At 63.0% G+C, this 56638-nt stretch carries 54 protein-coding genes (1 of these 54 cut by a window edge); 20 read left to right on the plus strand and 34 right to left on the minus strand.

Annotation, left to right across the window (positions count from 1 at the left end; genetic code table 11):
• Positions 1–302 precede the first annotated feature (302 nt).
• Both OZ411_RS25640 and OZ411_RS25645 read right to left on the minus strand, forming a co-directional pair.
• On the minus strand, positions 303–1367 hold the full coding sequence (locus OZ411_RS25640) for an AbrB family transcriptional regulator (RefSeq protein ID WP_282530247.1): 1065 nt from the start codon (positions 1365–1367) through the stop codon (positions 303–305).
• A 110-nt stretch (positions 1368–1477) separates the two neighbouring features.
• On the minus strand, positions 1478–1753 hold the full coding sequence (locus tag OZ411_RS25645; protein WP_282530186.1) for a PsiF family protein: 276 nt from the start codon (positions 1751–1753) through the stop codon (positions 1478–1480).
• A 189-nt stretch (positions 1754–1942) separates the two neighbouring features.
• On the opposite strand from OZ411_RS25645, the gene OZ411_RS25650 reads away from it, so the two are divergent.
• A complete protein-coding gene (locus tag OZ411_RS25650; RefSeq protein ID WP_282530187.1) occupies positions 1943–2437 on the plus strand; it encodes a hypothetical protein in 495 nt (164 codons plus the stop codon).
• A gap of 149 nt (positions 2438–2586) precedes the next feature.
• On the plus strand, positions 2587–3249 hold the full coding sequence (locus OZ411_RS25655; RefSeq protein ID WP_282530188.1) for a DsbA family protein: 663 nt from the start codon (positions 2587–2589) through the stop codon (positions 3247–3249).
• A gap of 33 nt (positions 3250–3282) precedes the next feature.
• Here the strand turns inward: OZ411_RS25655 and OZ411_RS25660 are convergent, their stop codons facing one another.
• Positions 3283–3489: a hypothetical protein gene (locus tag OZ411_RS25660; protein ID WP_282530189.1), complete on the minus strand. Its 207-nt coding sequence runs from the start codon at positions 3487–3489 to the stop codon at positions 3283–3285.
• An 81-nt stretch (positions 3490–3570) separates the two neighbouring features.
• Entirely contained in the window at positions 3571–4458 is an 888-nt protein-coding gene (locus OZ411_RS25665) for a LysR family transcriptional regulator (protein WP_282530190.1), read from the minus strand.
• A 120-nt stretch (positions 4459–4578) separates the two neighbouring features.
• Between OZ411_RS25665 and OZ411_RS25670 the strand changes: the two genes are divergently transcribed.
• Positions 4579–5319, plus strand: a complete 741-nt coding sequence (locus OZ411_RS25670) for an SDR family oxidoreductase (RefSeq protein WP_282530191.1) — start codon at positions 4579–4581, stop codon at positions 5317–5319.
• A gap of 72 nt (positions 5320–5391) precedes the next feature.
• Here OZ411_RS25670 and OZ411_RS25675 read toward each other — a convergent pair whose 3' ends face one another.
• The 4 genes from OZ411_RS25675 to OZ411_RS25690 form a co-directional block, all read right to left on the minus strand.
• Positions 5392–6465: a phospholipase gene (locus tag OZ411_RS25675; RefSeq protein WP_282530192.1), complete on the minus strand. Its 1074-nt coding sequence runs from the start codon at positions 6463–6465 to the stop codon at positions 5392–5394.
• Positions 6466–6482: 17 nt separating this feature from the next.
• A complete protein-coding gene (locus tag OZ411_RS25680) occupies positions 6483–7454 on the minus strand; it encodes a S1C family serine protease (RefSeq protein WP_282530193.1) in 972 nt (323 codons plus the stop codon).
• Positions 7455–7597: 143 nt separating this feature from the next.
• On the minus strand, positions 7598–8410 hold the full coding sequence (locus OZ411_RS25685; protein ID WP_282530194.1) for a DUF2252 family protein: 813 nt from the start codon (positions 8408–8410) through the stop codon (positions 7598–7600).
• Entirely contained in the window at positions 8295–8654 is a 360-nt protein-coding gene (locus tag OZ411_RS25690) for a DUF2252 family protein (protein WP_282530195.1), read from the minus strand. The genes OZ411_RS25685 and OZ411_RS25690 overlap by 116 nt, the downstream gene beginning before the upstream one ends.
• Positions 8655–8816: 162 nt before the next feature.
• On the opposite strand from OZ411_RS25690, the gene OZ411_RS25695 reads away from it, so the two are divergent.
• Together OZ411_RS25695 and OZ411_RS25700 are read left to right on the plus strand one after the other, a co-directional pair.
• Complete coding sequence (locus OZ411_RS25695) at positions 8817–9320, plus strand: NUDIX domain-containing protein (RefSeq protein ID WP_282530196.1); 504 nt, start codon at positions 8817–8819, stop codon at positions 9318–9320.
• A complete protein-coding gene (locus OZ411_RS25700; protein ID WP_282530197.1) occupies positions 9304–9726 on the plus strand; it encodes a DUF1810 domain-containing protein in 423 nt (140 codons plus the stop codon). Before OZ411_RS25695 ends, OZ411_RS25700 begins: the two co-directional genes overlap by 17 nt.
• Before the next feature lie 125 nt (positions 9727–9851).
• Here the strand turns inward: OZ411_RS25700 and OZ411_RS25705 are convergent, their stop codons facing one another.
• The 4 genes from OZ411_RS25705 to OZ411_RS25720 form a co-directional block, all read right to left on the minus strand.
• Positions 9852–11369: an AMP-binding protein gene (locus OZ411_RS25705; protein WP_282530198.1), complete on the minus strand. Its 1518-nt coding sequence runs from the start codon at positions 11367–11369 to the stop codon at positions 9852–9854.
• 251 nt (positions 11370–11620) lie between these two features.
• Positions 11621–12178, minus strand: a complete 558-nt coding sequence (locus tag OZ411_RS25710) for a hypothetical protein (protein WP_282530199.1) — start codon at positions 12176–12178, stop codon at positions 11621–11623.
• Positions 12179–12289: 111 nt separating this feature from the next.
• A complete protein-coding gene (locus tag OZ411_RS25715; protein ID WP_282530200.1) occupies positions 12290–14161 on the minus strand; it encodes an AMP-dependent synthetase/ligase in 1872 nt (623 codons plus the stop codon).
• Positions 14162–14293: 132 nt separating this feature from the next.
• Entirely contained in the window at positions 14294–14518 is a 225-nt protein-coding gene (locus OZ411_RS25720) for a dodecin (RefSeq protein ID WP_130583192.1), read from the minus strand.
• 279 nt (positions 14519–14797) lie between these two features.
• On the opposite strand from OZ411_RS25720, the gene OZ411_RS25725 reads away from it, so the two are divergent.
• Together OZ411_RS25725 and OZ411_RS25730 are read left to right on the plus strand one after the other, a co-directional pair.
• The gene (locus OZ411_RS25725; RefSeq protein ID WP_282530201.1) at positions 14798–16645 is read left to right on the plus strand and encodes a PQQ-binding-like beta-propeller repeat protein; all 1848 of its coding nucleotides are present in this window, start codon (positions 14798–14800) and stop codon (positions 16643–16645) included.
• 152 nt (positions 16646–16797) lie between these two features.
• The gene (locus OZ411_RS25730) at positions 16798–18036 is read left to right on the plus strand and encodes a cytochrome P450 (protein ID WP_282530202.1); all 1239 of its coding nucleotides are present in this window, start codon (positions 16798–16800) and stop codon (positions 18034–18036) included.
• A gap of 576 nt (positions 18037–18612) precedes the next feature.
• Here OZ411_RS25730 and OZ411_RS25735 read toward each other — a convergent pair.
• The 3 genes from OZ411_RS25735 to OZ411_RS25745 all read right to left on the minus strand — a co-directional run bounded on the left by OZ411_RS25735 (position 18613) and on the right by OZ411_RS25745 (position 23160).
• Positions 18613–20298 (minus strand): Na/Pi symporter, encoded by a 1686-nt coding sequence (locus OZ411_RS25735; RefSeq protein ID WP_282530203.1) that lies wholly within the window; start codon positions 20296–20298, stop codon positions 18613–18615.
• Between the two features lie 339 nt (positions 20299–20637).
• A complete protein-coding gene (locus OZ411_RS25740) occupies positions 20638–22458 on the minus strand; it encodes a hypothetical protein (protein ID WP_282530204.1) in 1821 nt (606 codons plus the stop codon).
• Between the two features lie 3 nt (positions 22459–22461).
• Complete coding sequence (locus OZ411_RS25745) at positions 22462–23160, minus strand: hypothetical protein (RefSeq protein ID WP_282530205.1); 699 nt, start codon at positions 23158–23160, stop codon at positions 22462–22464.
• Between the two features lie 225 nt (positions 23161–23385).
• Between OZ411_RS25745 and OZ411_RS25750 the strand changes: the two genes are divergently transcribed.
• Entirely contained in the window at positions 23386–23841 is a 456-nt protein-coding gene (locus OZ411_RS25750) for a hypothetical protein (protein WP_282530206.1), read from the plus strand.
• Positions 23842–23906: 65 nt separating this feature from the next.
• On the opposite strand, the gene OZ411_RS25755 is transcribed toward OZ411_RS25750, so the two are convergent.
• Genes OZ411_RS25755 through OZ411_RS25775 form a run of 5 tightly spaced genes read right to left on the minus strand, consistent with a single transcriptional unit; the run spans position 23907 to position 28673 of the window.
• Positions 23907–24716: a GntR family transcriptional regulator gene (locus OZ411_RS25755; RefSeq protein WP_282530207.1), complete on the minus strand. Its 810-nt coding sequence runs from the start codon at positions 24714–24716 to the stop codon at positions 23907–23909.
• Entirely contained in the window at positions 24700–25203 is a 504-nt protein-coding gene (locus OZ411_RS25760; protein WP_130581604.1) for a MaoC family dehydratase, read from the minus strand. Before OZ411_RS25760 ends, OZ411_RS25755 begins: the two co-directional genes overlap by 17 nt.
• A 4-nt stretch (positions 25204–25207) precedes the next feature.
• Positions 25208–26332, minus strand: a complete 1125-nt coding sequence (locus OZ411_RS25765) for a CaiB/BaiF CoA-transferase family protein (RefSeq protein ID WP_282530208.1) — start codon at positions 26330–26332, stop codon at positions 25208–25210.
• A complete protein-coding gene (locus OZ411_RS25770; RefSeq protein WP_282530209.1) occupies positions 26329–27498 on the minus strand; it encodes a CoA transferase in 1170 nt (389 codons plus the stop codon). Before OZ411_RS25770 ends, OZ411_RS25765 begins: the two co-directional genes overlap by 4 nt.
• Positions 27495–28673: an acyl-CoA dehydrogenase family protein gene (locus tag OZ411_RS25775; protein ID WP_282530210.1), complete on the minus strand. Its 1179-nt coding sequence runs from the start codon at positions 28671–28673 to the stop codon at positions 27495–27497. The genes OZ411_RS25770 and OZ411_RS25775 overlap by 4 nt, the downstream gene beginning before the upstream one ends.
• Positions 28674–28886: 213 nt before the next feature.
• Here OZ411_RS25775 and OZ411_RS25780 point away from each other — a divergent pair, with 213 nt between their 5' ends.
• From OZ411_RS25780 to OZ411_RS25820, 9 genes are read left to right on the plus strand one after another with little or no spacing between them, the layout of a single operon-like run.
• Positions 28887–29750 (plus strand): branched-chain amino acid ABC transporter permease, encoded by an 864-nt coding sequence (locus tag OZ411_RS25780; protein ID WP_282530211.1) that lies wholly within the window; start codon positions 28887–28889, stop codon positions 29748–29750.
• A complete protein-coding gene (locus tag OZ411_RS25785) occupies positions 29747–30724 on the plus strand; it encodes a branched-chain amino acid ABC transporter permease (RefSeq protein ID WP_282530212.1) in 978 nt (325 codons plus the stop codon). The genes OZ411_RS25780 and OZ411_RS25785 overlap by 4 nt, the downstream gene beginning before the upstream one ends.
• Positions 30721–31425 carry an ABC transporter ATP-binding protein gene (locus tag OZ411_RS25790; RefSeq protein WP_282530213.1) on the plus strand — a complete coding sequence of 235 codons (705 nt, stop codon included), beginning with the start codon at positions 30721–30723 and terminating at the stop codon, positions 31423–31425. The genes OZ411_RS25785 and OZ411_RS25790 overlap by 4 nt, the downstream gene beginning before the upstream one ends.
• 35 nt (positions 31426–31460) lie before the next feature.
• A complete protein-coding gene (locus OZ411_RS25795; protein WP_282530214.1) occupies positions 31461–32636 on the plus strand; it encodes an amino acid ABC transporter substrate-binding protein in 1176 nt (391 codons plus the stop codon).
• A 7-nt stretch (positions 32637–32643) separates the two neighbouring features.
• On the plus strand, positions 32644–33408 hold the full coding sequence (locus OZ411_RS25800; RefSeq protein ID WP_282530215.1) for an ABC transporter ATP-binding protein: 765 nt from the start codon (positions 32644–32646) through the stop codon (positions 33406–33408).
• Positions 33401–34108, plus strand: coding sequence for a nitroreductase (locus OZ411_RS25805; protein WP_282530216.1), 708 nt, complete (start codon positions 33401–33403; stop codon positions 34106–34108). The genes OZ411_RS25800 and OZ411_RS25805 overlap by 8 nt, the downstream gene beginning before the upstream one ends.
• A gap of 7 nt (positions 34109–34115) precedes the next feature.
• Positions 34116–35075, plus strand: a complete 960-nt coding sequence (locus tag OZ411_RS25810) for a hydroxymethylglutaryl-CoA lyase (protein WP_282530217.1) — start codon at positions 34116–34118, stop codon at positions 35073–35075.
• Positions 35072–36031 carry a CoA ester lyase gene (locus tag OZ411_RS25815; RefSeq protein ID WP_282530218.1) on the plus strand — a complete coding sequence of 320 codons (960 nt, stop codon included), beginning with the start codon at positions 35072–35074 and terminating at the stop codon, positions 36029–36031. The genes OZ411_RS25810 and OZ411_RS25815 overlap by 4 nt, the downstream gene beginning before the upstream one ends.
• Positions 36028–37218 (plus strand): CoA transferase, encoded by a 1191-nt coding sequence (locus tag OZ411_RS25820; RefSeq protein WP_282530219.1) that lies wholly within the window; start codon positions 36028–36030, stop codon positions 37216–37218. Before OZ411_RS25815 ends, OZ411_RS25820 begins: the two co-directional genes overlap by 4 nt.
• A gap of 93 nt (positions 37219–37311) precedes the next feature.
• Here the strand turns inward: OZ411_RS25820 and OZ411_RS25825 are convergent, their stop codons facing one another.
• The 3 genes from OZ411_RS25825 to OZ411_RS25835 form a co-directional block, all read right to left on the minus strand.
• Positions 37312–37599, minus strand: a complete 288-nt coding sequence (locus tag OZ411_RS25825) for a hypothetical protein (RefSeq protein ID WP_282530220.1) — start codon at positions 37597–37599, stop codon at positions 37312–37314.
• A gap of 127 nt (positions 37600–37726) precedes the next feature.
• Positions 37727–38824, minus strand: coding sequence for a class I SAM-dependent methyltransferase (locus OZ411_RS43380; protein WP_349017036.1), 1098 nt, complete (start codon positions 38822–38824; stop codon positions 37727–37729).
• A gap of 180 nt (positions 38825–39004) precedes the next feature.
• On the minus strand, positions 39005–39247 hold the full coding sequence (locus tag OZ411_RS25835; protein WP_130581505.1) for a DUF3551 domain-containing protein: 243 nt from the start codon (positions 39245–39247) through the stop codon (positions 39005–39007).
• Positions 39248–39572: 325 nt separating this feature from the next.
• Here OZ411_RS25835 and OZ411_RS25840 point away from each other — a divergent pair, with 325 nt between their 5' ends.
• Positions 39573–39884 (plus strand): hypothetical protein, encoded by a 312-nt coding sequence (locus tag OZ411_RS25840; RefSeq protein WP_282530221.1) that lies wholly within the window; start codon positions 39573–39575, stop codon positions 39882–39884.
• Positions 39885–39902: 18 nt separating this feature from the next.
• On the opposite strand, the gene OZ411_RS25845 is transcribed toward OZ411_RS25840, so the two are convergent.
• From OZ411_RS25845 to OZ411_RS25855, 3 genes are all read right to left on the minus strand, one after another.
• On the minus strand, positions 39903–41882 hold the full coding sequence (locus OZ411_RS25845) for a hypothetical protein (protein WP_282530222.1): 1980 nt from the start codon (positions 41880–41882) through the stop codon (positions 39903–39905).
• A 412-nt stretch (positions 41883–42294) separates the two neighbouring features.
• Positions 42295–42909 carry a class I SAM-dependent methyltransferase gene (locus OZ411_RS25850; RefSeq protein ID WP_282530223.1) on the minus strand — a complete coding sequence of 205 codons (615 nt, stop codon included), beginning with the start codon at positions 42907–42909 and terminating at the stop codon, positions 42295–42297.
• A gap of 65 nt (positions 42910–42974) precedes the next feature.
• Positions 42975–43532, minus strand: a complete 558-nt coding sequence (locus tag OZ411_RS25855) for an HNH endonuclease (protein WP_027582737.1) — start codon at positions 43530–43532, stop codon at positions 42975–42977.
• A 191-nt stretch (positions 43533–43723) separates the two neighbouring features.
• Between OZ411_RS25855 and OZ411_RS25860 the strand changes: the two genes are divergently transcribed.
• The gene (locus tag OZ411_RS25860) at positions 43724–45484 is read left to right on the plus strand and encodes a chloride channel protein (RefSeq protein ID WP_282530224.1); all 1761 of its coding nucleotides are present in this window, start codon (positions 43724–43726) and stop codon (positions 45482–45484) included.
• A 13-nt stretch (positions 45485–45497) separates the two neighbouring features.
• Here the strand turns inward: OZ411_RS25860 and OZ411_RS25865 are convergent, their stop codons facing one another.
• The 8 genes from OZ411_RS25865 to OZ411_RS25900 all read right to left on the minus strand — a co-directional run bounded on the left by OZ411_RS25865 (position 45498) and on the right by OZ411_RS25900 (position 56108).
• Positions 45498–46472, minus strand: a complete 975-nt coding sequence (locus tag OZ411_RS25865) for a peptidyl-alpha-hydroxyglycine alpha-amidating lyase family protein (RefSeq protein WP_282530225.1) — start codon at positions 46470–46472, stop codon at positions 45498–45500.
• A 28-nt stretch (positions 46473–46500) separates the two neighbouring features.
• Positions 46501–48288 (minus strand): NAD(P)/FAD-dependent oxidoreductase, encoded by a 1788-nt coding sequence (locus OZ411_RS25870; protein WP_282530226.1) that lies wholly within the window; start codon positions 48286–48288, stop codon positions 46501–46503.
• Between the two features lie 92 nt (positions 48289–48380).
• A complete protein-coding gene (locus OZ411_RS25875; RefSeq protein WP_282530227.1) occupies positions 48381–49466 on the minus strand; it encodes a DUF2855 family protein in 1086 nt (361 codons plus the stop codon).
• Positions 49467–49710: 244 nt separating this feature from the next.
• The gene (locus tag OZ411_RS25880; protein ID WP_282530228.1) at positions 49711–51072 is read right to left on the minus strand and encodes an FAD-binding oxidoreductase; all 1362 of its coding nucleotides are present in this window, start codon (positions 51070–51072) and stop codon (positions 49711–49713) included.
• 110 nt (positions 51073–51182) lie between these two features.
• Positions 51183–52043, minus strand: a complete 861-nt coding sequence (locus OZ411_RS25885; protein ID WP_282530229.1) for an AraC family transcriptional regulator — start codon at positions 52041–52043, stop codon at positions 51183–51185.
• A 133-nt stretch (positions 52044–52176) separates the two neighbouring features.
• A complete protein-coding gene (locus OZ411_RS25890; protein WP_282530249.1) occupies positions 52177–53703 on the minus strand; it encodes an acyl-CoA synthetase in 1527 nt (508 codons plus the stop codon).
• 29 nt (positions 53704–53732) lie between these two features.
• On the minus strand, positions 53733–54914 hold the full coding sequence (locus OZ411_RS25895) for an ABC transporter substrate-binding protein (RefSeq protein WP_282530230.1): 1182 nt from the start codon (positions 54912–54914) through the stop codon (positions 53733–53735).
• 219 nt (positions 54915–55133) lie between these two features.
• A complete protein-coding gene (locus OZ411_RS25900) occupies positions 55134–56108 on the minus strand; it encodes a nitronate monooxygenase family protein (RefSeq protein ID WP_282530231.1) in 975 nt (324 codons plus the stop codon).
• Positions 56109–56241: 133 nt separating this feature from the next.
• Here OZ411_RS25900 and OZ411_RS25905 point away from each other — a divergent pair, with 133 nt between their 5' ends.
• A protein-coding gene (locus OZ411_RS25905) for a LysR family transcriptional regulator (RefSeq protein ID WP_282530232.1) crosses the window boundary here: on the plus strand, positions 56242–56638 show its 5' portion. It continues 491 nt past the right edge of the window; only the first 397 of its 888 coding nucleotides appear in the window; the start codon lies at positions 56242–56244; the stop codon falls past the right edge of the window.

Raw genomic sequence — 56638 nt, forward strand, 5'->3', positions numbered from 1 at the left:
TACCCCCGTGCTTTTTGTTGCACGGGACCCATGGGTGCAACCGGCACCCGGCTTTCCCTGCGCCCTCTATTTTTCGAGAGGGCGGAAAGTGACGCAAAGCTCGGGCGTAACGCGCCGCGAGAACGCAGATTCACATCCTCACGCTGTTTGAAATTCAAATGAGAGCCCATCCCCGTCATTGCGAGCGCAGCGAAGCAATCCATCGCGCCGCTTGCGGAGGCATGGATTGCTTCGCGGAGCCTGTCATCGGCGGCGCTACGCGCCGCCCCGATGGCTCGCAATGACGAGTGAGACGCGTCCGCTTAATCGTCCACGTCTTCCTGCGGGCGGCCGAACAGGTGCACGATGCCGGGTGTCGCCAGCGTCACGAACACGAAGCGCGAGAGGTGGTGGGCGCCGACGAAGATCGGGTCGATGTGCAACGTCAGCGCCAGCGCCAGCATGGCGTCCATCGCACCGGGGGCAAAGGCGACGACGACGTCGGAGAGATGGACCTGCGTAGTCAGCGTGATCGCGGCAACGAAGATCGCGGAGATCACGATCGCGACCGCGAACGAGCCGAGCCCGGCATTGATATGGCTGCGCAAGGTCGAGAGCTTCATCCGTGCAAAGCGCGACCCGATCAGGGCGCCGATGCCGACCAGCGCGACGCCGCGCACCCAGGGCGGCAGGCCGCCCTCGATCGCGCCGACCCCGTGCAGCAGGCTGGAGGCGAGCATGGCGCCGAACATCCAGCTTGCCGGAAATTTCGCCCAGCGCAGCACGAGCGCCGCGCCGATGGAGGCCGCGATCAGCGCCGCGAGCTCGAGCGGCGAGGCGCTGGCGGAGGCGATGGTCGGCGGCGCTGCCGGCGCTATGCCGAGCACCGCCAGCATCAGTGGCAAAGCGGCGGTCAGGATGATCACGCGCATGGTCTGCACCACGGCGATCGCGGCGACATCGGCGCCCTTCTCGATCGCGAGCATCGTGATCTGAGACAGCGCGCCGGGGCTGCCGGCGAGGAAAGCCGAAGTCTGGTCCCAGCCATGCACGCGCTGCAAATAGAAGCTGCTGCCGAAGATCGAGCAGACGGTGGCGAGCGCCAGCAGCGCGATGGTGAGCGGATACGCGCTCACATGCTGGATCAGTTGCCGCGACACCAGGGAGCCCAGCGAGATGCCGAGCAGGATCAGCACGGTCTGGGTCACTACCGGCGGCACGGTGAGCGGCCGGCCGGCGAGCGCGGCGATGCCGACCGCGATCATCGCGCCGGAAATCAGCCCGCCTGGCAGGTTCGCCCACAAAAACAGCAGGCCGCCCGCGGCGCCGATGACGAGCGTCTCGGTCGTATTGAGGATGTTCGCGCGGCTGGGAAAGGCAAGCGCCATCGATGCGGGGAGCAGGTTCACGATGGCGTTATGCCAAATCCGCAGGCCCGCGACAAATGCATCTCGCGATTGCAGCAATGCGCCGGATTTTTGGAGGCCGGGTGCCGCCCTTACTTCGCGCCCGCGCTCTTGTCGGCGGCTTCCTTCAGGCATTCGCGGCGGAATTTCTTGCGCTCCTTGCCGTGCAGGCTTTTCGCATCGGCCTGCTTGGAGCATTCCAGCGAGGCGGCGCTGCGTGCCTTCTTCTCGTCCGGTGACGGCGGCGCCTTGGTCTCGGTCTTGGCGGTGTCCTTCGGCGCGGGTGTGGTGGTTTGCGCAAAGGCGGCGCCCGTCAGCAGGAAGGCGGCGAGGGCGGTTGTGGTGGCGAGGGAGGAAAACTTCGGCATGAGGCACACCTCGAATGATTGGATGTGAAACCGTCGTCGCCCGATGCTGAACCGCCGATGAATATCGCCCGTGTCGGTCGCCACAATATTTTGACGGGGCGGTTCGCCAATGCGTTGTCGCAAGTTCCGGTTGCGTTAGGATGCGGCCCTCGTCAACGCGCTGAGGTTTGACGGAAAGGGAGAACAACCATGACAATTCGAGCCAAACTGCTTTGTGCGATGGCGGCCTCGGGTCTCGCCGCATTCGTGATGTCGGCGCCGGCTGAGGCCCTGACCGCGCAGGAATGCAGCGCCAAGTACCAAGCGGCCAAGGCAGCCGGAACACTCGGTGGCCAGAAGTGGAACGACTTCCGCAAGGCCGAGTGCGGCGCGAACGCAACGCCAGCCGCCGCCGCGCCCGCTGCACCGACAGCCGCTGCGCCCGCGCCGGCCCCGGCCGCCAAGGAGGCCAAGAAGGAAGCCGCTCCAGCCGCAGCGCCTGCGTTGCCGCCGGGACCGGCGGTATTCCCGAACGCGGTCGATCCGAAATACGCCAAGGAGACGCAGGGCAAGGCGCGCATGCACACCTGCGTCGACCAGTACAATGCCAACAAGACCACCAATGCCAATGGCGGTCTGAAGTGGATCCAGAAGGGCGGCGGCTATTACAGCGAATGCACCAAGCGGTTGAAGGGCGCCGCTTGATCTTGAAGCGGCTGGCGCGGTCGGAGTATGACGCCGGCCGCGTCAGCCTTTATCGTGCCGTGTTTCGGACGAGTTTGGTGAGCTCAGCAAAGCTGCGTGACTTGTCCGCCTGCCGAGCGTAGACAGCGAAGGCAGCCGCGAGATTTGACATGAGCCCACCGACCGATCGTGCCGGAATCAATCCGGAACCCACGCGCCGCGCCGCGCTCGGCCTGATGGCTGCCGGCATCACGCTGCTGGGCGGCACTGCCGTCGCGCAGGAAGAAGAGAAGGTGCTGACCGAAGCCGCCGTGCTGCGCGATCCGGAGATCCCTGTCGCCGGCAACGCCAAGGGCGACATCAGCATCGTCGAGTGGTTCGACTACCAGTGTCCCTATTGCCGCAAGATCGCGCCTGAACTGCAGCAAATTGCGCAGGACGATGGCAAGGTGCGCCTGGTGTGGAAGGATTGGCCGATCCTGGGCGATGTGTCGAAGGTCGCATCGCGCATGGCGCTGGCCGCGAAGTATCAGGACAAGTTTCAGGCAGCGCATGAGGCGATGATGGGCCTCACCACGAAGCTGACCGAGCCGCGGATACAGGAGGTGCTCGCAGGTGCGAGCATCGACATCGATCGCTTGAAGCGCGATCTTGCTGATAATGCCACGTCGATCGATGCCATTCTTGCGCGCAACAATGCCCAGGCCGAGGCCTTCGGTTTTCAGGGCACGCCGTCCTTCATCGTCGGCAAATTCCGCGTGCCCGGCATCCTGACCAAGGAGCAGTTTGTGCAGGCCATCGCCGATGCCCGCAAGGCGAACATGAGCCGCTAGATCGGGCAGCTCCTCAGATCTGGCAGGTCTTCGCTAGCGCGATGAAATCTTCTGCCAATCCTCATGAGCGCGTGCTTTCAGCGCCTTCAGGTCATCGGCGGCAACGTCCCAGTTGACGATGGTACGGCCGCTCTGCGCGACCTGGCCGCCCGCCACGCTCGACGTCCGCATCGAATCATAGAGATAAACGCCCGCAATCAGCAGCAGCGCACCCAAGATCATTCCGAAAAACGTTCGCATGACGAAACCTCCGGTGACCGCAGATAACGGGGATGGCCGGCGGATGGTTCCGGGCCCGGCCAGTTCGTACCGGAACCGCGCTTAAGCCCGCCCGAAGGCGTGCATCACGTAATCGATGAACACGCGCACGCGCGGCGAGAGCTGGCGGTTGCGCGGGTAGAGCAGGGATACCGGGACCGAGGGCGGCGGACATTCGGTGAGCACCTCAACGAGCGCCCCACGCGCCAGATCGGCTTCGGCGTGGAAGCGCGGCACCTGGACCAGGCCGAGGCCGAGCCGCGCGGTAGCAAGGTAGCTCTCCGGTCCCGTCACCGACATGATCGCCGGCAGCGTCACTTCGCGCACCGTGCCTCCGACCACGAACTCCATCGGCCGCAGCCGCCCCGTCGTCAGCGAGCGTATCCCGATCATGCGGTGGCCTTCGAGCGCATCGGGACCAGACGGCGTGCCGAAGCGCTCGAAATAGCCAGGCGCCGCGCAGGTGAAGCGCTCCAGCATCACCACCTGCCTTGCGATCATGTCGCTGTCGGGCAGATGGCCGAAGCGCAAGACGCAATCGACGCCTTCCTCGATCAGGTCGATCCAGCGGTCGCTCTCGCTCATGTTGATCTCGATGCCGGGATATTCCGCGAAGAAGCCCGGCAGGTTGGGCAGCAGGAAGTGACGCGCCAGCGTGCCCTGCACTTCCAGCCGCAACAGCCCCTTCGGCTTGCCGCCGCCGAATGCGCCTTCGGCATCCTCGAGGTCGGCGATCAGCGACAGGCAGCGGCGGTAATGGGCTTCGCCATCGAGGGTCGGGCGGACATGCCGCGTGGTGCGTTCGATCAGCCGCACACCGAGCCGCGCCTCCAGCGATTTGACGGCGTCCGTCACCGTCGAGCGCGGCATGCCGAGATCCTCAGCTGCAAGCGAAAAACTGCGCCGCTCCACCACCCGGGTGAACACCCGCATCGCATCGAACCGATCCATCACGATTATCCGGATTTTACGAATAGTGATGCTGATATATGCATGATTATCCGGGGTGTGGAAGTGCCTACGTTACTCCTGTCGCCCAGCGGCCAAGCCGCAAACGGAGAGGAGAACAAGATGTCGAACGAAACCAACAAAGTGGCACTGGTAACGGGCGCCTCGCGCGGGATCGGCGCCGCGGTGGCCGAACGCCTTGCGAAGGACGGCTTCACCGTCGTGATCAATTACGCCGGCGACACCAAAGCCGCCGAGGCGGTGGCGAGCCGGATCGAAGCCGCCGGCGGCCGGGCTCTCACGGCCAAGGCTGACGTCAGCGATCCCAACGCGGTGCGCGGCGTATTCGATGCGGCGGAAGCCGCGTTCGGCGGCGTCGACGTGCTCGTCAACAACGCCGGCATCATGAAGCTTGCCAGGATCGCCGACACCGATGACGCGCTGTTCGACCAGCACGTGGCCATCAACCTCAAGGGCAGCTTCAATGCGATGCGCGAGGCCGCGCGCCGGCTGCGCGACGGTGGACGCATCATCAATTTCTCGACCAGCGTCGTCGGCACCAAGTTCGAGACCTACGGCGCCTACACCGCGACCAAGGCGGCGATCGAGGTCTTGACCGCGATCCTGTCCAAGGAATTGCGCGGACGCGCGATCACGGTCAACGCGGTCGCACCCGGTCCGACGGCGACCGATCTGTTCCTGCACGGCAAGTCGCCGGAACTGATCGACCGCCTTGCCAAGGCGAATCCGCTGGAGCGGCTCGGCACGCCCGAGGACATCGCCTCGGTCGTGTCCTTCCTCGCCGGTCCCGACGGCTCCTGGATCAACGGCCAGACGCTGCGCGCCAATGGCGGCCTGGTCTGAACCTCGACATCGATGAGGACTGTTCCGCCAGCGTAACGAGTGGTCCCGGGTTACGCTGGCGCTTCACCCGGGCTACGGCACTTCATTCAGCCATTCCAAAATCACCGCGTTCATCTCGCGCGGGTAGGTATGGCTGAGGTCGTCGAGCTCGCGATAGGTGACGGCGGCACCGGCCGCGCTCAGCGCTTGCTGCGTCTGGCGCGCGACCTGCACCGGGAACATCCAGTCGAGCTTCCCATGCACGATATGGATCGGCAGGCCACGCAGCCTGTCCGCATCTGCCATCTGCGCCATCAACGGATGGAAGGTCGCGGCCACAGGCGCAAGATGGGTGAAGGGCGAGGCGCTGTTCAAACCTGAAACGTAGCAGAACGTGCCGCCGTCGCTTATTCCCGTCATCAGCATTCGCTTCTCGTCGACATTCCAGCGCGACCGCACGAACTCGAGAATGCGGACAAGGTTCGGCGTGTCGATATCGTCGCCCATCAACGCCCAGGTGCTTCCGCGCGCGGTCGGCGCGACGAGGATTGCGCCGCGGCTGCGGGCGTCGCGCAGCCAGCTCCACAAAAATCCCCGGCCATTGCCGCTGCCGCCGTGCAGCGCCATCACCAGCGGCCAGGCGCGGTCGGGTGTGTAATATTCCGGCACGTAGAGCGAGAAGCCGCCGCGGCTGCCGGGCTCGTTGCTGTCGTGCAGGATGCCGGTGATTTCACCGGCAGGCTCGGCCAGCCGCGCCAGCAGTTCGGCATCCCCGCGCAAGGCGGGATCGGTGAAGAACTCATTCACGGGCGGCAATCGCGCGGCCAGCGGATAGAGCGCCTCCAGCGCGCGGGGCGTGTAGCGCAGCGCGCGGAACACGCTCACGAGATCACCATTGCCGTCCTGCACGGCGCGCAGCCCCTGATAGGCGGCGAGCGCCGCATCGCTTGCGGTTTCGAGTTGCGCCCTGATCGCGGCAAATTGCTCCGGCCAGTCGGCGAGCCGCGGGCGGACCGCGCGCAGCGCCTCGTCCGGCTCGCCCGCGATCTGCATCACGTGGCCGAACTCCGGCGGGTGCAGGTGGCGCGCGATGAAGCCGAGCGATTCCAGCGTCTGCAGCAGCGGCGGCAGCACGGCCACGATGTCGTCCACCACGGCCTCGCTCATTGTACCGCTCTTCGCGCTCAATGCAGCCGCGGCCCCTTCAAGAGTTTCGTGCGATCGATCGAGGCCAGCGTGACGTCGAAGGTGACGCCTTCGTGATAGACGGTGAGCGGCACGTCGACGCCGGCGGTGCCGAGCGACCAGAGCTTGCGATAGAAGCTCGCCTGGCTCATCACCTTTTCGCCGTTGACGGCGAGGATGACGTCGCCGGTCTTCAGCTCGGCGCGCGCCGCCGGGCCCTTGCCGGCGATGCCGACCACGACGATGCGGTTGTCGATCTCGGTCGTGTACATGCCGAGCCAGGGCCGCGATGGCCGATTGACGCGGCCATATTTGCGCAGGTCGTCGAACACCGGCATCAAGAGGTCGATCGGCACCATCATGTTGACATGCTCAGCGCGGGCGTTGCGCTCGCGTTCGAGCTGCAGCGAGCCGATGCCGATCAATTCGCCTTTGCCGGAGATTAGCGCGGTGCCGCCCCAATTGGGATGCGCGGGATAGGTAAAGATCGCTTCGTCGAGCAGGTATTCCCAATAGCCTGCAAATTCCTGCTTCGCCACGATCTGGCTCGCCAGCGAGCGGGTGCGGCCGCCGGCGCCGCCGACCACGACATTGTCGCCGACCTTCGTCGCGGCAGACGAGCCGATCGGCATCGGCTCGATGCCCGGCCGTCCCAGCGCCTGCACCAGGCCGAAGCCGGATTCGAAATCGAACCCGAGCGGATGGCCCTCGATCACACGACCGTCGCCAAGATGCAGCCACACGGTTTCCGCTTCAGTGATGAGATAGCCGATCGTCAGCACCAGCCCGTCGTCGATCAGGACACCGTTGCCGGCGCGCTCCGTGCCCAGCGTCTCCGCGCTGAACGCGTCGGACGGGATGATGGAGTGCAGTCCCACCACGGCGGTAAGCGCGCGGTCGAGGTCAAACTTGTAGTTGCCGGAACTGGGCTGGTGTGCCGGTGGCACTTTCCATTCGGTCAAGGAAGACATGAAGGATCTCCGTAAGAATCGCGTTTCCTTCGACTAACGCCGCACCCAATAATCAATGTCCGGTCGATCGTCCCGAAGACAATATAACAACGAAATGAGCCCAGCGCGAGCGGGCTTCGCGGTTTGGAACGACTACAAATCCATCAGCCCCGCCATTGCCGATAGTCGCGCCGAACCTTCCCGTTCGCGACAGTTGCCGCTGCTTGCAACCAGCCGCGTGGGCGTTTTCGCAGGTCGGCTTCGATGGCTTGGCGTCCGGCCGGGCTGGCGGCGTGGATGGACGCAACATCGAATGCCATGGCGTGAAGCAGCTTCAGGTGCAGCTTTTTCCCGGCGCTCTTGCCGAGTTCGATTTTCTTGGAGTCGGCGGAGATGCGGCGGAAGATGAACTTCTTGTGTACGGTCAGAAAGGGATCCGGCGAACGGTACCTGCCGTTGGCCGATTTGAGGAAATTCGATTTCTTCGATGTTGTCGCATCGTGAGCCCAGGTCCATGCCGAGGGCACTAACGCCTTTGCCTCACGCACGACCAGGCCTTCGCGCCATTTTGCGATCACGGCGTAACGCGGCCGTCCCAGGCTGCCGCCGCCCTTCTTGAAAATCTGGCATAGCCGGATGTCGGTCGCGTCCTTAGGCAGGCTTGCCTCCAGTACTTTCTCGACCTCCCTCGGTCGCGGCCGGGGCTTGCGATATTTTTCGATGTCGTCCCAGAATTCTTCCGCTTCTCCGTCGTCCGGCTCGGCGTAGGGCCTGAGCCAGGTTCGGTTCTCGAACAACAGCGCCGGTCGCGGGTATTTCAGGCCCTCGTGATATCCCTTCAACAGGGTGCTAGCGGCATCTTCATCGTCGACAGCCGAACGCGGCGCGAGTTGGATGCTGGTTGCCAGACGGACGAGATCGAGCACATAGGGCATCTCGGCGGCTTCGTCGAAATCGTTGACTCCCCAGACGCCCATCGGCGTCGCGCCAGGTTCCGAAATTTTCCAGATGCAGATCGCCGACGGCGAGCACCTTGGGCGCGTCCATCAACTCCGGACACCAGTCGCCGATTTTCCTCGCCCAGCGGAAATAGGTCGCGCGCAGGAAGATGAAGGCGCTCTCCTTCATTCGCTTATGTTTGTAGTTGATGTCGCTCTTGACGATTTTGCACTGCGCGGCCAGCCACTTTTCGTATTCCCTGTTATCATCGCGGAAAGACATGGGAGGCCTCACAAGGTTGGATCGGTGGGACAGATTCTACCTTAAGATGTTTCGCTGCGAACCTCGCATGTAGCGTCTTGAGCCGATGCGAAACGTCGCATACATGCTGACAAACCCGGCCCGGCCGACGGAGCCGAAAATGCATGGCGGGAGCAAAGATCGTTGAAGGCGGCACGTCGCACGCCCGCAAGTGCGGGCATCATGATGTATCGGCGCTCGGGCGCGCGACTGGAAGTTCTGCTCGTGCATCCCGGCGGGCCTTATTGGCAGCGCAAGGACGAGGGCGCCTGGTCGATCCCGAAGGGGGAGATGGACGGCGAGGAGGATGCAATCGCCGTGGCGCGCCGCGAATTTGCCGAGGAGACCGGCGTCGTCCTTGATCAGCCGCTCGAACCGCTGGGCGAGATCCGCCAGCGCGGCGGAAAGCGCGTGATCGCTTTCGCCGTCGAAGGCGATCTCGATGTGCACGCTATCAGCAGTAATACGTTCGAGATCGAGTGGCCGCCAAGAAGCGGGAAGATGCAGGCATTTCCTGAGATCGATCGCGCCGAATGGTTCGATCTCGGGGCGGCGCATGCGAAGATCCTCGAAGGCCAGCGGCCGCTGCTCGATCGCCTCGCCGAGCTTGTCGGCTATCAGGGAGGAGCCCATGAGCGACCGCTTTGATCTCGCGCGCTTTGTTGATGCACAGGCTCCGGTTTATCGGCGAGTTGCGGCGGAGCTCAGCCGTGGCCGCAAGCAAAGCCACTGGATGTGGTTCATCTTCCCGCAGCTTGCCGGTCTCGGGTTCAGCGCGATGGCGCAGCGTTTTGCGATCGCCTCCCGCGACGAGGCGATCGCCTATCTGAAGCATGATATCCTGGGACCGCGGCTGCTCGAGTGCACGCGTCTGGTCAACGCCGTCGAAGGCAAGACCATCCGGGAAATTCTCGGCAGCCCTGACGATCTGAAGTTCCATTCCTCGATGACGCTGTTTGCCGCGGTGTCGGCCGTTCCCGAATTTCCCGCTGCGCTGAAGAAATATTATGGCGGCGAAGCCGACCCACGAACGCTTGAGCTGTTAGCTGGCTAAAGCTGAACCGACGTCATTCCGGGGCACGCGTCAGCGCGAGCCCGGAATCCATCGGGCCGCATGCGTAAGTGGAGAAATGGATTCCGGGTTCGCGCTGACGCGCGCCCCGGAATGACGGCGTGGGCTCACTCCGCCTTCGCCTGCATGCGCGACGGTATGATCCGGAATGCGCGGTTCTCCTTCAGCCATGCGGCGCGCTCGTCGCGCAATAGCGTGCGGCGGACCTTGCCGGAGTCGTCACGCACTTGCGCGTCCACGATTTCAAAGCTCTCCGGATGCTTGTAGCGGCTCAGCCGGTCGGCGAGGAAATCGCCCATGCCGTCGGCGATAGCCTGCGCGTCGACCGCCGGATCGCACTCGAGGATCGCATGGATGCGCTGGCCGAATTCGGGGTCGGGCAGGCCGACCACCACGCAGGAGCGCACGTCGGGATGCGCGCACACCGCAGCCTCGACTTCCGCCGGATAGATGTTGGCGCCGCCGCGCAGGATCATGTCGGCGAGCCGGTCGCCGAGATAGAGATAGCCATCTTCATCGAGCCGGCCGATATCGCCGAGCGACTCCCAGCCGTCGGCGCGGCGTTTCGGCTCGGCGCCGAGATAGTGATAGGTGGTGCCGGCGCCATCATTGGGCAGGAAATAGATCTCGCCGGTCTCGCCTGGAGCTGCGTCATTGCCGTCCTCGCCGATAATGCGCAGGCGCGCGGTCTCGCCGATCTTGCCGACCGAGCCCTTGTGCGCGAGCCATTCGACGCCGGAGATGATGCAGGAGCCTTGCCGCTCGGTGCCGCCATAGAGCTCCCAGATCCGCTCCGGCCCCAGCCACTCGATCCATTTCTCCTTCAGCCATGGCGGCATCGGCGCCGCCATGTGGAACACGACCTGCAGGCTGGAGAGATCGTAGCGGTTGCGCACCTCGTCCGGCAGCGACCAGATCCGGTGCATCATGGTCGGCACGAAATTGATCCATTGCACGCGCTCGGCCTCGATTTGGCGCAGCGTCTCCTCGGCGTCGAACTTGGTCAGGCCGGTGAGCCGTCCGCCGCCGAACAAGGCAAAATGCGAAACGATGAATGGCGCGTTGTGATACAGCGGCCCCGGATTGAGCAGGGAGGCGCCGAGCGGGATGCCGAGCGGCGGCGCCATGGTGGTGTCGACCACGGCGGGCAGATGATCGAGGATCACTTTCGGCCGCCCGGTCGAGCCGCCACTCGTCATCGCCTTCCAATAGCGTGAGATGGGTGCCGTGAGCGGCTCGTCTGAAAACCCTTCGGGCACGAAGCCGGTCGGCAGCGAGTTCGGCGCGTCCCAATCGGGCTCGCCGCCGACCACCAGCGCGGGCTTGAGGATATCGAGCACCGCGGCTGCTTCGCCGCGCGGCAGTCGCCAGGACAGCGAGGTCGGCGTCGCGCCGCACTTCCATACCGCGAAGGTGGTCTCGAAGAATGCGTTGCTGTTGGGCAGCCCGATCGCGACGAAGTCGCCGGGCTTGACGCCCTTGGCCGCAAACGCCCGCGCGCGGGCATTGGCACCGCGCTCGAGTTGCTCCCAGGTCAGCGTATCCTGTCCATGACGAATGGCGATCGTGCCCGCGGGCTGGCGTTCAGCATACCAGCGCGGCACGTCGGCGATCGGGATCAACATAAAGGCGTTTCCATTAAGTGGGCTGCTCACAGCCGCTTTTGTGTCGTGGATGATGTGGCGCGGCGCACTTCATCAACAGGAGGCGAGGCGAGTCAAGCCGCGGCTGAGAGTCATTGCTTGACGATCGAATCGGAATCGTAGGGTGGGTAGAGCGAAGCGAAACCCACCATTCTCACCGCTTGCTCCGACGTTGATGGGTTTCGCTTCGCTCTACCCATCCTACGGGATATCGGCCCGTCACAGCGCTTGTCTTACATGAGCGGTTTGGTGGACTCGGGCCAGAAATCACCGGCCGGACCAGCCGGCCGCAGCTTCTGCATCTGCTGCGCGGTACAGGTCTTCTTCTGTATGGTCTCGGTGGTTTTATGCCCGTCCTTCAACCGGTCCCTGATATTAATCGGAAACCGGCATTTCGCCGCATGCGACTCGACATAGCCGATCAACTTGATTTCGGCCTGGCCGTACTTGTCGATCAGCTTGCAGGCTTCGTCCGATGACGCGCGCCGGGCGGCGGCAGCCCTGATCCACCGACCCCGCTCCTCGACTTCTGCCCGCAGCGAACTAAATTCTTGCCTGCATTGGTCGGGGATTTCCTCTTGCGGAGCTACGGCGATGAGTGGCGCGCCGCCGGATGGGAACGGGCTCACGAAATTTGCCACGGGCGGGCTGCCATTCTCCGCCGGCTGGCCCGGCTGCGCTGCCTGGCCTGGCAGCGGCGCCGGAAACGCACTCTGCGCCCATGCATCATCTCCGATGAACGCAAGAATGGTAGCTGCCGTTAGCGGCGCAATCAGGCGGCGGAAGGTCAAGGCTCGTTCTCCGGCAGGATTGTGAGGACGTCCTAACGTTCGAGCAAAGCGTAGTTTCTCTTACGGTCTCTTCGCTCAGTTAACAATTGAATTCCGACGCAACGATTTCCTTCACGAGCGCGCAGCTGACGCTGCAGGACGCGATCCACCCTGTGGTTTGCGCGCGTAGATCCGTTCGATCTCCGCGGCAAAGCGATGCTCGAGTGCCGGGCGCTTGTTCTTTAGCGTCGGCGTCAACAGGCCGGCGGCAATGGTCCATGGCTCCAGCGTCCACCATACCGCGCGCGGTGTCGCATAGGCCGGATAGGCTTTGACGGCCTCGGCGATCCGTTTCACGAGGAATGCGGTTTCCGCCTCCGCGCCGCTGCCCGCGAGCCCGGCCTTCTCCCGCTCCCAGGCCTTCGCATTCAGCACCACGAGCGCCGCGAGAAAGGGCCGGTTCTCGCCGATCACCATGGCCTGCTCGAACAGGGGATCGGCGAGGATCGCGGTTTCGAGATCGACGGGCGCGATCTTCTCGCCGGTAGAAGTCACCAGGATGTCCTTGATGCGGCCGGTGATGCTGATGCGGCCGCCTTCGATGCGGGCCTGATCGCCGGTATGCAGCCATCCGTCGGCTTGCTTGATCCGATGCGTCTCTTCCGGCCGGTGCCAATAGCCGAGCATCACGTTCGGCCCTCGCACCAGCAGCTCCTGATCCTCGCTGATCCTGACTTCGATGCCGTCGAGCGGCCGGCCGACCGAGCGGGGATCGTTGTCGTCAGTGGTATTGACGGAGACGACGGGTGACGTCTCGGTCATGCCGTAGCCCTGCAGGATGTCCAGTCCGAGCGCGAGGAACAGCCGGATCACCCGCTCGCCGATCGCCGCGCCGCCACTGACGGCGACCCGCAGCCGTCCGCCGAACTGAGCCAGCACCTTGTCGGCGACCAGGCGCTCGAGCAGCGGCCAGACCATCCGGTCCAACAGCGACGGGCTGCGGCCTTGTTGCCGCGCATCAAAGCGTCGTCCACCGACGGCAATGGTAAGATCGAGCAATTCGCGTTCGAAGCGGCCGGCCGCCTCGCTGTGCTGCATGATCAGTGCATAGATGCGCTCATAGATGCGCGGCACGGAGATCAGCACTGTCGGCCGCACCTGCTTCAAATCATCGGAGAGCTGCTGCACCGATCGCGCATAGGCGACGCAGGCGCCGGCGGCGATCGGATAGTAGTAGCCGCCGGTGCGCTCGAACGTGTGCGACAGCGGCAGGAAGGACAGGAAGACATCATTCGCACTGGCGGCGATGCGCGCGTGGATCGCCTTGACGTTCGCCACGATGTTGCCGTGCGAGAGCATGACGCCCTTGGGGCGCCCGGTCGTGCCGGAGGTGTAGACGATCGCGGCAAGATCATCCGGCTGCAACGCCACGTCGTCTATGACGGCCTCGGTTGCCTGTCCACGCTCCAGCCAGGATTTCAGCGCCACGACGCGATGATCCGTCGCGGCCGGGTCTTTGGTGCCTTGCAGATCTGCGCAGACCACACGCTTGAGCGTGTCCGTCGGCGCGCCGGCGCTTGCAAGGATCCGCCAGCGGTCGATGGTGTCGACCAACAGCAGCGACGCCGCGGAATCCTTCAAGATGTAGACGATGCTTTCGGGATTATCGATCGCGTGCATCGGCACCGGCACGTGGCCGCGCGACAATGCGGCCTGGTCCATCGCGATGTGCTCGATGCCATTGGGCATCAGGATGGCGACGCGCTCGCCGGCCGCGAAACCCTCGGCAGCAAGCGCGCGCCGCCAGCGGTCGAACTCGCGATCGATCTCGTGCCAGGAATGGCTGACCCAGCGCCCGGCTGCCGCATCGAAATGCCGGTAGGCTTCCGTATCAGGCGTTGCCCGGATGCGCCAACGCAATAGCTCGGGCAGCGTACGGACCTGCGCAAGTGTGTCCAGTGCGCCAAGTTGCGGAATCGAATTGGCGCCGGACAGTTTCTCCATCTGCACATAGCCTCCCGACGACGTTAAGCATCAAACAAAACCATGGATTTGTCGCATGGGGACTACCTCAGATGTTTGAGCTAGCGCAAGAACGGGTATGTCGGCGCCGCTTGCGCGCCCGCAATGCCGGACTCACTCCTCCAGCGTGAATCCAACCCGCAGCGTGACCTGGTAATGGCGGACGGTGCCCTTCTCGATATGGCCCCGCGTCTGCACGACTTCGAACCATTTCATCTCGCGAATGGTCTTTGCGGCGCGGGCGATGGCGTTCTGGATCGCATCCTCGATGCTCTTCTCGGACGATCCGACGAGGTCCAGGATCTTATAGACGTGGTCCTTCTCGGTTGTCACAGGCATGGCAAACCTCCCTTGAAAGGCGCTTCCGGTTATTCGCGGCGCATCCGGATTGTTACTCCGTCCGCGCAGGATCAGTCGGCGTCGGCGCCGCGTCCAGTCTGAACGAGCTTACGGCTATTGGAGTTCCGCTCGCCTCACCGCTTGCCCCACAAAATGAGCCGGTGCTCATCGCCCGACGCACGTTATGACTGTTCGAGGTTTCCCGAGCGCGCTATCATCCCCAGGTTGTCGGTGTCTCCGAGACGATAGGTTCGGATCGTCGCGCCCAGGGGGAGCCTCATGAGATTGAGCGCTGTGGCCGTCGGCCTCTTGATCTGGTCCTGCCTTCCCGCCACCGCCGCGCAGACCGGCGCCGAGCTTTACGCGCAGCACTGCGCCCAGTGCCACGACGCCGGCGACCCGCAGAGCCGCATTCCCAACCGCGCCGCATTGCAGTCGATGGCGTTCGAGCATGTGCTCAGAGCGATCACGTCGGGGAGCATGGCTCCCATGGTCAAGGAGCGAACGGACGATGAGCGCAAAGCGATCGCCTCCTTCGTGACCGGCAAACAGGCTGGCGACGGCGCTCCCGCCGCCACGGCCGATGCAGCAGGGCACTGCGTGGAGGGCGCCCGCGGCTTTGACGGGGCGTTCGACCGGCCGCGATGGACCGGTTGGGGCGCGGATATCAACAACAGCCGGTTTCAGGCCGCCGAGATGGCGGGACTCAGGGCCGACCAGGTGCCACGGTTGCGCCTGAAATGGGCGTTCGGCTTTCCGGGCGTCTCAACTGCCAATGCCCAGCCGGCCGTGATCGGCGGCATGCTGTTTGTCGGCGGCGCCGATAGCAAGGTGCACGCGCTCGACGCCAGGAGCGGCTGCACGTTCTGGACCCTGACAACGGACGCGCCAGTACGCACCGCGATCAGCTTCGGTCCGCTCCCGGGGAAGAATGAGTTCGCGATTTTCTTCGGTGATGTCCGCGCCAACGCCTACGCCGTAAATGCAACAACGGGTGTACTGATCTGGAAGCAGAAGGTGGAAGACCATCCCGCCGCCCGGATTACCGGCACGCCGGCGTTGTTTTCGGGCGTCCTCTACGTTCCGGTCTCCTCCATCGAGGAAGCGACGGGATCGCGGGCCTCCTACGAATGCTGCACGTTTCGAGGCAGCGTGGTGGCCTTGGACGCGGCGACCGGCGGGCCGATCTGGAAGTCGTACACGATCCCGGAAGCGCCAGCTCCGACGACCAGGAATGCCGCGGGGGTGCAGCTTTACGGTCCCTCTGGTGCCTCGGTCTGGTCCGCGCCAACGATCGACGTGAAGCGCCAGGCGCTGTACGTCGCGACAAGCAACTCCTATTCAAACCCACCGGCAGATACCAGCGACGCCATCCTCGCGTTCGACCTGAAGACCGGCCGGATGTTATGGCATCGGCAGGCGACCCCAAAGGACAGCTATGTTGTGGCCTGCTTCGGCTATGACAAGACCAACTGTCCGGAAGACCCCGGTCCGGACCACGATTTCGGCCAATCGCCAATCCTGGTGAGCTTGCCGGACGGGCGCCGCATGCTGGTGATCGGGCAGAAGTCCGGGATCGTCCACGCCTTCGATCCCGACAACGAGGGCAAGATCCTCTGGCAAACGCGGGTCGGCAAGGGAGGGCCGCTGGGCGGCAGCGAGTGGGGCTCAGCCGCGGATCAGGAGCGGATCTATGTCGCGAACTCCGACGTGCGGTTTCTTCGCGACGGCACAAGGCGTCTCGATCCGAACGCAGGCGGCGGTCTGTTCGGGCTGAATCTGGCGGACGGCAAGGTCACCATGCAGGTGGCGCCGGTCTCCTGTGGTGACCGCGAGCGATGCAGTCCAGCCCTCTCCGCGGCCGTTAGCGCAATTCCAGGTGTTGTCTTCTCCGGCGCCGTGAGCGGCTATCTGCGCGCCTATGCGACCGACGATGCGCGCCTGCTCTGGGAATTCGACACCGCGCGCGACTATGAGACGGTGAACGACGTCCCGGCGCACGGCGGCGCCATTGATGGGCCCGGCCCGGTGATTGTGGACGGCATGCTCTATGTCAATTCGGGCTATGCGCAATGGAGCGGCATTCCCGGCAACGTGCTGCTCGCGTTCGAGGTGAGCCGGCCCTGATATGCGGATGCAGAAAACATCGCGCGCCGGCCAGAGATCGGGCGCGTTACGAACGTAACAGACTGACGATCCCGTGAAATCGAGCTGAAACTCCGCGCGACCAACATTCCCCTTTCATAAACCGGGGCATGTAGAAAAGCGGAGACTGTACGATGAGGGCAGAGAACAGCGCCAAGAATCTTTCCGTTGGCCCCGCAATCGGCGAAATCCCGATGCTTACCGTGGAGGAACTTGAAGCGGATACTCACGGTGTGTTCCGCACCTACCGCAAGGAATACCCAGTGGTGCTGCACGAGACCGGCGGATATTTCGTGCTGCGCTTCTCCGATGTTGACCGTCTGAGCAAGGATCCGCGCTTCCTCCCCAGCGGAACGAGCTTTCCCGAGATCCAGGGCTTCAGCAGTGGAACGATATTCGATGCATTCGACTATGGCATGCTGACGGCCGACGGCGATGTGCATCGGCGCCGCCGTGCGCCGTTCTCACGATTATTCGCTGCCCGCGCGATCAATGAGATGCGTCCAAGCATTCGCCGCGCGGCCTCGGACCTCATCGAGGAGTGGTACGGAGATGGCGAAGTCAATTTCTTCGAAGAGTTCGCAGCCAAACTGCCCGCCCGCATCATTGCCGATCTTTTGGGACTCCCGCGCGAGGACATCCCGGAGTTTATGCTGCTGGTCTATGTGGTGTCCAAGGTCTTCTTTCTCGGGCTGAGCCCGGACGAAGTCGTCGAGGTCGAAAAGGCAGGGCAGCGACTACGCGAGTATGTCGATAAAGTCCTCGACGAACGTCGCCGCGGGCCGCGCGGGGATTTCCTGTCCGCGTTCCTGGCTGCCGCGACCGAAGCGGGTGAAATGTCCCCCGAGGAGATGCTTTACCAAATTTTCCAACTGATCGTCGGTGGCACCGATACCACCAGGGTCGCGATCGCAGTACAGGTCGCTCTTCTGCTTCAGCATCGCGAGCAATGGGAGCAGGTGTGTCGCGATCCGGATCTGGTTTCAGGCGCGGTCGCCGAAGCGATGCGCTTCGAGCCGAGCGTCGGGGGGACCGCAAGGGTCACGAGCGAGGATGTCGATGTTGGCGGGACTGTCATCCCGGCCGGCCAGCTTGTCACGTTATCGACCATGTCGGCCATGCGTGACGAGATGACCTACGATCGCCCTGATATCTTCGATATTCATCGCACCAACCAGCCACGGCTGCATCCGATCTTTGGCTATGGCGCGCATCGGTGCATCGGCGAGGCGATCGCCCGCGCCGAATTGGAGGAAAGCCTCAGCGCGATCGCTGCCCGCATACCGCAGCTCAACCTCGATGTAGCGCCGAAAATCAGCGGCCATTTCGGAATCCGCCGCGCCGACACCATGCGGCTCTCCTGGAAGCCCTAAAACGGTCGGGCAAAGGTCCGCGCTACAGACGCCGGCGCGACCGCAATTGACTGGATAACCGGCGGCTGCGGTCTGCCAATTCGTCCGTCTCGAGGTCGACGGCGGCGGAGGCCAGGCGATAGCTGCCGATCCTGCCGATGACGTCCGCGGCCGAGACCTGTGGCCGGGCTCCGTTGGAGTCGCGCGGGAGGGATGGGCTTCCGATCGTCCGCCTGGTCGCCGCGTCAACGCAGACTGCCTGGTAAGCCTCCCTCCGCGGCTTGAGGACGATCACACAGTCCCGGTTGGCCGAGTAGGACACGCGGAAGCTCAAGTAAGAGACGGTCATCGTCGGTCCTGTTCACGGGCAAAGTTCCGCCATTCGCAGACGAGGACGCCTGCGGCCATTGCTTCGCGGGATTGGGAAGGGATTTACGTGTTGGTTTCGCTAGCCCGCAGTGCCGAGGCGTGCGAGCGGAGTGTAGGTCGGGTGCTCATGACCCGACACGTAACGCAAATCCTTGAAAAGTCGCTTCGAGATATCTCTAAAATTGGATGCAACCGCGAGATCGTCGTCGGCCGGGGAGGCTCGCTAGGCTAACCGCGACCGACAAGATGGGCTGCAGAGCGCCAGGCGTGACGCGACAGCGCTTCGAGGCTTCGAACCGTTTCGACGCGAACGAGCGCCGCGTCGGCGGTCAGCGTTCCATTGGCGACCGCGCCCAGCGTCGCGCTGCGGTGGGTGCGCAGCATTTCGCCAAGTTGCGTCGCACAACGCTCGAGCTCGGGCATGGCCTCGTTAGTCGAAACCGCGCGCGGACCGGCCATGACGTCGGCGCCATGTGAGGCTGGCATGACCTGCGGCGATCCGGCGGCGCGGGGCGCCGCCACGCCGCGCGCGATCGCGGCCGCGCTTCGCATCGCTTCTGCGCATAGCTCTGCGGCGCGGATGTCCTCCGGTCCGCCACCCACCGAGCCGAAATTGATTCCGCTATTCGCCATTTCCGTCAGTCGAGATGCGTGGTCGAGTGCGTGCAGTGTGCTCGTGAGACGCTGTTGCTCGTCGTCGGTCTCAGGCGGTCCGGTCACATCCGACAGGAATATTTGTGCCTGGCGCAAGGCATCGGCCGCATCCTGCACCGATGCGGCGTCCTTCCCCAGACGGATCGGTTCAGCGCGGCCGGCCAGCGCCGCCTCGATCGAAGCGCATACTGTTGCGAGCGCGCGCGCGATCGTTCGCCGCACCGCTTCCACCGCCACGATCGGGCTCGCAAGCGCGGAAGGATCGAGGCACCGCGTGAGCGGCGAGCCACGCTCGGGCAGAATACGCTCGACCAGTCGCGTGAACCAGTTGACAAACGGCAGCAGCACCACCACGCCGACAACATTATACGCCGTGTGATACCCGGCCAGCAACGTGACGCCATCGACGGTGCTCGAGGCACGCACGAGCAGAGGGATGACGACGGGGAAAAGCACCAGCGCGATAACGGCGGCGATAAGCTTGAAAAGGACATAAGCGATGGCCAGCCGCTTGGCCGTGGTGCTTGCGCCAATCGCGGCCAGGCCGGAACTCGTCGCTGTTCCGATGTTCTGGCCGATGATCAGCGCACAGGCCTGGTCCAGCCCGACCGCACCGGCGAAGTAGGCGGACAACGTGACCGCGACGGCGGCCGTTGACGACTGCATCAGCGCGGTCATCACCAGCCCGACCACGACCAGCACCAGCACGCCGAACAGGCCCGACCACCACCCGGCTTCGGGACTGGCGAGAACGGCAGGCAGGTCCGCCGGGTGCAACCGTTCGGCCAGCCCGCCCATGCCCTGCTGCAGGGTCGTCAACCCAAAAAGCACAAGCCCGAACCCGGCCAAAGCGGCGCCCATCCCGGATATTCGCCCGCGAGCCAGAAGCTTGGTCAACGCGCCAACAAAGATCATCGGCAGTGCCGCGGCGGTGAGCGAGACGCGGACGCCGATGAGCGCGACCAGCCAGCCGGTCCCCGTGGTGCCGACATTCGCCCCGAAGACGAGGCCCAACCCTTGCTGGAACGTCAGCAGGCCCGCGCTGACGAGACCGATCGTCGTCATGGTCGTTGCGCTGGAGGACTGCACCAGAAGCGTGACGATAGCACCCCAGAAGGAGCCGTGCAGCGGCGTCGCCGCCGCCTTGGCTAGCACCGTGCGCAGGGCGGACCCGGCCAGCGCCTTCAGGCCGTCCGTCATCACGGTCATGCCAAGCAGGAAGAGGCCGACGCCGCCGAGTGTTGAGATGGCCATAGACATGCGGGCTCCTGACGATCAGGCCAGCTCCCGCACTCTAGCGCAGTTGGCGCGCGAAGGCAGCCGACAAGGCCCGCAATGTGCAACCGGCGCGCCGGTGCCCTGTTTCTCGCGGCTACGCAGCAAAGTCCGTGCTTTTCCAAAACACCTGACGTCTGTGAGTGAACCAAGGATTCGAATATCTGCGGAAGAAGACGGACGACGAGCGGCGACGGCTCCGGAGATGGACCCGAGGCGCGGAACACGATGCCGAACGTCCGCCGTGGACAAGAGGCTGCGCCAAGCATTGTGGCGCACGTCGGGAGAGGGGCCCGGTATTCGCTGTGGCGCTCGGGGGGCGGTTCAACGCTGGGTGGACTTCGCTTCCTCGTCGTGAACGATTTTAGCCAGACCGTAGGCTAGTATTGCATCGTCGTTTCTTCCTAATTTTTTCAAGATAACACCGAGCGAGTGCCAGCGCGTGGCCTCCCGTGGCTCGAGGATGATCGCCCTCAACATGCAATTCAGGGCGGCATGAGTTTGGCCATCTTCGTCCAAGCGGACGGCGCGTTCTGCCTGTCCGGAATGAAAGTAAGGGTATAGATAGCACAATCTGTCGAAGCACTCGCGTGCCGAACCAGCCTTGCCTTGTTCGAAGGCCCGATTGATGAAGTCGTCGATCTCGTCAGCGCAAATGCTGCGATACAAACCGCGCAGGGCAGACTCGGCTTCGTCTGGATTAAATTTGCCGACGGCTCGAAATAAATCGACCGCCTCCCGTGACATATCCTCTGATCCTATTTGTGCATACTTTTGATTGTACTGAGCAGAGATCGCCTCCAAACGCTCAATATCGCCGATCTCTTCCGACGAACTTTCGGAGAAAGTGATCTGCCCATTCCGCGACGGAGCTTGCTTGCAGAGCAACTGGATCACCGCGTTCTTCATCGCGAGATCTCTGGAAGAGCCGATAGATTCCAGGAACTCTGCAAGACTGGGAGCGTTTTCGATCTCGTCCGGCTGAAATAGTTCGACCCGGCTAAACATATAAGCGTCGTCGTGAAGCAGCGTTGGCCCAGCAATGGGAGCCAGAGTTTCTGAAATCCGCGCCCATCCATCCGGCAAGGGATGCTCTCTGATTCCGAATTCCGTGACGAGATGCTGCAGGCATGTAGGTACCAGTGCCCGTTCATCGAGCATGCGGTCTTTCCAATCCGCCGTCTTGCCACTCAAAAGGCAGCAAGCGGTCGCGCACATCGTGAAATCTGACGTATATTTGAACGTGAGGAATTGGCCACTCCATATTCGAAAGAGCCTTCCGAATCCGCCTGCGTCGGCCCTGATCTCTTCAAGACGCGTCAATTTCGTAACGAACTGCAATTCGTCCTGAACCTGGAATTCGTGAAAGACCGAAACGACGGTGCTGAGCATTGGATGAAGGGCCATTTGCCCGAGCAACCACGCATCGTAGGAATCGGCACTCAACACTTGGTCAATTTCACTTTCCGCTCGGTCGAGAAGCAGCGAAAGATCGTCGGTCAACTCGGGTCGAACCGCTGGTTTGTCGAGATTGAATTCCTTGAACTGCGCGCGCGTCCATTCCGACGCACTCGACGGCGCGCGCTCGAGGAAGAAGTCAGCCAGGTCGGAGTCATCGTGAACGCAGCGGCGAGCCCTGAGTAACCAAATCATCGCCTGTATGGCCACCAGCCGGTCGACGATCACGCCTTTGACCTGAAGATCGATGACGTATTGAATTGCCGCATCGATACCGCCTGGGCTCTTCACGAGCCACAGGGCGGCTCTGACAACCTTCAGAATCATCGCCGATTGCGGACTTTCTCCCAATTGAAGATTCCAGCTCAGGTACCATGAGTTCAGGTGCCGTTCGAGCGGAACGTTTCCCGACGGTTCAAACACGCCAGCGGGTGGGGCAGTCGGCGGCCAGTCCAAAGTATTATAGATGATGGGATCACCTGATGCGATCGGCTCGCGCGATGCTTCCGGATCAATGTGGTCCAGCGCTGCTAGCAGCATCTTGAGGAATGCCAGTCGCGGAAGAATTGCCGAATTGAGAACCTCAGATGCTCTTGTGGAGTGATTGGCGAGGATTCCGAAAGCTCTCATTTGCCCAAAGAGGCTCTGGGCTATGTGCAGGATGGGCGAGCCGCGAAGTTGCACCATCGCTTACTCCTTCGCTTTCTTCCCGAATGCCTTTCCGACAACCGGAATCAATGCAAGCAGGTCCCGGCGTATGTCCCAGAGCGCCCGAAGGAGGATCGTGAGATGCTCCCGAACCGAAATGCCTTCGCTTCGAGAATAGGGGATGCCTCTTAGGGCCAGGAGTTCGCCTAACGCCTGAGTAAATGCCTTGTCCTCGGTGCGGGCTTTCCAGGAGTCATTGATAAGGCCCCAGAGTTTTCTGAGACGGTCGGTCACATCAGCCTGTACCCCGGAATTGAGCGGGACGAACACGGCCTCCTTGCCTGTAAGGCGCTCAGCAATCACCACACCGGGAAAGATGATTTGATTGTTGGGAAAAAGGCTTCGTGCGAAAGCAACAACCGGGCTCTCGGTCCGAATTGCTCCTAGTCCATCGATCTTGACGTCGCGAACGACTCGGGACTTAGGTGCCCCTTCGTAAAGGGCGAAGACATTTGGTCCGGTGTCGTTGGCGATGGAATCGCTCTTCAAGTATTGAAATACCGAGACATCGATCTTCTCGTCGACCAAAACGATCGCGAAAATGCCAGCATGACGCGCTTCCAGCTTCGCCAGCGCTTCTGAACTCAAAAGGTCCTCGGCGGAGCGGATTTCACCGGAAAAGTTCTTCGTCCCTGGCTCCGCGGATAACGCTTCAAGCAGAGGCCTTAACGGTTCAGCCATGATCGCGGGGCTCCCAATTCTTGGTGCTGTGCCGTTACTCGAATTCAGCTAGCGCGAGTTCTCAAGTAGCGTGAGACTACCATAAGTTGTTTATGCTTGCAGTATCGATTCCGGATCTATCGAAACTTCGTGTCCCGGAGCGTCCGGAAAGCCGAAAAATCTCAATGATTCCGTAGCCGGTGCGACACATAAAAAGGTCGCATGGGACTCAAAAGAGCATCCAGGATGAGCATGATGATCCGAACGGCTTTCTCATTTGTGGCTCTGCTGGCCGTGGTCCAACCCGCGATGGCCTGCCGTCACGTGCAGTGGCATACGAGCACCCTGTTGGACTCGCTGCCGGCGGGGGCCCGGGACGAGCCGGTCATCGCGCGCGTCGAGCCGATTCAGCTCTTGAGGCCACCATGGGTCAACGGCGACGACTGGAGATCGACGCCTCTGATCAGAGTACGCGTGATTGAAGCCATCAAAGGCGTGCAGGAGGGGCAGACATTCGTCGTTGATAGCCGTGGCACGTCTTGCGACCAAGCCTTTCCCCGGAACGATCCGAGATTCCAGGCTTACATGATCAACTGGCGTCCCTACATCGTGGGCCGCTTCGAATCCAGCAATTCCGGTGAAGTCTTTCGTGGCGCGTGGAGGCGAGACCTGGCGACCGGCGAGCTCTTGTTTGCGCCCTGATGATCGCGCCGCGCTTCGTTAGGGACTCACCAAGATCGTTCTGAGGTTGCAGATCTGGCCGCAAATCATCCCCTCACGCGCCGCATCGTCATCGAGTGGCGGAACCGCGAGGCCGGGTGCGTATTGATGGCGACCTGCGCGATCTTTCCCGTCGCCAACTTGTAGGTACGCTGCACTTCCAGCGCCGTCGTTCCAGCTTTCACTTTCAGTCCGCTCGCCAGGGCGGGCGAAATCAAAGCCGCGGCGATCTCCTGGTGAACTTCGACGATGCTTTGGCCGAACAGATCTTCGATCAAATGGAAGATCGGCCCTCTGTGGCGCTGCAATAGCCGGCCGACCGCGGCAAACTCTCTGTTGATATAGACCTCGGTCCAGCATACGGGAAGTTCGCTGCCCTCGGTGTGGCGGAAGCCGCGGACCGAAAGCCAATGTTCGCCGCTTGCGATTCCGGTCCGCGCGGCGAGCTTGTCGTCGATCTCGATCATTTCGATCGTGTCGATCGCGAAGCGCACGCCGGTCGCGAAGGCCACGAGGTCGTTGATCGACATGACCTCGTGGACAAAGGAATCGGCGGGTCGGGGAGGGACGACCGTCGTGCCAGCGCCTTGACGCGAGGAGACCAGATTGTCCTCGCGCAGTCGTCTCAGGGCTTCCCGCACCGTGTAGCGGCTGACCGCGAATCGTTCGCACAGCTCCTCTTCGGTCGGAAGCTGCGATCCCACAGGATAGACACCGCTTACGATGTCGTCCTTCAAGGCACGGACAACCTGGAGATAGAGTGGTTCGTCGGACTTGACGTTGGCCGGCGCACGGCTCGGCGGCCTGCCTTTCGGCGTGCCGCTGCGACGTGCCTTCGTGTCAATCTTCGATCCCATAACCTCTCTTGGCGATCAGCGCGGTGCGCTCGAAGCTGATGAACTGTGTCCCGTCAGCCTTTTTGCCGATTGTGCGGACCGTGACAAGTCCTTGTCCGGGCCGCGAGGTCGATTCTCGCTTCGCGAGCACCTCCGATTCTGCGTAGATCGTATCCCCGACGAATACGGGGGCCGTCAGCTTGATGTCGTTCCAGCCGAGATTGCCGACAGCTTTCTGGCTGATGTCGCTGACGCTCATACCGACCACCATCGACAGGGTCAGGCAACTATTGACCAGCGGCCGCTTGAACTCCGACTTGGCGGCATATTCTTTGTCGAAATGCAGGGGATGGGTGTTCATCGTGATCAGGGTGAACCAGGTGTTGTCGCTTTCGGTAATGGTGCGGCCGGGCCGGTGCTCATAGACATCGCCAACGTTGAATTCGTCATAGTACCGTCCAAAGCTTTCGCGGTAGCGCTGGGGGCCGGTCTGATCGTAGCTTTGCATGCTGTCACTCCGAAGCTGGGATGTCGTTGAGGAATGCGGCCGTGTGCTCACCCAATCCAGGTTCATGCAGATTGGGCTGGGCGGGCTCGTGACGGAAGCGGATGGGGGGACCGACATGACGTCGGTTCAGCTCATCGCGCCGGATCATCCCGCGTGCGATCAGGTTCGGGTGCGCCAAAGCTTCAGGCAGGGTGTTGACACGGCCATAGCAGACATCGATCGTCGCAAGATACGCGTTCCATTCCGCCAGCGTCTTCTTGCGGAATTCAGCGGCGAGGAAGTCCATGACAGGCTCTTGATGTGGCCCCGGACCCTGCAGGCACGGTTCGGCCAGATCCGGCCGACCGAACGCGCCGAGCAGGTTGTGAATGAATTTGGGCTCCTGCCCAGCGAGGACGAGATAGCGGCCATCAAGCGTTTCATAGGGGCGATAGAAGGCGGCGCCACCGGTCGTGCGTTCGTGCGCCGGAATCGGTTGGCGGTTTTCCGCAAATGCAGACCCCAGGATATTCAACATCCCTCCGACCATGACCTCGTGCATGCTGATATCGATGTAGTCGCCGACTCCTGTCTGTTCGCGGCGCAGCAGCGCCATCAGGACGCCGGACAATCCCTGAAGTCCGGCGAGAACGTCGGCGGCGGGAATGCCGGGCATCGCCGGCTTTTCGTCATTGCCCAGCGTCATGCTGAGCAGACCGCTTTCAGCTTCCAGGGCCAGATCGTGCGCCGGCCGGCCGCGCAGATCGCCATCCTGCCCGAATGCGCTGATCGAGCAATAGACAATGCGTGGATTGCACGCTCGCACAGCCTCGTAGCCGACGCCGAGGCGGTCCACTGTCCCCGGCCGGAATGACTCGACGAAGACGTCGGCCGTCTCGCAAAGCGAGAGCAGGGCGTCGCGTTGAGCGCGATCCTTCAGGTCGAGCACAACGCTGTTCTTGCCGCGATTGAGATTGCGAAAGAAGACCGTGCTCGGCCCGTCGGAAAGCCCGATGTGCCGGCCGGGATCTCCCTCGCCGGGGGCTTCGATCTTGATGACCTCAGCGCCATGGTCGGCCATTGCCAGGGTGAGGTACGGGCCCGGCAGAAACACCGAGAGGTCGATGACGCGGATACCTTCGAGCTTCATGGAGAACGGACCGGTGCAGTCGGGCGCGCTCTGCCGACATAGGTCGGATTGTCGGCTCCGTATGGCGAGCAAGCTGCCTGGCTCGGGCGCTGCCCATTGATCTTGATCGGGTTCGCAAGCACCCGCATGTTCGGCTTCGCCGGGTGCGAGATGACATTGATCATCCCGGAGGTCTGGAGGAAGGGATTGTCGAGCGCCTGCGCCAGATCAAGCACGGGGGCGACGGGCAGCACGCCATTGAGCTTGCCAAGCCAGTAGGACGTCGAATGTCGGCGCATATCGGCATCGATGATGGAGGTCAGCTCATCGCGATTGGCCTGACGCAAGGCCTGGGTAGCGAAGCGTGGATCGGAGGCAAGGTCCTTCCTTTCGATCGCCTTGATCAGCTCCCCCCAGAACTTGTCGGTCATGCACATGATGAACAGCCAGCCGTCCGAGGTCGGAAAGGTCTGGACCGGAGCGACGGAATAGTGGGCGCTGCGTGGTTGCCGCGAGGAAATGTGGCGCTCGTTAAGATACCAGGTCGCGACATAGCCGAGCTGGTGCAGCGCGACGTCGAGCAGGCAGGTGTCCACGTCGCAGCCTTTGCCGGAACTGCGGGCCTGAATGATCGCGGAGAGGAGCCCCACGGCTGCGGTCAGTCCGGTGGTCTGATCGATGATCGAAGGAGCCCCGAGGCGCGACGGCGGGCCGTCAGGCTCGCCGGTCAGATGCATGAGGCCCGCTTCCGCCTGCATCAGGTAATCATAGCCTGGCCATGACGCGCGATCGTTGTCCCGCCCGTAGGCCGAAAGATGGACGCACACGATGCTTGGGTTGACCGCCGCCAGTGAGCTGTAGTTGAGGCCGAGCTTCGAGGGCAGGTCGCCCCTCAAGTTGTTGAGAAGGGCGTCCGCGCCCGCCGCCAATTCCCTCAGCGCCGCCCTTCCGTCTTCGCTGCGCAGGTCGATGGCGACACTCTTCTTGTTGATATTGAAGGCCTGGAAGTACTCGCTGTCATTGGTACCCAGCATGAACGGGCCGGTCTTCCGCGACGGGTCGCCGCCGATCGCCGCGTTCTCGATCTTGATGACTTCAGCACCGAGATCGGCGAGCAGCATGGTGGCGTAGGGACCCGCGCCGAACTGTTCTACCGAGACGATGCGCACACCCTGGAGTGGCTTCATAGCGCGGGGTTCCTCTTGATGAGCTGCTTGGAGATGATGATGCGCTGCATTTCGTTGGTGCCTTCGCCGATGCAGGTTAGCGGCGCGTCGCGATACAGGCGCTCGATGTCGAATTCCCGCGAATAACCATAGGCGCCATGGATGCGCATGCCTTCGATCGCGTTCTCGAGCGCGGCTTCGCTTGCGAAATACTTGGCCATGCCCGCCTCCATGTCGCAGCGCTCGCCGCGGTCGAATGCCTGGGCAGCGTCGAGCGTGAGCAGCCGCGCGGCACGCGCGCGGGTTGCCATTTCGCCGAGCTTGAGCTGAATGGCCTGATGCTCGCAGATAGGCTTGCCGAAGGTCTTGCGGATCTGGGCGTATTCGGCAGCGAGTTTCAGCGCCCCTTCCGCGATGCCGACGCCCCGCGAAGCGACGTTGATACGGCCCAGTTCCAGTCCTCCGGTGGCTTGAAAGAAGCCCTGGCCTTCGACGCCGCCGATCAGGTGATCGGCGGGCAGGCGATAATTCTCGAAAATCAATTCTGCGGTGTCGATCGACTTGTAGCCGAGCTTCGGCAGCTTGCGGCCGACCGTGAAGCCTTCCTGCTTCGGCGCAATGAACAGGCTCATGCCGTTATAGCGCGGCTGGGCGTTGGGGTTGGTCTTGACCAGCATTGCGAAGCACGAGCCTTCGGCGCCGTTGGTGATCCAGGTCTTGGTGCCGTTGATGACGTAATGGTCGCCGTCGCGCCTGGCGTTCATCCGGATGCCCTGCAGGTCGGTGCCGGCATCCGGTTCGGTCAGCGCCAGCCCGCCACGAATCTCGCCCGAGGCGAGCTTCGGCAGCCACCGCGACTTCTGCTGCGAAGTGCCGAATTTCTGGATCGCCAGAGCGAGCATCAGGTGCGAGTTGATGATGCCTGTGATCGACATCCATACGGACGAGATGCTCATGACGATCTTGGCATAGATTGATGCTGACAAACCAAGGCCGCCATATTCAGGCGCGATGACCGCCCCGAACAGGCCGAGCTCCTTCATCTGCTCGACGACCTGATGCGGATAGCGATCGGCGTGATCGTACTCGCGCACGATCGGCTTGAGCTCGCGCCCGACCCAGCGCTCGATCGTGTCCAGGATCTGGCTTTCTTCGTCCGCGCCCATCGGCGTGTAGCTACCAAGCGCCTGCGTCATCGGGCGAATCCTCCAAAGTTGTACGGACAAATTATCCGCTTCTGGCAAATTGATCTATAAACGCAGCCTTGACGACAAGTAAAGTAGCAAGTAGTTGTCAGGACAAAATTGGGATCTTGATCGGGGAGGAATTATGTCGCGCATGCAATCCGGCCATCCTGAATCGTTCAATGCATCGCGCCGCGCTTTGTCGCTGCCCGTGGTGGTTCTTCCATGCCGGTAGCGGATCTTTTGATCGGCGGGATTTTGCTCGGCGGCGTCTACGCCTTGATGGCGTGCGGGCTCAATCTGATCTTCGGCGTGATGCGGGTGATCAACTTCGCGCATGGCGACATTCTTGCGATCGCCGCGCTGTCCACTGTCTCGATCGCCGTCGGTTTCAAGCTGCCGTTCTGGGTCGCCATCGTAGTGGTCCCGCTCGGTTGCGCGGTGTTCGGCGTCCTCATTCATCTTCTGATCCTGCGGCGCATTGAGGGGGCGCCGATGATCATGTCGCTGCTTGCGACCTACGCGCTGTCGACGATACTGGTCAACGTGGCGATCCTGATCTGGGGCGGCGGCTACAGCGGTCTGCCCGGCGTGCTCAGCGGATCGCTGCGCGTCCTCGGCGTCAACGTATCGATCTCGCGGCTGGTGTCGTTCGCCTGCGCGATTGGTGTCAGCCTTGCCGTATGGTGGTTGCTCGAGTTCACCCGCTTCGGTCGCGCGGTGCGGTCGGTGTCGCGTGCGCCGGAGCTCGCGAGCATTTCCGGCATCGCCATCGAGCGGATTCGCCTTATGACCTTCGCGTTGGGCACCGCGATGGCCGGGTTTGCCGGCGTTCTCGTCGCGCCCGCGTTTGCCGTCGATCCGCAGCTTGGCTCGCGTTTCATCATCAAGGCCTTCGCGGTCATCATCGTCGGCGGCATGGGTAGCTATCCAGGCGCCATTGCCGCCGCGCTGCTGCTTGGTGTGATCGAGGTTGTCGGGAGCTATCTTGCCGGCGCGGTGATCGGCTCAGCCTTCCTGTTCCTGTTGATGCTGGCTGTACTCCTGGTTCGCCCGCGCGGACTGCTTGGTGCGGGAATGCGCGTATGAACCGTATGAAGAAGGTCAATTCCCTCGGCGTCGCGGGTGTGGCCGGCGTCGCCGCACTCGTTCTGCCTCTCATCGGCTCCGACTATGCCGTCTCCTTTTCCATCCAGCTCCTGATCTTCCTGGTGCTGGCCTATTCCTGGAATTGGATCGGCGGATATGCCGGCTATACCCATTTCGGACAGGTGGGCTTCTTCGGCATCGGCGCATATGTCGGGTCGCTCCTGAACTTTCACTTGGGCGTGCCCTGGTATTTCGCCGCCATGATCGCGGGCCTTGCGGGAGCTTTAACCGCGATCCCGCTCGGCGGCGCCATGCTGCGGCTGAAGGGACCGTTTTTCGCCATCGGCATGTTTGGCCTGACGCGGGTGTTGGAAGCCTTTGCGCTCGGCTTCGACTCCGTTACCGGCGGCGGCACCGGCATCTATCTGAAGCCGGTCAGCGATCTCCGTCCGGTCTACTATGTCGTGGCGGCAGTGGCCGGGGTCATGCTGTTCCTGACCTGGAAGCTCGACAACTCCCGGCTCGGCCTCAAGCTGCTGGCGATCCGCGAGGACGAGGATGCCGCGGAGTCGTTGGGCATTCCAACCACGCGACTGAAGATCGGCACGTTCGTGGCGTCAGCGATCGCGCCGGCTGCGATGGGCTCGCTCTATGCGGTCTATCTCGGCTTCATCGATCCGCCCACCGCTTTCGCCCCCAATATCGAGCTCACCACCATTGCGATGGTGCTGCTCGGTGGCATGGGCACGGTGCTCGGGCCGCTCTGCGGTGCGGTCGTGCTCTCCGTGGTGAACGAATTGCTGTGGGCCAACTATCCTCAGATCTACCTGGCCTCGGTCGGCGTGATCATCTTGCTTGCGGTGCTTTTCATGCCGCGCGGCATCGTCAGCCTCGGCATGAAGACCGGCTGGGTCACTGTGAGCCGGCCGCTGTTTCGCCGGCTTGCCGCACGCCATGGCGAGGCGCTGTCATGAGCGACACAATCGTTGCCGTCGAGAAGGTCTCGAAGCGTTTCGCGGGCCGGATCGCGCTCGATTCCGTGGACATTGACGTGACGCGGGGTTCGATCACCGGCGTGATCGGCCCCAACGGTTCCGGCAAGTCGACGCTGTTCAACATCATTGCCGGCACGTTACGGCCCGACACCGGTCGCGTCCTGGTCGACGGGCGCAACATCACCTCGGCGTCGGCGGCGGAGATTTGCGGGCTGGGCGTTGCGCGCACCTTCCAGATCAGCCGACTGTTCGCGGAAATGACGGTGCTGGAAAATCTCGTGGCGGTCGCGCGCGGCCGTGACGATCGTGCAGCGATTGCGCTGGCAATGGAACTGCTGGAATTCCTGGAGATCGCTGATATCGCCGACCGCTGGGGAGCGGAGCTTTCCTACGGTCAACGCAAGCTCGTCGAGATCGCCCGGGCGTTGATGCTGCAGCCCAAGGTCATGCTGCTCGATGAGCCGTTCGCCGGCATCAATCCGCGCCTGCAGAACCGCATCGTCGAACATTTGAGGACGCTTTGCGCCAAGGGCATCACGGTGTTCTTCATCGATCATGAAATGCGCATCGTCCTGAACGAGTGCGATCTCGTCTACGTCCTGGCCGAGGGACGGTTGATCGCCCACGGCGATACCGCGACCGTCCGCAACGACGCCAGGGTATTGCAGGCCTATTTCTGAACAAAAAACCGCGCACAGTTGCAGGGAGGAAAGAGATGATATGGAGGTTCGTTCTGGCGGCAGCCGTAACCGTTGCCGCGCTTGCGCCAGCCGCCTTTGGCAACGCGGCTGAGCCGGTGCGGATCGGTGTGGCGTTGTCGCAGACCGGCAATCTCGCGGACTCCGCGGGGCCATATTTCAAGGGCCTCGACCTCTGGCGCGAACAGGCCAATGCTCGCGGCGGACTGGCCGGCCGCCCGATCGAGTTCGTCGTCTATGACGACCGCTCGGATCCGGCGACTGCGGCGCGGCTCTATGAGAAACTGATCACCAATGACAAAGTCAACCTCGTGATGTCCTCGCTGGGATCGGCGACCGCCGCCACGGGGTCGGCGGTGGCGGAGAAGCACAAGGTTATCATGATCAATGGCGGCGGCGCGGCTGAAGCCATCCAGCAGCGCGGTTTCAAATATGTATTCCAGACCGCCGCGCGGATCTCTTCCTATGCTGACGGCATCGTGCCGATAACGGGGAAGTACCACATCAAGTCGATAGCGCTGGTCTCGCGCGACTATGCCGCCGCACGCGACATCAGCAAGGCGATCAAGGAGTCGCTGAGCGGCAAGGACGTCAAGGTGGTGATAGACGAATATTTTCCGGCCGGCACTGCCGACTTCTCGTCCCAGATCGCCAAGGGACAGCAGCTACAGCCCGACCTTTGGATCGGATTGCTTTACCCAAGCGAGGCCATCGAAACGGTCCGCCAGTTTCACTCGATGAACTACATGCCGAAATTCTTCATCGCCAATGGCGTCTCGCAGGAGGATTTCATCACCTCCGCGGGGAAGGACGCTGAATATGCGCTCGGCATGTCGCTCTACGAGCCGTCGCTGCCGAGCGAAGGCAACAAGGAGTTCGTCAAGACCTACCGCGACAAATACGGCGTCGACCCCGGCTACTACGCGGCCTTTGGGTTCGTCGCCGGCACGGTGCTTGAGGCCGCTGTGAAGAAAGCGGGCTCGATCGACACCGAAAAGGTTCGCGAGGTTCTCACCACCTTGAAGCTGGGCACGGTGATGGGCAAGCATGAGGTCGATCCGACCACCTATATGCAGATCGGCGTACGCGGCCTCGTGGTTCAGGTCCAGAACGGAAAACGCGAGGTGATCTGGCCTGAGGAGTACAAGACCGCCGAGCCGAAATTGCCGATCCCCGCCTGGGACAAGCGCTGAGGTCCGCATGACCGTAATCCCTGCGCCACTTGAGGTTCGGAACGTCACGTCGGGCTATGGCGACGTCGCGGTCATCCGCGGCGCGAGCCTGGTTTTCCCGAAGGGTGTGATCACGACCATCGTCGGCTCGAACGGCGCCGGCAAGTCGACGGTGGTCAAAGTCGCGGCTGGCCTGCTGCGAGCCTGGAAGGGCAACATCAAGGTGCACGGCACCGACATTACCCGAGAGCCTGCCGACCGGCGGGTCTATCGCGGCATTGCTTATGTCCCGCAGGGCCGCATCGTCGTTCCGGAAATGACGGTGCGCGACAATCTGATGATCGGCGCGCATATTCTCGGCAACAACCGCGCGAGGATCGAGGCGGCGACCGAGCGCGTGATGCAGTTGTTTCCTGCACTCAAGCCACGCATGAAGCAGCAGGCCGATACCATGAGCGGCGGCGAGCAGCAGATGCTCGCAATCGGCCGGGCGCTGATGACGAGCCCCGAGATCATCATGCTTGACGAACCCTCGCTTGGCCTATCGCCGAAATTTGTCGATATCGTCTTCGAGCGGCTGATGTCGCTGCGTGACGAGGGCATGACCGTGGTGATGGTCGAGCAGAAGGCTTCGCACGCCCTCGGCATCTCGGACCGCGGCTATGTCATGCACCTCGGCCAGGTGGCCTGTGAAGGCAGCGCCAAGGATTTGCTGGCCAATGAGGATGTCAAGCGGCTGTTTCTCGGAGAGATCCCGGAAAGCATGAAGGCGCTGAGCTTCACCGATGCATGAAAAGTCAGAGTCCGCCAACGTCGCTTCCGTTGTCGATGAAGCCATTAACTCGCGCCAATCCGTGCGGGCTTTCCTGCCGACGCCGGTCGCGCGCTCCACCGTCGAGGAACTGCTGAGGCTCGCGAGCCGCAGCGCCAGCGGCAGCAACATCCAGCCATGGCGGGTTCGGGTGATCGCGGGGGACGTCAAGCAACGGTTGACGAAAGCGATCTTCGATGCCGTCGCGCGCGACGGCTTCGGGCCGTATCAGCGCGAATGGAACTATTACCCCGTTAACTGGCGCGAGCCGTTCCTGTCCCGCCGCCGCAAGATCGGCTGGGACATGTACAGCCTGCTTGGCGTCGCCAAAGGCGATTTCGAGGGCACGCAGCAGGCGCGGATGCGCAATTACGAATTCTTCGGCGCTCCCGTCGGCATCATCTTCACGCTCGACGAAGACCTGGAGATGGGGAGCTGGCTCGATCTCGGGATTTATCTCGGCACGCTCATGATCGCAGCACGCGGTCGGGGACTGCACACCTGCCCGCAAGCGGCATTCGCCGATTTCCACAAGATCATCCGGCCGATCCTCAACATTCCCGAGAAGGAGGTCGTCATCTGCGGGATGGCGCTCGGCCACGTCGATCCGGAGGCGTCGATCAACGCGCTTGTGACCGAGCGCGCGGCGCTGGAGGATTTCGTCACCTTCGAAGGCTTGTGAGGCCGCGATGTCGCTCAGTCTTCCCCAGAAGATGGTTGTCGCCGAAGTCGGCCCGCGCGATGGGCTGCAGAGCTTCGCAGGCTGGATCGACACCGACACCAAGGTCGCGATGATTGATCGCTTGTCCGATCTTGGGCTGCCGGTCATCGAAGTCTCGAGCTTTGCCCATCCGAAGGCCGTTCCGCATTTGCGCGATGCGGAGGAGGTGTTCGAGCGTATCAAGCGGCGGCCGGGAACGGTGTACCGTGCGCTGGTGCCGAACGCCCGCGGCGCCCAGCGCGGCACCAAGGTTCGGGTCGACGAGATGCTCGGCCTCATCACCATCAGCGCGACCTATACGCGCAAGAATCAGAATATGACGATCGACGAGGCGATCGCGCAGAACCTCGAATCGTTTCGGATCGCCGAAGCGCGATCAATCCCCTTCGTCATGGCGCTCGGCATGGCATTCTGGTGCGCTTATGAGGGATTGATTCCGGAAGACAATGTTATCGCCGTGGTCCGCCGCCTGCATGACGGCGGCGTGCGTCGTTTCTATCTCGCGGGCTCGCTCGGCATGGAGGATCCGGCGCACGTCAATCGCCTGTTCTCCCGCCTCGTCGAGCTGTTTCCGGATTCGGCCTTCGGTTTTCACATCCATAATCTCGCGGGAATGGCGACGGCCAACATCCTCGCCGCGCTGGACGCTGGCGTTGCATGGCTGGAGGGCGCGATCTGCGGGATCGGCGGCGGCATCGCAATGCCGACCAAGCTCGGCTCGGTCGGCAATTTTCCGACTGAGGATCTGGTCGCGATGCTGGATGAGATGGGGATTGCGACGGGGATCGATCCGGAGCAAGCGGTGCTCGCGTCGCATGAGATCGCACGACTGCTGCGAATCGAGCCGAAGAGCCATCGCGCGAACGGAGCCACGCGCAAGTCCGTAAGCGAACTCGGCGCCCACAACCCTGATATGAGATACTCATGATCTCCAAGGTGACCTTTCGATCGCTTCTCGCCGTGCCGGCTACATCGCCGCGCTTTCTCGAGAAGGCCGCACAAGCGCCAGCGGATGCGATCTTCATCGATCTCGAGGATGCGGTGATCGCCCCGCTGAAGGAGGGGGCAAGGGGTGATGCGATCAAGGCCATCAACGAGCTCGATTGGGGCCGGCGCGTCGTCGCCGTTCGCGTCAACGGTTTCGGCACCCCTTGGGGCTGCCGCGACATCCTGGACGTGGTCGAGGCCTGCGCGCGGCTCGATTACATCTTGCTTCCGAAATGCGAATCCGCCGCCGACGTGCGCGCGGTCGAGGTCATGATCGCGTCTGCTGAGGCGGCCGCGCCGCGCGAGCGTAAGGTGGGTATCATGGGACTGATTGAGACGCCGTCCGGGGTTGCCAACGTCGAAGCTATCGCCGGCTCGGGCGGTCGGCTTGGCGCCTTGGTGTTCGGAGGCGGCGACTATCAGCTCGATCTGGGAAGCTTCCAGCGGGCGGTCGGCGCGCCGTCCGCCGACTACGTGGTGCTGACCGACGACGACGGGCGCGGCGGGCGGGAACGCCACTGGAACGACCTTTGGCATTTCGCGACCGCGAGGATCGCGAACGCCTGCCGGGCCTTCGGTCTTCTGCCGATCGACGGCCCGTTCTCGGTGATCCGTGATGCGGACGGCTTGCGCGCAGCGGCAAGGCGTGCAGCGGCGCTGGGCTACGAAGGCAAGATGGCGATCCATCCCTCGCAGATCGACACCATCCACGAGGTTCTGACGCCATCAGCGGATCAGATCGCGTGGGCGCGCGAGCTGATCGATGCCATGGAAGTGGCGGCTCGTGAGGGTAGGGGCGCGGTAAAGGACAAGAACGGCGACATGATCGACCTGATGCACGTCAAGCTTGCCAATAAGCTCCTCGAACGGGTGGCCCGCATCCGGAGCGTATCATGAGCGCGCTGGCGGGAATCCGGGTCCTCGATCTTGGTACGTTCATCGCGGGGCCGCACTGCGCCACCATCCTTGGCGAGTTCGGCGCCGAAGTCATCAAGGTCGAGCCTCCAAAGACTGGCGACTCGCTCCGGCGGCTCGGAACCAATACCGATTGCGGCGATACCCTGGTGTGGCTGTCCGAAGCGCGCAACAAGAAGTGCGTGACGCTGGATCTCGGCAGCGAGCGGGGGCGTAAACTCCTCCGGCAACTTGCGGCGAAGTGCGACATCATCGTGGAGAACTTCCGGCCCGGTACACTCGAAAAATGGGGGCTCGGTTACGACGAACTTAAACAGATCAATCGGGGCGCGATCCTCGTTCGGATCTCGGCCTATGGACAGGACGGGCCGATGCGCGCGCAGCCGGGATTTGCGCGCATTGCGCACGCGTTCTCCGGATTGACCTATCTCGCCGGCGAACCCGGCGGCGTCCCCGTGGTGCCGGGTTCGACCTCACTCGCAGACTACATGTCCGGGATGTACGGTGCGATCGGAGCCTTGGTCGCGTTGCGCGCCCGGGAGACGACCGGTGAGGGCCAGTGCATCGACCTGGCGCTCTACGAGTCCGTATTCCGTGTGCTCGACGAGATCGCGCCGGCATTCCAGAAGTTTGGTTATGTGCGCGAGCGGATGGGGGCCGACACGGTGAATGTCTGCCCGCACAGCCACTACCAGACCAAAGACGGCAAATGGGTGGCCATCGCCTGTACGAGCGATCAGATGTTCGCGCGCTTGGCGGAAGCGATGGGCCGGCCGGATTTCGCCTCGGCAGAGCGTTACGGTCCGAAGGACCTTCGACTCGCTGCCCGCGAGGAGGTCAACGCGATCGTCGGCAACTGGGTCGCCTCGCTCGACTGTGAAGCCGTGCTCAAGCTCTGCGCCACCGGTGGCGTCCCAGCGAGCCTGATCTATAGCATCGAGGACATTTTCAGGGATCCGCAGTACCGTGCGCGGGGTAACATCCAAATGAAGGACTCCCGCGCCGGAACGATCGCGGTTCCGGATGTGGTGCCACGCCTTTCGGAGACGCCGGGCGAGATCCGATGGCTGGGCGCCGGCCTCGGCGCCCAAAACCATGAGGTCTATGGCAAATTGCTGGGGCTTGGCCCGGATGAGATCGACGATTTGCGAAGGAACGGGATAATCTGACCGTTCCTCAAGATTGCTTCGATCGGCATTCGAGACCGCCCGACGTCTCTCCGCTCACCTCGGCAAAACACCTACGCAGAACGGTTGATCGGTTCAATCTGGAGGGAATTCCTGGGCTATGGCGGGGCCGATGACGGCGGCACGCCGGACCAACGAGATCGGGCCAAAGACCGAAGAACCCAAAAGCCCGACGGCTCTATCCAAATCATCGGCGCCGGAATGCTGACCAGCCAGGAAAAGCAAATCCTGACGGACGAAGAACGGCAGAATCTCGTTCAATAGGGGCTGCCGGCGTTTTGTGGAATTTCGCCTGCGGCGCGACCGAGATACCATCGACAAGGCGATCAAGAGGCGACGGTGTTGCGGTTGCAACACCGTCATGAAAGGGCGCTCCCTAGAGCATGATCTTTTCGGAAAACCGGTTTCCACCTTTCCGGATCATGCTCTAGCATTTCGTCCTGCTCAGGAGCTTCGGCTTCGCCCTTCGGTCATGATTTTTCCAATTCGGTTATCGCTCATGGGCGACAGGCAAGCTGTCGATACTCCACAAGGCCAAGGACTTGTCCGAATAGTCGCCGCCGGCTTCCGTGCAACCCTCATTGAGTGTTGTATCCGGACTGGGAAACAGAAATGGAGCAGACCGAAGGTTCAGCGGCCGCCAGTCTCCATCTTCAATATCACGGTTCTGGCGAATACCCGGGAACGTCGTCGTTAGCAGCCATTTGCTTCCGGATCGCTTGATGTTTTCGATCGCGCGGTTGATCTGCGCAAATGAGAAATGCACGAAACAATCCCTGCACAAGACAAGATCGTGTCGTGGAATTGGGTCTTCGACGATGTCCATGCGTCGAAATTCCCGGTCGTCCTTGCTATGCTTCAGCAAGTTGGCCTCGATGATCTCAGGTACAATATCGGCGCCAAGATATCGAATATCATCCAGGTCAGTCTCAGCCATCCATGAGAAGTCGCCGCAGGGCAGATCCAGCACCGTTCTCACGCCCAGACTGCGCAGCAAATCCGACAATTCCTTGCGAAGCTTCTGCGTCGCAGTGATTTCAGAGCCGACGCCCGATACAGACGATTTTGCTCCCCAAAGATTGGTCTGATAGATCAGTTTGAAGCGCGCGGCGCGATCGAGGCCGATGAATTCCTGTCGTCGCTCCGCAAACCGCCTTTCGGCAAGTGCCGGACTACGTTCCCTACCGAGAAGAGTCACACAGGAACGAAGAAGCTCATATTGGCTCGCCGAGGTCTCGTTAAAGGCTTCGTCTCTGTTGCTGACGATATCGTCGTAGCCGATCGGACTAACGAATTGGCCCGCCGTAAAATCAACTCTGCGTCCATCGAGGCAATTGTAGAAATGCCACGCCCCATCAACGTCTGTCTTCAGGATATCTCCACCGAGCATTTCCTGAACCACCAAGGCGGTGACTGCGCATTGCCCTGCTGCCGGGTTGTCGCACTGCCATTTGCTGCTGGTCTCGGCAGACCATGATTGTTGCAGCCGTCTATAAAGATCAAGGTATGATGAACATCCGGCCGTCAAAGGTGGATCCCCGTTGTGGCGGGCACCATAGTAGCGGGTGAGGCCAGATGCGACAACCATGGATGAGTGGCCGCCTTCACTCGAGCCGGGTTCGTCCCGGCTACCCGCACATTCGAGCTGCCTATCAGCACGTCGGCTACCGGGCCAATACCAGACTTGGCCGCTGCCATCACATGATCGATTTCGCCTTATGATGCACAGCGGACCAAGCCATCTGATTTGCTTGCGACACACGTGGCGTCAGCGGTGGTGCGACCTGACCCGAATTGTCGGGACGATCACAAAATCAGGGTTGGCAGCGCAGTAGGCCAAGCGGCCTGATGCGGTAGCCTGACATTGCTGGTAGCTGGTGAATCCACAATCGCCCGTGCCAGCAAACTCTTCGCCTTGGAGGCAGTACCGGTACTCGCTAGCTGCGACCGGGGTTACGCCAGTTGCGAGGACGGTCGCGGACGTCGCGAGAGCAAGAAGGAAGGTACGCATCTTTCTCTCCCACGTTGAAGTGCCCCACTCGACGCTGGGACCAAACGTGGGGGTTCGACGTGAACTGGCTCACATCACTGGATTAAAATTTTCGAGATCGACCGCGCAGATGATCGTAAGCAATGGTCCTTGGAGCTTAGGAGCGCCGAAAATGTTAACCTCTCCGCCTTCAGAATGCCGTCAGCCCTGACCGGTACAGTCTTTTATGGACCGGCGGCCAAGGTGATTGCAGACTGGTGCGACACAGCCGCCACGACATCCTGGTAGACGTCCGTGAAAGACTGGCGCAATCTCACGCGTTGTGATCCGCACGAGGAGCAGTCAAATGAAGGCCATGTCAGCGCTCGCAGCACTGGTGCTTTTGCTCGCCCCAGCTTCCGGCGCACAGGCATCCACGTTCGGTCATTGGTGTGAGCGGGCGGTGAAACAGCGGACGCTGACGCCCTCAGCGTATCGCCGGGTCAATCTCATCGAATGGCAGCAGCCGGTCTTCTTCACCCCCTATTTTGCCTGGCCTCCGCAGCAGCCGCACAGCCGCCTCGAGGCGTTCGTAGAGTATGACATTCACAACAGGTTCGGCGTTCCGCTGCGGTCTATGGCCAAGTGCGTCTATGGTCGAGAAAGCGGTTGGCCTTGATATGCCCTGTACCGCGATTCAGGTGTGCGTCGGCCAGTGTCGCTCGCGGAACCAGGTGCGGTACTCCGACGACATCTTCGTGCGCTGCGCCTGCGGCGCATGCCGCTTGCAGGTGGATGCCTCCTCGCTGTTATCTGGCGCGCCCCACCTCACCTCGACGCAGTCGTTCGGGTTATAGGCCATCTCGAAGCTCGCGGCCCGGTCGAGGACCTCCTTGAGCGACAGCGTCCACTGCGAGCCATCGCTGCGGGTGTAGGATATTTTTCGCGAGGCGAGTTCGGACGCAAGCACCCCTTGCAGCTCGCTTTGCACGTCCGCGATGCTCCTGCCGTTCGGCATCGCGTAGCGCGCCCCACGCCGCACGACGCGATCAGGATAACCCCGCACGACGTCCATCGCGATCAACAGGCGGAAATCGCGCGCCGGTGTGGAGTAATCCTCCCAGGCGCCCGAGGTCTCGAAGATCGAGGGGCCGTTGGGCATGGCCACCTCGCCGGCCTGCTTCTCCTGATATTTTCGTCCGTTTTCGACCGAGGTCACACGCGTCTTCACCTGCTCGTTCAGGCTAGCGATGGCGTCCGTCATCGCTTTCACGGGATCGAGAGGCTCGGGCGACATCACGTCGTCCATGCGATCGTAAAAATCCTCGGCACTCATCTTTGACTGATCAAGCGAAAAATCGGCGTACTGTGGATTGTTGGTGATTTCGGCGTTGGCCAACCGCCGCAACGAACCGCCTTTGTCGCGCACGATCGGCCGGAAGTGCTTGAAGCCCGGGCTGCCGAGCGCAGGATCGTGCACGAACAGGAAATTGCCGCGCCAGAAACGCTTTCGCGTGATCGACCCGTCCGGCTCGGCATCGACGGCGAGGAAGACGCCCGGCTTGCCGTCCATCTCCGGCACGCGATGAACGAGCATCAACACGTGTCCATAGGGGTCGGCGTACACCGTGCCCGGGCGGAGCGTATCTTGCGCCAGCGGAACGGTGTAGAAATCGGTGTTCTCGTCGCTCGCGGCGACCCGCACGGCGCCGGTATGCACGACGTCGCCGACGTCCCGCAGATATTCACCGAACGTTGTCGGCGGCTTTGGCTGCGGCTTCTGCGGAGCCGCGGCCGGCGCTGGTGTCTGGGCCGACGGGGGCCCGCCGAACATGTTCAGGATCCTCGGCGTCTGCCCAGGCAGCGTGGCGTCGGCGATCGTCGCCGGTGCGATCTCCTGTTCGGGCGGCGCCGGCGGACGTGTCACCTCCGGATGCTCCATGTCGAACCACTGGTAGCATTTGGGCGCCCTGCCGCCGGCGCCGCGTGAGCAATTGGAATAGCCGAACGGCAGCCCGACCTTGTAGGCAAAATAGGCGCGCAGGAAGTACACGAAGTCGGCGCAGTCGGGGCGAAGGCCGGTCTTCACATTGTCTTCGCCGCGACCAAGATGGTTGAACAGGAAGTTGCGTGACCGGTCGCGCAGGACTTCATGCCAGGCTTTCCAGGACAGATCCTGATCAGGCGGCGCGTCGAACAGTTTCTCGATCCACGCCGAGAACAAGGCTTCGGTCTCGTGATTCCAACTGTTGCGCACCTTCCAGAAGCGGCCGGCGGGAATAGCCACAGGGTCCGGCTTGCGCGCGCTCACGGGGATGTCGTGAGTGATCGTGCTGCAATCCGCCGTCGGGTGGTCGAGCGCGAGCGTGGCGTGCCACGTCCCCGCGGCCGGCGCGGCGACCTCGGCAAACCAGGAGTATGGCGCACCGCCGTGCCGATCTGACGATTTGGCCGCGACGCTTCCATCGGGCGCGACCAGCGACATCACACCCTCGAGCGGCTTTTCGCTGACGATCATGACGCGCAGCGGCGCCCCCTTCCAAGGAGCGAACGGCGAGGGCAAGACCGATATCCCGGCGGTCTCCCCGCACGGGCCCGACGCCGCGTAGGCAGACGATCCAACTGTTGCGAAAATGAACGCGGCTGTTGCGGCAGCAAACCGGCTGGCGAGATGCATTTTGACAACCTTTCTGGAGGAAGCCGGAACCGCACCCGGTCCTGCTGATCCCCACCCGGACGTCCATGGCTCGGCCGCCGCTACCTACACGCGCCGTCACTGTCCCGGCTGAGGTCAGTTGCCAGTCCAGCCGGCGTAGTTCTCAAAGCGGAAGCCGAGCATGCGAATAACCGAGGACCACGATTGTCAGGCGAAACGCCGTAGATATGGCGAAAACCGGCACGGCGCGATTTTGTGAAGTGGTTGTTGCCGCGCCGCCACGCAGAGGTCAGTGATGCTGACCAATGCGGGATGGCCGTTTGGGTTCAAAAGCGGCGGGAGAGGCAAGCACACGGCGATATCCGCCCTGGTTCAGACTGCCGACATGATGAAAGCGGGGAGCGCGGTTCAGCTCAGGGCCCAGCAGGCGACATTACCCGAAGTCATTCCGTTGACAGAGGTACACCGTTCGTCCGCCTGCCTGCGCATCGTTCGTCGCGTGTTCCAGCACGCCGAACCCAAAACGCGCGGTAAACATCTCGTATTCGGCAGGTGATAGGCTCGCGTGATACAGCGGATCACCCCTGTATTCGCCGACGCTCTCACAGTGCTGCGGTCCGGTATTGAACATCAATATCGTTCCGACAGAGGCGTGGTCGGCAAAAACTGCGAACATTCTTCGCTGGTCGTCGTGATTAAGATGAAAGAAGCTATCCCACGCGAGAATGCCGTCGAACCGCCGACCGAGCGACAATTGCCGCATATCCGCAACAATCCATTCTTGATCGGGCAGCCGATCACGGCAGAACGAGATCATCGTCGGTGAGGAGTCGACGCCGGTCACGCGCAATCCTCGTTCAATCATCTGCTGCGCAACCGGTTGCCCTGGACCGCAGCCGAGATCAAGCACTGTGGCGTTCTTGGCTAGTAGGCCGGTGAAGCGGTCGTGCCAGACCTTATCGTTCCAACGGGCGTTCCGACGGTCGCGATCCCACGCTGCTGCATGCCTCTCGTAGTGAGGGATAATCTGGCTGGCGAGGTTGCTCATTCACACGCAGTGGGACATTCTCCAGAAGTCAGCAAATCGGTCATAAGCCGATACGGCCGCACCCCCTACGGATCCAGCTCGGTGTCCCAGTACAGGTAGTCGAGCCAGCTATCGTGCAGATAGTTTGGCGGGAACAGGCGGCCGTTGCGGTGGAGCTGGTGCACGGTCGGTGCGAACGGCGTCTGCTTCGGAAACATCTTGGCCTGCTGCGGCGTCAGGTTGCCCTTCCTGAGGTTACAGGGCGAGCACGCCGCGACCACATTCTCCCAGGTGGTCTGGCCGCCTTTGCTGCGCGGGATGATGTGATCGAAGGTGAGATCGTCAGGCGAATTGCAGTATTGGCAGGCGAAACGATCGCGCAGGAAAACGTTGAAACGCGTGAACGCAGGATGCGTGGTCGGCTTGACGAAGGACTTCAGCGAGACGACGCTGGGGAGCTGGATTTCGAAGGAGGGGCTCCGTACGGCCCGGTCGTAATATTCGACGATATTTACGCGATCGAGGAAGACTGCCTTGATCGCATCCTGCCACGACCATAGCGACAGGGGATAATAACTCAGCGGCCGAAAGTCCGCGTTCAGGACCAGTACCGGCCAACCGCCTTGCGAGACATGTGCGTTCAAGTAACGCTCCCGGCCTCCATATCGCTGCGAAGCAGCATGTACTGACATACTACATGCAGCGTGACGGGATTGTGAAGAGCGTTGAGCCGTTTATCGTATTCCACGCTGCCATGATCCCGCCGTGATTGCCACCCGCCTGCAAGGCCCGTAAACGAGGCCGCAAGATACCTCCTGCGTCGGCGGCCTCTGCAATGCTCACCAAGTCCCGCTATCTCGAGGCTCCACGCCGGCTGCGCGCCTTCGTCCGCGCGCATGAAACGAGCCTGGTGGTCCTGGCGGCGCTGACCGGAACCATCGGCGGGCTGGTGGTGGCGGCCATGAGTGGCACGGTCTCGGTCCTGCATGTCGCCCTGTTCGACCTGCCGTTCGGCGAGCGGCTCTCCAGCCAGATCAGCCTCGACCCGCTGCGCGCCGTGCTGGTTCCGAGCCTGGGCGGGCTACTCCTGGGCCTCGCCTTTCTCGCGCTGGCGCGCTGGCGGCCCAAGCGCGAGATCGATCCGATCGAGGCCAATGCCCTTTATGGCGGGCGGATGTCGTTCCGCGGCAGCGTGATCGTCGCATTGCAGACGATCTGGTCCTCCGGCGTCGGCGCCTCGGTCGGGCTCGAGGCGGGTTATACGCAGCTCTCCAGCGGCATCGCAGCTTCGGTCGGCCGCGCCTTCCACCTGCGCCGCATCGACCAGCGTATCATGGTCGGTTGCGGAGCGGCGGCGGCGATCGCCGGCGCCTTCGGAGCGCCGCTGGCCGGCGCCTTCTATGCTTTCGAACTTGTGATCGGCGGCTATACGCCCGCGAGCCTGGCGCCGGTCGGGGTCGCCGCGGTCGCCGGCTATTTTGTCGCCCATTCCTTCAGCGTGCTGACGCTGGGGGTAGGCGTCGACACCGTCGGCGATGTGCTGGGGCGCGACCTTGCCATCGCCGCGCTGCTCGGCGTGCTGGCGGCGCTGTTCGGCATCGCGATCATGCGCGGCGTCACGCTGTGTGAGACGCTGCTCGGAAAGACAGGGCTCTGGCCGCCATTGCGTACGGCGCTCGGCGGCTTTGCGGTCGGGCTGATGGCGCTGCTGACGCCGCAGGTGATGTCCTCGGGTCATGGCGCGCTGCATCTCGGCGGCATCGTGTCGATGCCGTTCGCCTTCATGGCTGGCGTGCTGATCCTGAAAGCGATGGCCTCGATCGTCTCGCTCGGCAGCGGGTTTCGCGGCGGCTTGTTCTTCGCGACGCTGTTCATGGGCGCGCTGGGCGGCCGGCTGTTCGCCGCCGGTTGCGACATGCTGTGGCCGGGCCTCCAGCTCGATCCCGACGTCTATGCGGTGATTGGGATGAGCGCGTTGTCGGCGTCGGTGATCGGCGGACCGCTGACGATGTCCTTCATCGCGCTGGAATCGACCGGCAATCTCTGGCTCACCACGGCGGTGCTGGTCTCCGTCATCATCTCCACGATGATCACGCGGGAACTGTTCGGGTATTCATTTGCGACCTGGCGCTTGCATCTGCGCGGCGAGACCATCCGCAGCGCCGCCGATGTCGGCTGGATCCGCGATCTCACGGTAGACAAATTGATGCGGCGGGATATGACGACCGTGAATGCGGATATGCCAATGGCGCAGTTCCGCAAGCAGTTCCCGCTCGGCTCCAAGACGCAGGTGGTCGCGGTCGATGGCGAGGGGCGTTACGCCGGGCTGGCATTGATCGCGGAGGCTCATGCGCTCGATATCGATATGCGCAACGGCCTCGCCGGCATTCTGCGCCACAGCGACGTGGTGTTGCATCCGTCCATGAACATCCAGGAAGCGATTGCGGTATTCGATGCAGCAGAAGCGGAATCGCTCGCCGTGGTCGAGGAGGGCGTGGAGCGCTGCCCGATCGGCCTCCTCACCGAAGCGCACGCGATGCGGCGTTATGCCGAGGAATCCGAGCAGCGCCGGCGCGAGGTGATCGGCGAGGTTTGATCGCGGGAGCGGGCTATTCCGGAATCTTCTCCAGCTTCTGCAGGCAACGCGCCACCCTCACTTCGGCAGGCATCTCGGCATCGGGAAAGCTGGTCTTCCAGTCGGTGACGCCGACCTCGCCGACATAGATGTCGCCTTTGGAGTCGAGCGCGAGGCCGTGCGGCGCCAGGAACTTGCCGGTCTCGATACCGGGACCGCTTTCGCCGCCGAGCCGCGCGATGCGGTTGCCCTTGGCATCGACGATGGTCAGCCGGGGTCCAAGATTCGGCACCTTGCGGTTGACGGCCATGCCGGGACCGAGTTCGCCGATCACGAAGTTCGGTTGCCTGCCGCCGCAACAGCAGAGCGCGCAGGGACGGTGCAAATTGTTCCACTGCGTCTCGTATGTCCCGTTGCCGTCGAACACCTGCACGCGATGGTTCTCGCGGTCGGCGACATAGACAAAACCATCAGCATCGGTCGCGATGTTGTGAACGATGTTGAACTGTCCGGGATCGGTGCCGGGCTCGCCCCAGCTCTGCATCAGCTTGCCGTCGGGCGTGAATTTGTGGACGCGGGCGTTGCCGTAGCCGTCGGAGACGTAGATCTCGCCCTGCGGCGACAGCGCGGTGTGGGTGCAGCGGTTGAACGGCTCGCCGCTCATGAACGCCGCGGGCTTGCTCGGGATGCCGATCGTGAGCAGCACCTTGCCCTCGGGTGAGCATTTGCGCACGGTGTGGTCGCCGTCGTCGGTGCAATAGAGGTTGTCATCGGCATCGATGTGCAGGCCGTGGGCGCGGGAGAACAGGCCTTCGCCCCAGCTCCGCAGGAAATTGCCGTCGCGGTCGAACACGACCATCGGATGGTCGCCGCGGTTGAAGACATAGATGCGGTCCTTGCTGTCGACTGCCACGGAGGCGACGTCGGTGAGCTGCCAGCCGTCAGGCAGCTTGGCCCAGTTCTGAATCACGCGGTAGCGGTGCTCGCCGGAGCCGAGGATGGTCGGCATGTGATGTCCCCCGGAATGACGGTGTGAATTATGCAAACTTGGCCCGCGGCCCGACGTCGCGCGGCAGCAGGCCTTCCTCGATCGCCTTGATCTGCAGCGCCAGATGCTTCGAGCCGATCCGGCATTGCGCCAGTCCGCCCGCGATCAGCCAGAGGCCCGCCTGACGCGTGCGGGTGTACATATTGCGGAGCTCCTGCTCCTCGCCAAAGCCCCAGATCGTGCCGACGCGCTCGGCGACGTCGGCGCCGAACAGCTTCTTCACCAATTCCTCCTGACGCTTGTAGCCGGTCGCGAGCACCACGAGGTCGGCCGCGACCAGCTCGCCGTTCTTCATCCTGGCGCCGTCGGCGACAAACGTCTCGACGTCGGCAAACTGCTTCAGCGCGATCTCGCCTTTCACGATCAGGTCGGAGCAGCCGACGTTGAAATAATAACCGCCGCCGCGGGTGAGATATTTGAACTGCCAGCCGGTGTTGTCCTCGCCATAGTCGAGCTTGAAGCCGACGCGTGCCAGGCCCTCGAGCAGGTCCTTGTCGAGCGCCTTTGATTTTTCAGCCACCATCGCATGGCTCTTGCGCCCCAGCTTGAGCGGCATCGACATCGTGATCAGGTCGTTATCGTCGAGCGTCCCATCATTGTAGGGTGCGTAGACGAGCTGTGCCGACGGCTCGATGCTGACCACCAGCGTCGGGCTGCGCTGCACCAACGTCACGTTGGCGCCGCTGGAATAAAGGTCCTGCGCGATGTCGTGGCCGCTATTGCCGGTGCCGATGACGATGGCGCGCTTGCCCTTCCAGTTCTCGCCGTCGTCATAGCGGCTGGAATGCATGACCTTGCCGGAAAAATCCTTCAGGCCGGGAATATCAGGCACGTTCGGAATCCCGCTGACGCCGGTCGCAAGCACCACATGGCGTGGGTGCATCTCGCGCCTCGAGCCATCGGCGCAGCGCAGCGTCACCGTCCAGCGGCCTTTGTCCTCGTCGTAGTGCCCGCCCTCGAACTCGGTCCCGGTCCAGAAGTTCAGCTCCATGGCGTCGACATAGGCTTCGAACCAGTTGGCGAGCTTGTCCTTCGGGATATAGGTCGGCCAGTTCGGCGGGAAGTGCATGTAGGGCAGGTGGTTGACCTGCACCTGGTTGTGCAGCGTCAGCGCGTGATAGCGCTTGCGCCAATTGTCGCCGATGCGCTCCTCTCGGTCGACGATCAGCGTATCGACCTGCAACTGCTTCAGCCGTGCGGCGATGCAGAGCCCGCTCTGGCCGCCGCCGACAACGAGCACGGTCGGATCGCGGTCGGCATAGTCGGTCGACGCCTTGCGGAGGTCGAGCCAGTTCGGCCCGCGAAAGTCGCGCGAATAGGCGTTGCCGCGCGGGCGGTTGACGCCGAGCTGCTCTTCAAAGCCCTTGAGCTCGCCGAGCTCGGTCAGCAGCGTCCAGGCCTTCAGCGTATTGCCGTCGGTAGGGTCAGGGATCAGGCGGACGATGCCGCTGCCGCGACCGATCGTGGTTTCGAACTTGAACATCGCCTCGATCGCATTGGTGCCGGCCCGCATCACCTTGCGCGGCGCGCGGCGGTCGGGATCGATCGCCAGGCGGCGTGGTGCCGCGCGGCCCGCATGCCGCTTCAGCTCGGCAATGATGGCGTCCGCGCCGTCGACGGTCTGGATGTTCCAGCTCAGCGCCAGTATGTCGCGCCAGAAACTATCGGGGAGAAACAGGAAATTGAGCGCGCCGTCGCCGGGCTTGCGAAGTGCGTCCTCGAATCGCGCGAGCCAAGTGTCGGCGGCCACCGAGATGTCGTCGGTCTTGTCGAGCATGAGCGTTTCCCATCACGGCCGTCTCCGCGGCGTGTTCCCCTGCAGCCTATACCTATTCGGCAGGCCGCAGAAAGGCCGTGACGGGATGTCGGCTATTCCGAGAGTGTAAGGATATGCCCCAATTCCGGCGGCACCCGGCCGTTGAGCGTATCAATATAGGCCGTTTGCACGGCGGCAGGCCCGCGGCCTTCGGTCACCTTGAGCCATTGTTCGAGCTTTGGCGCGAAGCCGGACCAGGCTGGGCCGAAGCGGGTCTCGATTCCGCCCGGCCCCCACTCCTTGGCGCGCTTGCGGATCTGCTCGGGCGCGGAGAACCAGCTCGGCTTGGCGCCCGGCAGCTCCGGCTCGTTCTCCGATGAGCGACGATGCGTCAGCCCGACGCGCCCGGAATACTTCATCTGCGCACCGAAATGCCGGTGCAGCGTTTCGCGCAAGCCGCTGTTGCCGGCCATGTCGATGAACGCCGCCGGCCGATCGGCAGCCAGCGATGCGACGCGATCATAGGTGATGACCTCGTCGTAGCAGCCGAGCGATTTCACGAAGCCGGTATTCGATGGAGAGGTCAGGCCGATCACCTTGATGCCTCTGGTGTGCAAGAGATGCGCGAGCCCGAAGGCGGTCTTGCTGGAGGCGGAGGAGAGCATCACGCTCTCCGCGCCGAAAAATCCGTTCTCGGCGAGGAAGTCGTCGACCAGGAACGACAGCATGAACAGCGGCCGCAGCAAGGCCTGGTAGTCGCCCTGCCGCCCGGCAAAGGCGGCATTGCCGCTCACGCGCGCATAGGCGTTGTAGACCGGCGCCACGCCCTGCCGATGTGCGGCGCCGTCGCGCAGGCCGCGCTTGCTGACATCGGCGGCCTCGATCACAAGGTGCGTCGCCATCGGAAAATAGCCGAACAGCCGTTCGCCTTCGGCAACGTTCGGATGGCGGGAGGCGATGACCTCGCCAAATCCCCACACCGGAATGTTGCCGAACCCTTCCGGTGCAGGGAAGAGCTGCCAGTATTTCAGCTCGTCGCCGAGCACCGCATAGGTGATGTTGTTGGCGGTCAGCGCAAAGCTCGTCACCTTGACCAACAGCGTCTCGCTTGGAAGCGCGGCGGCATCGGGCAGCGTCCGCTCGATGAACTTGCAATGCTTGAGATCGTTGCGGGCGACGACGAAGTCGGTCGATGTCATGGCGGCGGCTCCGGCTCGTGACGTGCCGCCATCTTTGCGTCGGGCGATGGAGGTTTTGCAACAGCAACATAGTTTAAAACGCTGTTCGCTTCCGGCGGCTGCGATGAAGCGGACGCCGGCCTGACAAGCCGTTTGAAATTGTGGGTCCGAGGAAGACGCGGCGCCGCCCTTCTTGCCCTGAACGCGGTCAGCATGAGCGCGACAGCAGTGCTAACGACATGAATCAGCATGCGCGTCCTCAGCGTTAAACGGAACGCGGCAGTGGAATGGCGGAAGAGAAAACGTTGTCGGGATCGTAGCGATGCTTGATCTCCATCAGCCGCCCGGCGTTGCCGCCGTAGCTCTGTCTTGCGCGATCGAGTTCATTCTTGCCGAGAAAGTTCGGATAACCGCCGGGCAGCGCTGAGGCGAAGCGCTCGCGCGTGCCGCGCGTCCAGTGCCGGTGCCGCGGCACGTCGCTGGCGTCGGAGCGATCCGGGAAGCTTGCGAGGATTTCGACCAGCACGTGATCGCGACGCAGTCCGAACGCCGTCGCAGTCTCCGCGACACGGGACGCAGCGCCACGGAATTCGTGGGTGATGATCGCGCAGCCCGGAGAGACGGCGCTCTCCATTGCGTGGATGAACGCGTCGATAGCGTCGCGGTCGAGCGCCGGCAGCCAGCAACTGTCCATCACGGTCTGCAATCCATTGGCGATGTAGGGATCGAACATGCCGAGCAGGGCCGCGTAGGATTTGCGCTCGGTACTGCCTGCGAGCAGCGTTCCCAGCCGGGCGAACGGCTGAAGTCTCGCTTCGCCGTCTTCGGGCCGGCCGCTCCAGGTTGGAACGATCAGGACCATCATCGTGCCGCTTGGATCGGCCATGAGCGTGTGCTGCACCGTCAATTCCTCCGGCGCCGACGCCATCAATGCGCTGCATCGTTCGAGCACCGCGCGGGCCTCGGAGAAGGGATAGACGAGCATGCCGGAATGGACGCTCGGCAGTTCATGGACGCGATGGCGCATCGCGGTCACCACGCCGAAATTGCCGCCGCCGCCACACAGCGCCCAGAACAGATCGGCGTTGGTCTCGGTGTCGGCATGCACGATGCGGCCGTCGGCCAGCACGATCTCGGCGGCGAGCATGTTGTCGATCGCCAGTCCGAAGCGTCCGATCAGCGGACCATAGCCGCCGCCGAGCGTGAGCCCGGCGATGCCGACGCTCGAAACCGATCCCGCCACCACGGCCAGTCCGTACGGATCGGTGACAGCAACGACGTCGCCGGCGCGGGCACCGCCTGCAATCGTGGCGCTGCGACGGTCGGCGCTCAGCACGACGTTGCGCATGCCGCTCAGGTCGATCACCGCGCCCTCGCAAAGCGCGCGGCCCGCCCAATCGTGTCCGCCGCCGCGAACGGACAGTGGAACTTCGCGTTCGCGCGCGGCCCGGATCGCATCCTGAACGTCCCTCGCGGTTCGGCAATGCACGACCGCGCCGGGCGTGACGCCGACCTGCTTGGCCCAGATGCTGGTCGCCGCCGCATAGCGGTCATCGCCAGGCAATGACACCAGCCCAAGCAAGTCCTCGCTCAGGCCGCAACAGGCGGCATCGATCGTAGCAGACATGGCTTCACTCTCCTGTGATCGGCGCGAGCGGAATGCTCGGCGTTATCTGCCGATTTACGGAGAAGCGGGCCGTGCGTTCGTGAAGATTCCTGCGGTTTTGCTGGTTACGCTCAGGCGAACTCGGAGGGCGCGACGCCGTACACGCGTCGGACCCATCGCGACAAATGGCTCTGGTCCGCAAACCCGGTGTCGGCAGCGATTTCAGCGAGACCCATTCGTCCATCGCGCATATGCCGCGCCGCTGCCTGCAGGCGGAGATGGATGACGTAGCGATACGGCGTCATGCCGACCGAGCGGGTGAATACGCGCGAGAAATGGAACGAGCTGCGGCCGGCGAGTGCGGCGAGATCAGCGACTTCGATCGGCTCGGCGAGATTGGTGAGCACATAGTCTCTGATCCGCCGCAGCGCGCATTGACCGAGCCGGCCGCGAAATGGGCGTCGCGGCGTCGACGTATAGTCGGACACCAGGCGTCCGATGAAGCGGCTCGCGGCTTCGCTCCAGAACAGCGGACCGTTGGGATAGCCTTGCGCACCCTCTGCTGCCAGCGACTGCGCCGCCTGCTGAAGCGTTTGATCATATCCCGACAGCCGCTCCGGAAGCTCGGCTTCGAGCGCGGAATCCTCCGCCGCCGCAAGCGCAAGCTGGGTCGGCTTGACCGCGACCAGCAGCATATCGGCCGTGCCGTCGGCGTCGGCGGACGAGTCCATGCCGGCCGGACAGATCGCGAGCGCGCCCTGAACCGTTTCGTGGCGCAGCCGCCGTCCAGCCATTCGGCAATCGAGCCGCAGATGGGGTGACATCTGAACGAAGACGAGGTGCTGCCCCGGTGTGGCGCTGAAATGCGCCCCGCCGTCGAATAGCGCCCGGAACACGCGCACGCCGCTTTCGCCCGCCGGACCGTCCGCTTGGGACGTCGTCGGGGGGCTGCCATCCTTCTGAGCCCAACGCACCTGACCGAACTTCGCCACGCCGATCGCGCTCCGCCGGCAATGCATGAAACAAGCCTGCTAGATTGGGCGCGGATGGAGGCCGCGAAAGGGCGGCGAAGCCGCCCCTAACGCACACGTGAAAAGGCGTGAGAGCGCATTTGCCTCGGCCGTGTCAAACGGATGCGCGGAGCGTGCCTGCGCGATGCAGATCGCGCAGCTTGCGCTTGAAGATCTTGCCGGTGGCTTCGCGCGGCAGCGCATCCATGAACTGGATGTCCTTCGGCACCTTGAAGTTGGCAAGCTTGCTGCGCAGGAAATCCTGCACGGCGGTGACCGACAGTGTGGCGCCCGGTTCGGGTTCGATGCAGGCGAACAGCCGCTCGCCATATTCGTCGTCGGCGACGCCGAACACCGCGCAGTCGCGGACGCCTTCCATGCCGATCAGCGCGTTCTCGATCTCGGCGGGATAGATGTTGACGCCGCCCGAGATCACCATGTCGCGCTTGCGGTCGCACATGAACACATAGCCGTCCTCATCGAGATAGCCGACGTCGCCGACGCTGATGAGGCCCTCACGCCCGGCCTCGGCGCGCGCCTTGGCGTTGCCGTGATAGTCGAAATCCGGGATAGCGGTCTGCCGCATGAAGATCTCGCCGGGCTCGTTGACGTCGCATTCGGTCCCGTCGGGGCGGAAGATCTTCACGATGCCGCCCTCGATCACGCGGCCGACGGTGCCGGGCTTTGCCAGCGCCTCCGCCGCCGAATGCCAGATCGGGATTCCGGTCTCGGTGGAGCCCAGATATTCGTTCACCACCAGTCCCCACCAGTCGATCATCGCGCGCTTCACATCCTGCGGACATGGCGCGGCGCCGTGAATGACGAAGCGCAGCGAGGAGACGTCGTAGCGTCGTCTCGTTTCCTCCGGCAGCCGCAGCAGCCGGACGAACATTGTCGGCACCATGTGCGTATGGGTAATGCGGTGGCGCTCGATGAGCTGCAGCAGGTCCTCGGGATCGAAGCGCGGCTCGAGCACGATGGTGCAGCCGCAGCGGAACGCCAGCATGCCGTAGCTGTGCGGCGCCGAATGATACATCGGCCCGTTCATCAGGACGATCTGGTTGTCGTTCGGCTTGATGCCGTAGGCGATCGCGCTGACGCGCACGGCCGCGGCCTGCAGTTCCGGCGGCATCGGCTTGCGCCGCACGCCCTTGGGCTGGCCCGTGGTGCCTGAGGTGTAGAACATCGGCGAAGCGCCGATCGGGGCATCGGTCAGGGGCGCATGCGTGTCGCGCCAGCGGTCCCAGTCGGTCAGGTCGTCGGGCACCTGGGTCAGTCCAGACGGCACGCCATAGGCCGCGGCGATCTCGGGAGGCGTCGCCACGACCAGCAGCTTGAGCCCGGCGAGCAGCCCATCGCGTATCTGCGGCAACAGATCGGCATGACAGATCAGGACATCCGCGCCGCTGTCGGCGAGGATGTAGGCGACTTCCTCGGCCTTCAGGTGCCAGTTGATCGGCACGATCGGGCTGCCGAGCGCGGCGGACGCAGCCACCGCCTCGAACAGCGCGAAGTCGTTGCGCAGCATCATCGCGACCGGCCGGCCATCGCGCACGCCGAGCGCGCGCAAACCAGATGCCGCGCGGGCGATGCGCTCGTTGATCTCGCCATAGCCGATCCGGCGTTCACCGCTGATGATCACGCTCACACCCTCAATCTTTTGCGATAAGCCTAGCGGTCGTCCAGAATCTCGCCGAAAGAGACCCAGCTCTTGCCGTTGAATCGCCGCAACTGCAACTGCTGGAACGGCAGATAGTCATCCGGACCGGTCGATACGGTCATTCCCGGCAACAATAGCGGCAGCTTGACCTCGCGGAGCGACGTCGCCTGACGCAGGATGTTCTCGCGGCTGAAATCGTCCTTGCATGCCCTGAGCGCGGCCATCAGAAGTGTCGCATAATGGTAGCCGGCGGCGTAGTTCGAATTGTTCAGGTCGGCATTCGGCAGATACTGCTTCATGAACGCAAAATATTCTTTCACGCCTGCGTCATCGGCCCACTGCACATCCATCGTGTCCTTTTGATTGCTCGAAGAGATCAGGCCGACCGCATTCTCCAGTCCCGCCGGCTCCAGGAACGAGATCGAGGAGGCCGAGGTGGGCACGAAGAACAGCTCGGGCTTCCAGCCGAGTTCGGCGACGCCCTTGATCGACTGCGATGTGAATTTCCCGAGCACCACGGCGAACAGCACGTTGGCGCCCGAGGCCTTCAATGTCGCCAACTGCGAACTGATCGTCGGCGCGCTGGTCTCGTAGCTTGCTTCCGCGACGATCATGCTGGCGGCCTTGGACCCGAGCGCGCGCTTGAAGCCGGCGACATAGTCGCGGCCGAAATCATCGTTCTGGGAGAGGATCGCGATCTTCGCATCGGGCTTGGCCTGCAGCACATATTTGGCATAGACGACGCCTTCGGATTCGTAGGCCGCCATGCCGGGCATGGTCCAGGGGAAATTCTTCGGGTCGGCCCATTTGGTCGCGCCGCTCAAAAGCAGCAGTTGCGGGACCTTCTTGCCGTTGAGGTAGCGGTGCACGGCGCTGTTGGTCGCGGTGCCGAGCGAACCGAACATCATCAGCACCTCTTCCTGCTCGACCAGCTTGCGGGTCTGCTCGACCGTCTTGGGCGGGGAATAGGCGTCATCAAGCGTGATGAACTTCACCTTGCGGCCGTTGATGCCGCCTTCGGCATTGACCTTGGCAAAGAAGGCTTCCTGCGTCCGCCCGATGATGCCGAAGCCGGAGAGCGGCCCGCTATAGGGCAGGGTCTGGCCGATGCGGATGTCGTCCTTATCGTCGGCGAAGGCCGCCGTGATCGCACCCAGCGTAAACAGAACGGCCAATGCGTGCCGCAGCTTCATGGTCTCTCTCCCGATGATCAAAAAGCGTCTTATTAGTTTTGGAGCGGCCGATGCCGCCTCTCCCTCTCCCCGTTCTTACGGGGAGAGGGTTGGGGTGAGGGGCTGCCTCCGCAAACACGGTGGCAGATGGGACTCGCGGAGGTGCGCCTCACCCGAAATTCAAGCTGCGCTTGAATTTCGACCTCTCCCCGCGAAGAGCGGGGCGAGGTGAAACCAGGTTCACGCGCTTGCGCGTCTCAGGAAATCACCGCGCGCTTCGGTGAATTCCGCCTTGAGCCGCGCCACCAGTTCGGCGACCGGCGGCGTGTCGGTGATCTGGCCAATGCCCTGGCCCGAACCCCAGATGTCGCGCCACGCCTTGGCCTTCGTGTTGCCGCCGGAGCCGAAGTTCATCTTCGACTTGTCGGCGACAGGCAGATTGTTCGGATCGAGACCGGCGGCCACGATCGACGGTCCGAGGTAGTTGCCATGCACACCGGTGAACAGGTTCGAATAGACGATGTCGTGGGCGGCATGTTCGGTCAGCGCCTGCTTGTAGCGCGGATCGGCATTGGCCTCCTGGGTGGCGATGAAGCGGGTGCCCATGTAGGCGAGGTCGGCGCCGAGCGCGAGCGCGGAGGCGATGCTCGAGCCGTCGGAGATCGCGCCCGACAGCAGGATGGTGCCCTTGAACCATTGCTTGACCTCGCGCACCAGCGCGAATGGCGACAGTGTTCCGGCATGTCCGCCGGCGCCGGCGCAGACTAGGATCAGGCCGTCGACGCCCTGCTCGGCGGCTTTCCGCGCATGCTTGACGTTGATGACGTCGTGAAACACCACGCCGCCATAGGAATGCGTGGCCTCGACGATTTCCTGTGGCGGCCGCAGCGAGGTGATGATGACGGGGACCTTGTGCTTCACGCAGGTTTCCATGTCCCGCATCAGCCGGTCGTTGGAGGCGTGGCAGATCTGGTTGACCGCGTAGGGCGCGACCTTCTTGTCCGGATTTTGCGCCTTGTATTCGCCGAGTTCGTCCTCGATCTGCGTCAGCCATTCGTCGAGCTTCTCGGCCGGCCTGGCGTTCAATGCCGGAAACGAGCCGACGATGCCGGCTTTGCACTGGGCGATCACGAGATCAGGCCCCGACACGATGAACAGCGGCGAGCCGACCACCGGCAATTCGAGACTGTTGGCGAGCGATGCTGGCAACGGCATGTCTGATCCTCCCGGCGCCTGCGGCACCTTATCTTGACGCCGTCAATATAGGGCTGGACGGCGCGACGACGGCGTTCAATATTGAACAGTCAATCTACCAGGAATGAACGGGCTATCGACGCGAGGCAGTCGGATGGATTGGGACCTGTGCAAGACCTTCGTCGCCGTGGCGGAGACCAGGAGTTTCGCCGCGGCCGGGCGCCGCCTGCGCGCCAGCCATCCGACCGTCGGCCGCAAGATCGCGGCGCTCGAGAAGCAACTCGGCACCCGCCTGTTCGCGCGTTCCAATGACGGATTGTCGCTGACCTCGCAGGGTCGCAAGTTTCGCGAGCATGCCGAAGCCATGGCGGCTGCGGCACTCCGCGCCGAGGCCGCGGCTTCCGCAACCGGCGAGCAGGCGAGAGGCGTCGTGAAGCTGTCGATCGGTGCGACGCTGGCCGCGCACTGGCTGATGCCGCGGCTGGGGCCATTCCTGCGTGACCACGACCATATCCAGCTTGAGATCATCACCCATCCGTTTCCGGCCAGCG

The organism is Bradyrhizobium sp. Arg237L (genome assembly GCF_029990105.1).
Lineage (GTDB): Bacteria > Pseudomonadota > Alphaproteobacteria > Rhizobiales > Xanthobacteraceae > Bradyrhizobium.

Coding starts and splice junctions, on each gene's coding strand:
- OZ411_RS25640 (WP_282530247.1), bottom strand. CDS start 1,367: ATGGCGCTTGCCTTTCCCAGCCGCGCGAACATCCTCAATACGACCGAG.
- OZ411_RS25645 (WP_282530186.1), bottom strand. CDS start 1,753: ATGCCGAAGTTTTCCTCCCTCGCCACCACAACCGCCCTCGCCGCCTTC.
- OZ411_RS25650 (WP_282530187.1), top strand. CDS start 1,943: ATGACAATTCGAGCCAAACTGCTTTGTGCGATGGCGGCCTCGGGTCTC.
- OZ411_RS25655 (WP_282530188.1), top strand. CDS start 2,587: ATGAGCCCACCGACCGATCGTGCCGGAATCAATCCGGAACCCACGCGC.
- OZ411_RS25660 (WP_282530189.1), bottom strand. CDS start 3,489: ATGCGAACGTTTTTCGGAATGATCTTGGGTGCGCTGCTGCTGATTGCG.
- OZ411_RS25665 (WP_282530190.1), bottom strand. CDS start 4,458: ATGGATCGGTTCGATGCGATGCGGGTGTTCACCCGGGTGGTGGAGCGG.
- OZ411_RS25670 (WP_282530191.1), top strand. CDS start 4,579: ATGTCGAACGAAACCAACAAAGTGGCACTGGTAACGGGCGCCTCGCGC.
- OZ411_RS25675 (WP_282530192.1), bottom strand. CDS start 6,465: ATGAGCGAGGCCGTGGTGGACGACATCGTGGCCGTGCTGCCGCCGCTG.
- OZ411_RS25680 (WP_282530193.1), bottom strand. CDS start 7,454: ATGTCTTCCTTGACCGAATGGAAAGTGCCACCGGCACACCAGCCCAGT.
- OZ411_RS25685 (WP_282530194.1), bottom strand. CDS start 8,410: ATGGGCGTCTGGGGAGTCAACGATTTCGACGAAGCCGCCGAGATGCCC.
- OZ411_RS25690 (WP_282530195.1), bottom strand. CDS start 8,654: ATGTCTTTCCGCGATGATAACAGGGAATACGAAAAGTGGCTGGCCGCG.
- OZ411_RS25700 (WP_282530197.1), top strand. CDS start 9,304: ATGAGCGACCGCTTTGATCTCGCGCGCTTTGTTGATGCACAGGCTCCG.
- OZ411_RS25705 (WP_282530198.1), bottom strand. CDS start 11,369: ATGTTGATCCCGATCGCCGACGTGCCGCGCTGGTATGCTGAACGCCAG.
- OZ411_RS25715 (WP_282530200.1), bottom strand. CDS start 14,161: ATGGAGAAACTGTCCGGCGCCAATTCGATTCCGCAACTTGGCGCACTG.
- OZ411_RS25720 (WP_130583192.1), bottom strand. CDS start 14,518: ATGCCTGTGACAACCGAGAAGGACCACGTCTATAAGATCCTGGACCTC.
- OZ411_RS25725 (WP_282530201.1), top strand. CDS start 14,798: ATGAGATTGAGCGCTGTGGCCGTCGGCCTCTTGATCTGGTCCTGCCTT.
- OZ411_RS25730 (WP_282530202.1), top strand. CDS start 16,798: ATGAGGGCAGAGAACAGCGCCAAGAATCTTTCCGTTGGCCCCGCAATC.
- OZ411_RS25735 (WP_282530203.1), bottom strand. CDS start 20,298: ATGTCTATGGCCATCTCAACACTCGGCGGCGTCGGCCTCTTCCTGCTT.
- OZ411_RS25740 (WP_282530204.1), bottom strand. CDS start 22,458: ATGGTGCAACTTCGCGGCTCGCCCATCCTGCACATAGCCCAGAGCCTC.
- OZ411_RS25745 (WP_282530205.1), bottom strand. CDS start 23,160: ATGGCTGAACCGTTAAGGCCTCTGCTTGAAGCGTTATCCGCGGAGCCA.
- OZ411_RS25750 (WP_282530206.1), top strand. CDS start 23,386: ATGAGCATGATGATCCGAACGGCTTTCTCATTTGTGGCTCTGCTGGCC.
- OZ411_RS25755 (WP_282530207.1), bottom strand. CDS start 24,716: ATGGGATCGAAGATTGACACGAAGGCACGTCGCAGCGGCACGCCGAAA.
- OZ411_RS25760 (WP_130581604.1), bottom strand. CDS start 25,203: ATGCAAAGCTACGATCAGACCGGCCCCCAGCGCTACCGCGAAAGCTTT.
- OZ411_RS25765 (WP_282530208.1), bottom strand. CDS start 26,332: ATGAAGCTCGAAGGTATCCGCGTCATCGACCTCTCGGTGTTTCTGCCG.
- OZ411_RS25770 (WP_282530209.1), bottom strand. CDS start 27,498: ATGAAGCCACTCCAGGGTGTGCGCATCGTCTCGGTAGAACAGTTCGGC.
- OZ411_RS25775 (WP_282530210.1), bottom strand. CDS start 28,673: ATGACGCAGGCGCTTGGTAGCTACACGCCGATGGGCGCGGACGAAGAA.
- OZ411_RS25780 (WP_282530211.1), top strand. CDS start 28,887: ATGCCGGTAGCGGATCTTTTGATCGGCGGGATTTTGCTCGGCGGCGTC.
- OZ411_RS25785 (WP_282530212.1), top strand. CDS start 29,747: ATGAACCGTATGAAGAAGGTCAATTCCCTCGGCGTCGCGGGTGTGGCC.
- OZ411_RS25790 (WP_282530213.1), top strand. CDS start 30,721: ATGAGCGACACAATCGTTGCCGTCGAGAAGGTCTCGAAGCGTTTCGCG.
- OZ411_RS25795 (WP_282530214.1), top strand. CDS start 31,461: ATGATATGGAGGTTCGTTCTGGCGGCAGCCGTAACCGTTGCCGCGCTT.
- OZ411_RS25800 (WP_282530215.1), top strand. CDS start 32,644: ATGACCGTAATCCCTGCGCCACTTGAGGTTCGGAACGTCACGTCGGGC.
- OZ411_RS25805 (WP_282530216.1), top strand. CDS start 33,401: ATGCATGAAAAGTCAGAGTCCGCCAACGTCGCTTCCGTTGTCGATGAA.
- OZ411_RS25810 (WP_282530217.1), top strand. CDS start 34,116: ATGTCGCTCAGTCTTCCCCAGAAGATGGTTGTCGCCGAAGTCGGCCCG.
- OZ411_RS25815 (WP_282530218.1), top strand. CDS start 35,072: ATGATCTCCAAGGTGACCTTTCGATCGCTTCTCGCCGTGCCGGCTACA.
- OZ411_RS25820 (WP_282530219.1), top strand. CDS start 36,028: ATGAGCGCGCTGGCGGGAATCCGGGTCCTCGATCTTGGTACGTTCATC.
- OZ411_RS25825 (WP_282530220.1), bottom strand. CDS start 37,599: ATGACGGTGTTGCAACCGCAACACCGTCGCCTCTTGATCGCCTTGTCG.
- OZ411_RS43380 (WP_349017036.1), bottom strand. CDS start 38,824: ATGGTTGTCGCATCTGGCCTCACCCGCTACTATGGTGCCCGCCACAAC.
- OZ411_RS25835 (WP_130581505.1), bottom strand. CDS start 39,247: ATGCGTACCTTCCTTCTTGCTCTCGCGACGTCCGCGACCGTCCTCGCA.
- OZ411_RS25840 (WP_282530221.1), top strand. CDS start 39,573: ATGAAGGCCATGTCAGCGCTCGCAGCACTGGTGCTTTTGCTCGCCCCA.
- OZ411_RS25845 (WP_282530222.1), bottom strand. CDS start 41,882: ATGCATCTCGCCAGCCGGTTTGCTGCCGCAACAGCCGCGTTCATTTTC.
- OZ411_RS25850 (WP_282530223.1), bottom strand. CDS start 42,909: ATGAGCAACCTCGCCAGCCAGATTATCCCTCACTACGAGAGGCATGCA.
- OZ411_RS25860 (WP_282530224.1), top strand. CDS start 43,724: ATGCTCACCAAGTCCCGCTATCTCGAGGCTCCACGCCGGCTGCGCGCC.
- OZ411_RS25865 (WP_282530225.1), bottom strand. CDS start 46,472: ATGCCGACCATCCTCGGCTCCGGCGAGCACCGCTACCGCGTGATTCAG.
- OZ411_RS25870 (WP_282530226.1), bottom strand. CDS start 48,288: ATGCTCGACAAGACCGACGACATCTCGGTGGCCGCCGACACTTGGCTC.
- OZ411_RS25875 (WP_282530227.1), bottom strand. CDS start 49,466: ATGACATCGACCGACTTCGTCGTCGCCCGCAACGATCTCAAGCATTGC.
- OZ411_RS25880 (WP_282530228.1), bottom strand. CDS start 51,072: ATGTCTGCTACGATCGATGCCGCCTGTTGCGGCCTGAGCGAGGACTTG.
- OZ411_RS25895 (WP_282530230.1), bottom strand. CDS start 54,914: ATGAAGCTGCGGCACGCATTGGCCGTTCTGTTTACGCTGGGTGCGATC.
- OZ411_RS25900 (WP_282530231.1), bottom strand. CDS start 56,108: ATGCCGTTGCCAGCATCGCTCGCCAACAGTCTCGAATTGCCGGTGGTC.